Source organism: Nibrella saemangeumensis, from assembly GCF_039541915.1.
Classification (GTDB): Bacteria; Bacteroidota; Bacteroidia; order Cytophagales; family Spirosomataceae; genus Nibrella; species Nibrella saemangeumensis.
Genome location: NZ_BAABHD010000005.1, coordinates 1 through 57,671, shown reverse-complemented (window position 1 = coordinate 57,671; position 57,671 = coordinate 1). Strand labels below are relative to the sequence as shown.

The following is a 57,671-nucleotide window of genomic DNA, read 5'->3' as shown; positions in this document are numbered from 1 at the left end:
CAAAATGGCTCCTGCCCGCGAAACGACTGAGCAAACAGATGAAACAGGCTCGCCAACGTTACCTTCGGCTGGTCCGGAGGGCACATCCTCTGAGCAATCATCGGCAGCGGCTCCTCAGGTAACGGCCAGCGCCGACCGCGCCGGGTTTGCCTACACACCCCCTGCGCCAACCAACGGGAGGCTCAAAGGGGTAGTTGAACTGGGGGCTAGTGGGTTCAACTCCTTTATTATCAACCTCGACCGTCAGAAAAACTGGAAGCTGGAAAAAGCGGAGTTTGGTAACAGCCTGGTGCTTGAGAACATGGCCTCCGACTTCGACATCCGCGAGGGCCTGAAGAAGTACATCGCCGGCATGCTGGACTATGGTGTCAATGGGCGCGACATTCACTTTGTGGTGAGCTCCGGAGCGGTAAAAGCCGAAAATACGCAGAAGATCATCCGGGCGCTGAAGTCGCTGAACTACGTAGTGAACACCGTAACACCCGAGCAGGAGGGAAAATATGCCCTGCGGTCGGTGCTGCCGGCACAGTACGAAAACAGTGCCTTTGTGACCGACATTGGCTCCGGAAACACGAAGATCTCCTGGAAAGAAGGTGAGCGTATTTCGGCAATAGAAACCTACGGCTCCAAATACTACCAGAACAATACCAGTGATGAAACCGTGTATAATGGCGTAAAAGAGCAGGCCTCCAAAATACCGTCGGATAACCGTAAAACCTGCTTCATCATCGGTGGGGTACCGTTTGAACTGGCCAAGCAGGTTCGCAACGGCAAAGAGCGGTATACCGTCCTGAACGCACCATCCGGCTACAAGGGCGACAACGCCAAAAACAAAGCCGGTCTGACAATTTACAAAGCCATTGCCGACGCTACCGGCTGCAATCAGTTCGTCTTCGACTGGGATGCTAACTTTACCATTGGCTTCCTGCTGAGTTTGCCCCAGGCGTAGGGTTGGTTGAGTGGTGAATTAGTTCATTGGTTAACCAGGTTACGGGCTCAAGCCCATCGCTACGTACCGATGGGCTTGAGCCCGTCTTCTTTTCTTATGCCCCATTACCCCACTAACTTTTCCCTCTCAGCCTGAATCATTCCCACTCAAATCCGAGTTAATCCTTTGAAAGCGTATCTTTGCAACCTGCTTAAACAGCAAGTCTAAAATTCAGTTAATCGATGGCTTTAACTCCCGCCCAGCAGGGCTTTTTCTTTCCGGCCGAGTGGCACCCGCACGCGGCTACCTGGCTAAGCTGGCCCCATACTGAAGCGTCCTGGTCGAAAGAACGGCAGGAGCTCATGTTTCCGGCTTATTTAGAATTTATCAGAACCATTGCCGAGGGCGAAGAAGTCTGCATCAATGCCCACAACGAGTATATCATTCAGGGGGCGAAAATGCGGCTGCTGATGGCTGGCGTTGACCTGGCCAATATTAAACTGTTGGCGCACCCCGTCAACGACTCCTGGTGCCGTGACCATGGCCCGGCATTTCTGATCAACCCGGATCTGGGTCAGCGCCTGATTGTCAATTGGGGCTACAATGCATGGGGGGCTAAATACCCGCCCTATGACCGCGATGATCTGATACCCATCGAAATTGCTCATTACCGGAAGCTGCCGTACGTGAATGCCGGCATTGTGATGGAGGGCGGTTCGGTCGAGTTTAACGGCAATGGTACCGTACTCACCAGCAAGGCGTGTCTGCTGAACGAAAACCGGAACCCTCACCTGAGCCAGGAGCAGATTGAGCAGTACCTTTGCGACTACTACGGGGTAAAGCAGGTGTTATGGGTGGAGGAAGGGATTGTTGGTGATGATACCGACGGTCACATTGATGATACCGTCCGCTGGGTCAACGAGGACACCGTGGTGGCCGCCTGCGAACCCGATCCGAAAGATCCCAATTACCGGTTTCTGCACGACATCCACGTCGACCTGAAGGAGATGCGGCTACTCAACGGCAAGCAACTGAATGTAGTTGAACTGCCCATGCCGGACCCGGTTATCATCGATGGGCAGCGCCTGCCGGCTTCTTATGCCAATTTTTACATCTGTAACGCGGCCGTCATTGTACCTACCTTCCGGTGCGACAAGGACCAGGAAGCCATTGATATTCTGGAGCGGTGCTTTCCCGACCGCAAGGTGGTTGGTATTGACTCCACCGAAATCATCTGGGGACTGGGTAGTTTCCACTGCCTTAGTCAGCAGGAGCCGACGCTGGATACCACAGCAGGTAACGTCTCAACGGGAGGCATTTAGACAGAGTCGTCCGGCGGTTATGGGTGAAGAGCTATATAAGGGAAAGGTGTTTCGGTCGGTGGCTAATACCGAAAATGGTGAGGTTGGGACCGAAACGCTTTTCAACTATCAGCAGGAAGGGAAAATAGTCTGGGCCGACTATGCGGGGGGCGCTATTGTGAAGGGCTTTCTGATCGCGACGGTGAATCCCGACAACAGCCTTGATATGCGCTATCAGCACGTCAACCAGGCGGGTGAGCTGATGACCGGCCGCTGCCATTCTGTACCACAATACCTGTCCGATGGGCGATTGCGGTTGCATGAGCGCTGGCAGTGGACCTCCGGTGACGGTTCGTCGGGCGAGTCGGTCGTGGAAGAGGTGGCCCGGAATTATTAAAAACCCTTAAAATCAAGCCGAAGAATCAATAATTGGTTGTATCTTTCGTTATCGAAACAGGCTTAACTACCACTTACCTGTTCGATTCAGAAGCTACTGAACATGTAAACGCCACCAGCCGAACCCCAACCGGAGCGGCTGTTTTAGTCTTAAAAAGGTTTCCATGCGTACCCATTCTTATCGCATTCCGTTTTTTAAATTCCCTGCGTTACGTCCCTCTTACAAAATGTCCGGCCGCGTAGCCAGTGGTCTATTGATATCGGCTCTGGTAGCCGCCTGTAAAACCGCAGCGCCAACGGTTCAGAAAGCCACTCCCGCTGAGCCGGTTATCCTGACCCTGGGCAACAAAGGGTTTACCACCGACGATTTCTTTCAGTCTTATACCAAAAACCAGATTTCCGGTGACTCCGCCCAGCGGACGGATCTGAAAGGCTACCTGGATCTGTACACGAATCTGAAACTGAAGGTACTGGCCGCCGAGCAGGAAGGCCGGGATACCACCGAGTCGTTCCGCGAAGAAATTGAAACCTATCGCAAACAACTGGCGCAGTCGTACCTGACGGACAAAGCATTGGTGGAACAGCTTTCGGAAGAGGCTTATCAGCGGATGCAGGAGGAAGTCAACGCGTCACATATTCTGATTGCGGTGGCGGAGGATGCCCTCCCGGCCGATACGCTGGCGGCTTTCCAGACGGTTCAGGGGCTGCGCGAGCGGCTGCTGAAAGGAGAAGACTTTGCCGCCCTGGCCCGTCAGTATTCCAAAGATCCGACCGTTGTCCAGAATAGCGGATCGCTGGGGTATTTCTCGGCGTTTCAGACGGTATATCCGTTTGAGACAGCCGCTTATACTACCCCCGTGGGGAACGTTTCGCAGCCGGTGCGCAGCCGGTCTGGTTACCACCTGATTAAGGTAAACGACCGCCGGTCGAGCCGGGGTAAGATTCAGGTGGCGCATATTATGGTGCGCATCAGTCCCAGCGCCGATGAGGCCGGGCAGACAGCCGCCAAAGCCCGCATTGATGAGATATATAACCGACTACAGAAGGGTGGCGCTTTCGATGGACTGGCGAGGGAATTTTCCGACGATGCCCAATCGAAGAGCAACGGCGGTCTGCTACCAACGTTTGCTACCGGCCAGATGGTACCCACTTTTGAAGATGCTGCTTTTGGCCTGAGTACACCGGGCAGCTACTCCAAACCCATAAAAACCAACTATGGCTGGCATATTCTGAAGCTGGTTGAGCGGAAGCCCCTGGAACCCTATACGGAGCTGGCCCCCGCCTTACGCCAGAAAGTAGTAACCGACTCCCGGGCCGATCTGATCCGGCAGGCAACGGTTCAGCGACTCCAGAAAGAGTATTCAGTTAAGCCGAACGAATCTGTGCTGAAGGCCGCGCTGGCCAAAGCAGACAGCAGCCTGCTACAGGGCAAGTGGAATTACCAGCAGCCGCTGGAGGCTTCGCTGGACGGAAAGACCCTGGTGAGCGTAAACAACCAGCCGGCTACGGTAAATCAGTTCTTTGCCTATGTCCGTCAGAAGCAGCAACCCCGGACGGCCGGTTCAGCACCAGGAGTGGTTATGCAGCGGTTATTCGACCGGTTTGTTGGGGACCAGCTAATTGCCGTCGAAGAGGCTAATCTGGAGAACAAGTACACGGAGTTCCGGGCGCTGCTGAACGAGATCCGCGATGGCGTACTGCTGTCGCAGATGATGGAGCAGAACGTCTGGGAGAAATCCATGGCCGATTCGCTGGGCCAGCGGCAGTACTACGAGCAGAACAAACAGAAGTACGGCTTTCCGGAGCGGGCGTTTGCCACGGTGGTTGTAGCCAGCAACGATGACATGCTTCAGCAGGCCCGGCAGACCCTGGCCAGCAGTCCGTATCAGCTCCGGCGGTCGGCTCCGGAGATCGTCTACGCCAGAAATAAGACAACACTGGATACTAAACAGAAAGAGGCTCTGTATGATATTCTGGTGACAATGGTGCGTAATCCGGAGTACGTAATTGAAGTGTCCGGCTCACGCGAGGCTTCCGAGAAAGATACGGTATCAGCTGGTCGTATCCGTTCGGTGGTCAGCTACCTGATGAGCAATGGGGTATCGGTGCTGCGTATTATAGAAAAAGACCATGGCGCTTTCCGGCCCGGTAGCAAGGCCGGTGCGAAAGATGCCGCCGACCAGCGCCGGATCACGTTCCAGTATTTCTCGACGGCCAAAAAAGACGTGGAGAAGGTGCTGAACGCGAAAAATGCAAATGCTGTTACGATTACAGAGGGCGTATTTGCCGAAGGAACCAACCCGCACCTGGACTCGGTAGAGTGGAAACCCGGCACCACGATATTGCATCCGGATAATAAATCGGTACTGGTTATTATAAATCGGGTAGAGAAACCCCGCTTAAAGACTTTTGACGAGGCCCGGGGGGCGGTCATTAACGATTACCAGGCTTTTCTGGAGAAGCAGTGGCTGGCGCAGTTGAAACAGCGCTTTCCGGTGCAGATTAACGAAGACGAAATGCGCAAACTGATCAAATAGACCATTCCCGCTTATTTCATACTATCATGCTGAAAAAACGAATTACCATAAGTCTGGGAGTTTTGCTGAGCTGTCTGCTCACCATTCCGGCCTTTTCGCAGGGGCAGGGCATTACCCTGAACAAGATCATTGCGAAAGTCGATAACTACTACGTCCTTAAGTCCGACCTGGAGCGGACCTACCAGGATTACGTGGCGCAGAACCAGACGCCACCTGCCAAGTGTCAGCTGCTCGAAAGCCTCGTTATCCAGAAAATGATGCTGGCCAAATCAGAGATTGACTCCGTGTTTGTCGATGATAAGCTGGTGGATAACCAACTCGACAGCCGGATGTCGTACATGATTCAGCAGTTTGGCTCGGAGAAGAATATTGTGGAAGCCTATGGCAAAAGTCTGGAGATGCTTAAGAGCGAACTGCGGCAGCAGGTGAAAGAGCAGATGACCATCCAGAAGATGCAGTCGACCATTACGGAGAAGATCAAGGTAACCCCCAACGATGTCCGGAAGTTCTTCAATGCCATCCCCAAAGATAGCTTACCGTATATGCCCGCCGAGGTAGAAGTAGGGCATATTGTCCGCTTTGCCAAGATAACCAAAGAGCAGAAGGACGAACTGCGCAAGCGGCTGCTGGACCTGAAAGAACGGGTACAGAAAGGGGAAGACTTCGCCAAACTGGCGAAAGAATTTTCCGAGGATGTAGGATCTGCCCAAAACGGTGGTGACCTCGGCTACGCAAAACGGGGCGCCATGGTGGCTCCGTTTGAAGGTGCAGCCCTAAAGCTGAAGCCGGGTGAGATGTCGGATATCGTGGAGACCGAGTTTGGCCTGCACCTGATCCAACTGGTTGAAACACGCGGAGCTGAGTACCATGCCCGGCACATTCTGCTGCGTCCGGACTACAACCGGCTGGACCTGACGGATCCGACGAGTTTCCTCGACAGCCTGCGTACACTGATCGTGGCCGACAGCCTGACGTTTGCGAAAGCGGCTAAATTACATTCGGAAGATAAAGGTACGTCGGATGCCGGTGGCCTGATCCGCGATCCGGAATCGGGGAGCTCTATGATGCCCATGGATGGCAGTATGGACTACAGCCTATTTATGATGCTCGACTCCATGAAGGTAGGCTCGGTGACCGTGCCGATGCCGTACCGGACAGAAGACGGAAAAAGTGCCATGCGGATTTTGTACTTTAAGAACAAGGTTCCGCCCCACACGGCCGACTTCAAAACCGATTTCGAGAAGTTACAGAACATCGTGATGGCCAATAAAAAGAATCGCGCCATCGACGACTGGTTCCGTAAGTCAGTCGGTGATGTATATATTACGGTAGACCCGGAATACAACAGTTGCCGTATTTTCGGAACGTCACAGGAAAGTGCAGCTTCCTCCGGCGGGAATTAATGAACCGCGACGGCGGACCGTAATGAACAATAAATACGGTGCAACAGTTAGCTAACTGTTGCACTCTTTTATAAGCGTATTGCCGCCTGCCCATACAACTTTTTCCTGATTGCTCACATGGTTAACTAGTAAGTTCTGATTATTCATTCACCATTCTAATTCTGACACCCTGTGCCCTACACATCAGATGTTGCGGCTGCTGAAGCCCTCAACGATTCGTACAAAAAACTTACAAGTGAAATTTCTCAGGTAGTTATTGGTCAGGACGAGACGATCCGGCTGCTGCTCACCGCTATCTTTTGCCAGGGACACTGTCTGCTGGTTGGTGTACCGGGTCTAGCCAAGACGCTCCTCATCCAGACCATCGCCAATGCCCTCGACCTGAGTTTCAACCGGATTCAGTTTACCCCTGACCTGATGCCGTCGGACATTCTCGGCTCCGAAACGCTGGATCAGGAGCGTAACTACAAATTCATTAAAGGACCGGTTTTTGCCAATATCATCCTGGCGGATGAGATCAACCGGACGCCACCCAAAACCCAGTCGGCGCTGCTGGAGGCCATGCAGGAATATGCCGTTACGATTGCCGGCCATAAGTTCTCCCTGGGGCGCCCCTTCTTCGTACTGGCCACCCAGAACCCAATTGAGCAGGAAGGAACCTACCCCCTGCCGGAAGCGCAGCTCGACCGGTTCATGTTCAATATCTGGCTGGATTATCCTTCGTACCGGTCGGAACTGGACATTGTGAAGAGCACTACCTCCGACGAGCGGTACGAAGTGCAGAAAGTGATTTCGGGTGAAGAAATTCAGGCGTATCAGCACCTGGTGCGCCGGGTACCCGTGGTTGATAACGTCATTGAGTACGCCGTAAAACTGGTACACAAAACCCGCCCGAATACCGAACTGGCTTCGGGCGAAGCGAATCAGTACCTGGAGTGGGGAGCCGGACCGCGGGCGTCGCAGGCGCTTATTCTGGCCGCCAAATGCAATGCTTTGCTGAATGGGAAGTATTCGCCCGATATTGAAGACGTACGGGCGGTAGCCATGCCGATTCTACGGCATCGGATTGTCCGGAATTTCAAGGCGGAAGCCGAAGGCATCACTGTCGATGATCTGGTAAAGCGGATGATGTAACAGCCATGCTCAGGCCAAAAAATAAGGCGGGCAGCACTTCTCGTAGAGTGTGCTGCCCGCTTTTTTATGGTATCAGGAAGCTTGTCCGCCGTTGACGCCCAGTACCTGTCCGTTCACGAAAGACGCTTCGTCGGAGGCCAGGAACAGGTAGGCGTTGGCAATGTCTTTGGGGTCTCCCATTCGGCCGGCGGGTATCAGTTTGATCTGGTTCTGCCGGATTTCTTCGGGCATGGCATCGGTCATATCGGTTTTGATGAAGCCGGGCGCTACCGCATTGGCCGTAATGCCGTGTTTGCCCAATTCTTTGGCCCAGGTGCGGCACATGGCAATTACACCCGCCTTGGCTGCGGTGTAGTTGGTCTGCCCGAAATTACCATGCACGCCCACAATAGACGATGTGCAGATAATGCGGCCATACTTGTTTTCAACCATATAGGGCACAACGGCTTTGGTGCAGTTGAATACGCCCGTCAGGTTTACGTCGATAACCTGCTGCCACTCCAGGTGCGACATTTTCAGCAGGGTTTTGTCGCGGGTGATACCGGCATTGTTCACCAGAATGTCAATGCGGCCGTAGCGGTCGGCAATCTCCCGCGTGACGGCTTCAATGGCCGGTACATCGGTGGTGCTGATTTGCATGAACTCGCAGCGGTGGCCCTGTTCCCGTAATGTCCGGGCGGTCTCTTCGCCGACGTCCAGTAAATCCCAGATAATGACGGTGGCTCCTTCCTGACAAAAGACTTCGGCGGCAGCTTTGCCGATGCCGCGGGCGGCTCCGGTAATGATGGCAATTCGGTCCTGTAAACGTGGCATTCTATGGTGGTTTTAGGATATATGCGGACTTATTCAAACAAGAGAGAAATGAGCTCGGCTACACAGGCCGGCTTAGGCTGTTTTTCCAGCTCAAAGACGCAGTTCATAGTGATCCGCAGGCCCCCTTCTACCGGCTCGGCTTCCAGCAACGTAGCTTTCATCCGGACATTGCTGCCCGAGGGTACTGCCGACGTAAACCGGATTTTGTTGGCCCCGTAATTTACCCCCATTTTTACGGACGCCACCCGAAACAAATCGGACATGAATTTAGGGGCTAGTGACAGGGTAAGAAACCCATGCGCAATGGGCGTTCCAAAAGGGGAGTGGGTCTTTGCCTTCTCTACATCAATATGAATCCACTGGAAATCGAGCGTTGCTTTGGCGAAGTCATTGATCATCTCCTGCGTAACGGTGAGATACGGCGTAGTGCCGATCTCCTGTCCGACGCAGGACTTCAGGTCGGCAAGGGTAGCGAAGGTTTGCATACGTATAGGGTTAAGTTATTTCGGCGCCATGCGAATGGCACCATCCAGCCGGATGACCTCACCATTCAACATGGGATTTTCCACAATGGACCTGGCCAGTAAGGCATACTCTTTGGGTCGGCCCAGCCGCGACGGAAACGGCACCTGCTGCCCCAGCGAGAGACGGGCCTCTTCGGGCAAAGCCGCCAGCAGGGGTGTCTCAAACAGGCCGGGTGCAATGGTCATTACCCGAATGCCGGTGCGGGCCAGGTCGCGGGCAATCGGCAGGGTCATGCCCACGATACCGCCTTTAGAGGCTGAATAGGCCGCCTGTCCAATCTGCCCATCATAAGCGGCCACCGAGGCTGTGTTGATGATCACACCCCGCTCTCCTTCTTCATTGGGCTGGTTCTTCTCCATAGCGAAGGCTGCCAGGCGAATTACGTTAAAGGTACCAATCAGGTTGACCCGGATTGTTTTCTCAAACGCTGCGAGGGAGTGCGGCCCGTAGGTATCACCGACTTTGCCTATGGTTTTCCGGGCTTCGGCAATGCCGGCGCAGTTGACGATGATGTGGACGCCACCAAAGGCGCGTACGGCCAGGTCAATAGCGGCCTGTACGTCGGTCTCGCTGGACACATCGGTCCGGCAGAAGAGGACATTTACCCCCAGTTCGTCGGCCAGCGCTTTGCCGCGTTCTTCGTTCATATCGAGGATGACCACATTAGCTCCGCCAGCGGCAAACTGACGGACAGTAGCTTCTCCCAGACCAGACGCCCCTCCGGTCACTAAAGCGGTTGCGTTTTCTAACAGCATGTTTGTTGATATACGTTCTTCGGGATCACAATATAGCCATTAACTCGTTCCAGTGGCGAATATCGTGGGTCGGCTTTTGGGGCGCTTCCAGACCGGCCGGATTATAAAAAACCGTATCCATACCCACCGTCTGTGCGCCCAGGATGTCGGCTTCGTAGTTGTCACCGATCATGATGCTTTCTCCGACGGTCGCTCCGCTCACCGCCAGGGCAAATTCAAAAATGCGCCGGTCGGGCTTTTTCGACGAGGCTTTTTCGTTAGTGATGATGTGGTTAAAGTAATCGGTGATCCCCGAGCTTTCCATCTTGATCGCCTGAATCTCGTTGAAGCCGTTGGTGATGATGTGCAACTCGTAGCGGCCATTCAGGTGATCGAGCACGTCTTTGGCCGATTCGGTGAGGTGTGGCTTGCGGGGCAGTAGTCGCAGGTATTCGTCGCTCAGTTGGCTGCATACCGCCGTATCGGGTAAGCCCAGCGCCTGAAACACCAGCGGAAACCGGTTCTCCCGGATATAGGTATGGGTTACAATATTCCGGTCAAAATCGGCCCAGAGTTTTTTGTTGATCTGCAGGAAGTGCTCGCAGAACTCCTCCACCGACGTGATGCCTGCCTCTGCCAGCCGGAAACTTTCGTACATCTCGCACAGCGACTCAATTGAATTCCGGTCAAAATCCCAAAGTGTATGATCTAAATCAAAAAAGAGATGCTTATACATAAAGTCGAGTAATTGTTACTGTGGGGCAGTTGAACTGCCCCACAGTAACTAAAAAGTAAGCTTCAACCGCTCGACGGGCTGGTTATTGACCAGGTGGCTTTCTACGATTTCGTCAACGTCTGAAAGCTGAACATTACCGTAGTTTACACCATCCGGGTACACCACCACCGACGGGCCAAGGGCGCAGGTATCCAGACAGCCGGCTTTCTGCGCCCGAATGTCTATTTGTAAACCACGATCCTTGAGTGCTTGTTTAAACGCTTCGACGAGGGCCAGCCCATGTTCTTCTCCGCAGCTTTTCTTGGGAGCCGGCTTTTGGTTGGTACAGATAAAGACGTGTTTCTTGAATTTCATGCGATTGTGTTCCGAACGTGAGCCGCAAAGGTCCGAAACTTTGGGCACATTTCAGATTCACGCCATCGCTACATCAGAAGAAAGCGGTAACATAAACAGGAACGTAGTGCCGGAACCGGTTTCTGAAACGACCTCCAGCCGGCCGTGCATCGCTTCGGTCCGCTCCTGAATGTTCTGCAGGCCCATACCCGACGATTCTAAGGTGGTTATGCCCCGCCCGTTGTCTTTGACGACCATGGTCAGCTCGCTGCCAATGCGCCGGAAGGTTATCTCGGCCTCGGTCGCGTTGGCGTGTTTGAGGATGTTGTTGCAGAGCTCCAGGCAAATGGAGTACAACTGGAAGTCGGTGTTTTTATCGAGAGGGGGCAAACTGGCCACATCCAGTTTGAAACGGGTCAGTTGGGTATTGTTCAGTTTGTCGACCAGCCGGATCAGGGCTTTGGCCAGCCCCTGCTTCTCCAGTTCCTGCGGCTGCAGGTTATGCGACAGGTAACGAACTTCGGCATAAGCCTCTTTGGTCATGTGCATCAGGTTTTCGTAAATGTGCTGCTCCCGCTCGGAAAGCCGGGTAGCGTTGAGGGCGGACAGGCTCATTTTGATAGCCGACAGGATACCGCCCAGGTTATCGTGCAGGTCGGCGGCTACGCGTTTGCGCTCCTGCGTCTGACCGCGCAGCAGGGCTTCTTCAATTTCCCGGTTTTTGGTCAGCAGCTGGTGGTTGGCGGCTTCCAGCTCGGCAGTGCGTTCCCGCACTTTGTCTTCCAGCCCGTGATTGAGTCCTTCAATCTGCTGCTTCTGGTGAGCAATCTGGCGGTTTTTACGAATAAACACCGCCAGAAAAGCCAGCAGCATCAATAAACCAACCACCAGAAATTGCCGGGTCAACCGCTGCTGTTCGAGATTCTGGTTAAGCGTATTTATCCGGGCTCTGTTTTCCAGCTGATTTTTTTCGTTGGCGGCCCGCAGCCGGCTTGCCTCTATTTTTTGCTTCAGTTGGGTTTCGCGCACTACAGCGGCCAGTTGCTCTGCTTCCACTTTTGCCTTTAACTGATCCAGTTCAACCTGTCGGCGGATATTCATCAACTGCTGTCGTTGAATCAACTGCTGTTTTTCAGCTTCTGCCTGTACTTTCTCAATATCGTAACGTTTCTGAATCGCAACAATTTCGTCGATGCGTTTCTGGCTGGTCAGGCTGTCGCGCACGACTACAAATTCTTCAAACATAGCCAGTGCCTTGTCCGGTTTGCCTGCCGCGCGGTATACCTGATACAGGGCCGATGTGGCCATTTGCAACAGGCGCTTACTATCCCGCTGGCGGGCTACTTTCAACGATTTCTCTCCGTATTCAATGGCTTTGTCGAGTTGGTTCAGCAGCCGGTACCCCTCGGCCAGCCGCGACCAGACGGATGCCTGTCCGGGCACATCTCCCAGCCGGTTCCAGATGGTTAAGGCTTCTTCGAAATAGCGGGTGGCCTGTTCGGGTTGTTTACGCGCCATAAAGAACTCCCCTAAGCGCTGATTGGTATAAGCAATGTTGGTCTGTGAATTGGTCTGGTAAGCGATGGTACGCGCTTCTTCAAACCTGTTGCGGGCGTCGTCGTACCGCCCTTGGCTATCATAAACGTCGCCCATCTGGCTAAGTACCTGACTGATCAGCAACTTACGATTCCGCTCTTTCACTAGCGTATTATAGGGTAACAGCACCAACGACTTCTCGTAACTTTGGAGCGCCATGTCATACGCTTTAAGCAGGAGGTGTATGTCGCCCATATTCATATGCACCTGCCAGAGCGGAGACGTTTCTCTGGGCAGCCCTACGCACAGTTCTGATGCTTTTTGGTTGATTTGGAGCGCCTTCGGGTAATCCCCTTTAAATACCCGGAAATAGTACTCATCCAGCATATGTCCCCGGACAGCATACACCCGGTTGTTGTAGGAGATGGCCTGCGTGACCAGTCTGCTGGCATAGTAGTGAAGGCTGTCCCGTGCCGAACCCTGCACCTGTTTATAGACCAGGGCCATGAACCGCAGGCCTTCCAGCTTAAGGGAGTCGTTCAGGACGGTACGCGGCAACCCATCTACCTCTTTCAGGTGTCGTACACCAACACTCTTTAAACTGTCTAAATAGGCTTTATCGCTACGCCGGTCGAAGTTAAGTTCGGGTAATGGCGCACGCTGGGCCGAAGCAGGGCCGGCCAGCCATAAAAAGCACCATAAAGCAGCGACGTGTCTCATAGATCAATTCTTAACTGCCTGCCCCGCCTTACCGATCAACACCCGGCTAAAGATAAATAATTATCTGTTAGTAAGGCAGTTCTGTTAAATCAAAAGTAAACAGGTTGCTGTAAACAGGAAAAGAAGTTGGCACGGAACGGTATTTCCTGAGGGTCAATTGTCATTAATGGTGCGTCAAGTGGCAGAGGTCAGTAGGCAGGGCAGAATACCGGCGTCTGCTTTTCTGCCCACTGAGAACTGGCTACTGAAGACTACGGCAACTCGTCGATCGTAATATCCTTATAATAGATTTGGACTTTGCCACCGCCGTGAACCTGCAGGCCAATCAGGCCGGTTTGTGGAATGGTTGGGTCTGCTTCGGTATAATCTATGGTTTGACGACCATTCAGGTATAGGCGGATTCGGCGGTTCTCGGCGCGGATTTCGTAATCGTTCCAGTCGTTGCGCCTGAGTATTCTGGCTACCAGAGCCGGGTCCGGTTGGATCAGGGTTTTATTGCGACGCGATTCATCGTACAGACTTGCCCAGTATTTATCACCTAAATCAGCCTGGTATCCGATCATCTCGTGAGCGGGGTTAGTCAGGCGCTGGCTACGGAACTGTACACCTCCATTAATAAATCCTTCGGTACCCAGCAGCTTAAACTTCAGCCGAAGGATAAAGTTACCGTAGCTGGCTTTTGTGGTCAGAAAGTCGTTGCGGGGCTGGGTAGTGTTCAGGGTACCGCCCACCAGAGCGCCATCTACAATCCGCCAAGTATTCAGGGTGTCGCCTTCCCAACCCCGGAAGGTCTTTCCGTCGAACAGGCGGACGGGTTTGTACGAATAATGAGCCCCAAAGCTCAGCAGAGCCAGGGCTACCACAGTCAGGGATAAAACAGTAAATCTCATGTGCAGGTGTAAGGGTAAAGAGCGTTGTACACAAAAATAGCCGCTTCCGGTAAAGCTACTGCAAAATAGACCAGCCAAAGGAACAATTGTATTTTACGCCCGCCACGTTTTGAGCCGCTTTTCTACCAGTTCAACCCCCTTTATACACGGGTGAACGGAATACATATGGCGATAGGGGGGATATAATGATAATTTTAATCCATCAATCACACACCACACCACAATCTTAAACACTAGTTGTCACATGGAAGCCAATCGCCTGCATCAGCCTTCTGCCTCAATGGTACGTCCTTCATTTCCCGCCGGTTACCAGCGGGGAAGCCACCGGATTGCCATTCCGCATCTTAACCGGACCATTATGGTATCAGTAGATGATATCGTCAACCTGGAAGCAGAGAGCAACTACTCGTATGTGTTTACCCGCGATGGCAAGCGTTACCTGGTGTCCAAGACGCTGAAGGAGCTGGAGCAGGTGCTGGACGAGCGTATGTTTGTGCGCATCCATAAGTCGTATACCATCAACCTGGCGTATGTGCAATCGGGTTTGTTCAACCGGGACCGGATACTGCAGCTGGCTGATGGCCGGGAGGTGCCCATCTCACGCCGACGGATGAAAGAAATTACGGATCTGCTCTTCCACTACACCCAGAAATTTGTCAACTAAAGAATTCGCTGGGCGCTCTGGATTGCTGATTAACTCTGGGTTGACGTATATAATATAACGTTCAAGACGTAGATTTTGCCATATGTATACTGCCAGCAAGCTAATGCTGGCAGTTTTACCCGTTTGACAGGGATAAAAAAATAGATTTTCGGGAAATGAATCAAATCCGAAAATCTTAGGTTAATTTAGTAGCCTGGAGTGGCAGAGTGTCTTTACTCACTTGACAGACGAAACTTATTCATGAGCTGATTTCGGAGGCCGTTGGGTTTGGCTACCCCCGCTGCCCCGGTGATTCTTCTCAAAAGGTAGGCTTACGGCTTATTGGTGAGGGGCTGGTTGCTCCTTTGTACCATAACCGTAAGTATACCCTATGAATGTAGCGTTTCGGATGCCCCTGGAGCAGGCGCGTCTGATAGGTAGTCAACCAACAAGCCCCACCGGCTATACCAAAGAGGAAGCAGCGCAGGCGAACCTGGCGTTTGATGCTTCCGTTAAACAATTTCTCCGGGACTGGATTGAGCACGGCACGGTATCGGCACATCTTCCGGATCTGGAAAGCGATGTTGAAGCTTTTATCGAACAGGGCGCCTTACGGTGTTTCTTTAAACACCGGGATGATGCGTTTCAGCAGTTACTCGATCAGGAGCGTATTGCCCGTCATCTCCTTCGCCCCATCACCGAAGTATACTTCGAACCCGACGCCTATGAGCCATTACTGGCAAGGTACGAGCGGCGTATCTACAACTTGGCTGCACATCGGCAACACCTGGAGGTTCCGTTTCGGTATAGCCCTCCCAGCCGCCAGGAGGCAGACGGCGACACCATTGACTACTCGGCTATGCCTGCCGAACAAGTGCGGGAAGACATCGGTATGTATTTTGGTACCCGGCGCTCCGACGAAACGGCCTTGAACCTGTTAGGGGGCAAACTCCGGCAGGAAGCCTGGCCCTATGTCCACCTCCCGGTGCATGTAGTGACCGAAGGGTATATGGAGGACTCACTGCGGGCCGTAAAAACGGCTACGGAACACCTGCAGGAAAAAGGAGATGCGCAACTTCACTGCTTTCTGATTCAACGTCGCCATGCCGCCGATGACCGCCATTTAGGGGCTGCTTTGCTGCTGATGAATCCGAAGCAACCGAACCTGCCTCAGCGGGTCATCTTCTGCGACACCTTGAACCCCAGCGGTATTCCGCCCTGGTGGCATAAGTTCAAGCATAAACTGGATACCGTATTTCCCCAACCTGAGGGTCACGCGCCGGTCTCGGACCGGCTGGAAGATGGTGGCGTAAACCTGCAACGCCTGCACGATGGCGTGCCGGTACGTCACCAGGACATCGACTGCGCTTTTTATACATTCTCCATGGTGCGGGCGCTGGTTGGCGTCGCGAAATCGGCTCCGCATATGATTCTGCACGGACCGGTGGAAAAGATCGTTAGCCTGATGACCGCCCGTATGCCGGAATATTTTGTGTTACCCGACCGGCCCCGAGATCCGGCTCTAGTGCGGGAGGAGAACGTATGGCTCCGGTGGAATACGGGACAGGAGGCTTTGAAGAATATGAAGCGGAGACCCACTATTGAAGTACCCATGCCACAGATGGTCGTGCTGGAAACTACCCAGCAAGCTATCGAATTACCCGCCTGATACGCCTGCGATTTACAATTATACCTGGTATAAAAAGACCGGCCGGACATTTTTGTCCGGCCGGTCTTTTTATAGAATACGTACGTCAATTAGCTAACGGCAACGGTCTGCATATAGCGGAACAGCAAATCGGTAATTTCTTTCATCCGTCGGCGTGAGATGGGCACCTCCCGGCCATCAGCCAGCTGCAGTATCCGGTCCCGGTTGAACAAACCCGATTGCACATACGCCAGGTTGATGGTATACGACTTATGGATGCGCACAAACATACGCTCGTCCAGCACCTGCTCCAGCTCCTTCAGCGTCTTGGACACCAGGTAACGCTTGCCATCGCGGGTAAAGAGGAAGGTATAGTTACCTTCAGCTTCGAGACAAACTACATCATCAACGGACACCATGATTGTCCGATTCAGGAAAGGCAGTGCGAGCCGCTGACCTCCCCGCTGATAACCGGCAGGAAACGAAGGGCGTACCGATGAAGTAGAGGGCTGATGCAGGCGATTGGCTTCCATGAGACAGCTAGTGTTTAATGATTGTGTTTTTGGTGCGTTTGGTACGGTAAAGTTATTATCCTTCCTGCCATAATACCAGGCTGCTTCCCACCACCCGTATATATACGCCGTTGAACTGGTAGAAAATACCGTTAAAGTGTCGTTGATGGTAAACAAAAGCGGCTCCCTGCTGAGGAGCCGCTTACGAAAAGGTGACAACTACTGCTAAAAGAAAAACAACCACTTACGGCGGTACATGGCTGGCAGGTCAGCCTCAAATTTGGTGAACGGGTCCTGGTAGAATTTTAAAAAGTCGGGGGCGCTGCTGTGGCCGGGATACGGCGCATAGTAGTGCGTCGGACTCCGCGAATCATTGCGCCAGACTAGCACGTAAGATAGTTTCATCTTCTCCGCCTTCAGCGCTCTCAGCAGGGTGTTGGTCCACCAGTTAGTATCGGGTATAGATTCCAGGCCGGTTTCGGTGAAGGCTGCCAGCTTACCGGCTTTTTCAGCATAGTCGGAAACGATCTTCAGTTTCCTGATACCTGCTTCGACATTGTAGCACCCATTGCGGCCGAAGTCGGCGTAGTTGTCCATGCCCACCATATCGACCCATTCGTCGCCGGGGTAGCGTTCCAGATAGGCGGCTTCGGTGTTGAACTGGCAGTCGGGCGAGAACGCGTAGATGAAATTGTGAACGTTCAGACTGTCGCGCAGGTAGCCTACGGTAAAGCGCCAGAGCGAGATAAAGTCCTCACGACTGCAATGCGGCTTACCCCACCAGAACCAGCCCCCGTCGAACTCGTGGTACGGCCGGAACAGCATCGGCACCAGCTTGCCGTCTTTGCCTTTTGTTGTTGTGGCTACATCAGCCACCGTCTTCAGAATCTCTTTGTACTGCTCATGGTGCGAGCCGCCCGGTATCAGTCTGGCCACGGCAGGAGCCGTCACCGAATCTTTCCAGTAGAAACCGGTCTGTGGCGTTACCGGATTGGCGAAATGCCAGGCTACCGTTACCACACCACCCCGGTTATAGGTAGCAGCAATATGTTTCCGCAACGATTCCTTTGCGCGGTTGATAGCCGCCGGCGAACGACCGGATAAGCCACTGAAGTCAACGCCGATAACCGCCGGATGCGAGCCAGTTACCGATTTAACATCGGAGCGACCGTCTTCGCCCGACCAACCGTGACCATACTCTGTTGCGTGCTGGTGCCCGAACAGCACGTGCTTCCGGGACAGCTTATGCAGGTTGTGGTACAGCGCCTTCGTTTCCGCTGTAGCCTTCGCGTCGATCAGCCGGGGTTTGGGTCTGGCATTTGCGAAGGTAGTCAGGGATAGCCCCACCAACAGCGTTCGACCTAGTAAAGACAAAAAAGAGGATGGCATTTGGGTGCTTGACTTAGTCGAATTTGGCGTTTCGGGTAACCTCCGGCCAGGTGTCGGTGCGGAACGGATTAGCGGGGAAGCCGGCCCCGTTGTACAGATTGGCCTCATCCGGCGAATCGGTCCAGGCATAGCGTACGGCTACTGGTTTCGGGACTTTTAGGTGCGAAACAACCACTTTGTCGCCCTGGATCTCGGCTTTGGCGTAATAAAAGACTTTGTCGTCTCCGGCAATTTCAAAGCCTTTCAGGTAGCCGTACTTGTCCTTCACCATCAGACCACCATCCGCATGTTTAAAGGAGATAAAGGCCTTGTCGCCCTGGAACGAAACGCCCTCGTACATAGGTGAACTGTACGGAATGTTCTGACCATAGTCCTGTTTCAGGGCAATCACCGCCAGCCGGTGCCCGACATCCTGCTTGTTGGTCGGGTGAATGTCTTTGGGATTTCCCACATCCGTGGTAACGGCCATACCAGTCTTCGGCACTTGTAGGGTCATGGTCTGCGCTTCGCGGAGTTCGGCCCAGCCGCTGCCCTGATTGCTGCTTTGATTACCGCCGTAGCTGGATAGCTGTACGAAGTAGAACGAGAAGTCCGAGGTGCGGCCATTGGTGCCCCATTTATTGCGCCAGTCCTGAATCAGCAACGGAAAGCTCTGGCGGTACTGGTAGGCCCGGCCGGCATTGGATTCGCCCTGGTACCACAACGTACCCCGAATGGCAAACGGTACCAGCGGGGCAATCATGGCGTTGTAGATGCTGGTGGCAACGTTGTTCATGAAGCGGGAATACTCGTGCTTTTCGGCGAAGGCCGGCATCATACGCCAGTTACCGGCTAAGCTAATCCGCTGGGTTCCATCAGCCACGTACAGGTCGTTCGGCGAGCCCATCAGCCCCAGACCAAACCAGGGCAGCTTCACCGCATTACCATATTTCACGACCATTTGGTTCTGACCTGCTTTCCAGGTATTGGCCGGTAGGGTAATTTTCCGGCTACCGGTTTCTGTTCCTTCGTAAACTTTCTTTCCGTTGATGTAAATCTCGTTCCGGCTGTCGTTCTCGGCCAGACCCAGGGTAGTTTGCCGGGCCACCATATCGGCCGGAATCTCAATCTGCCGGGCTATGTAGCCCTGGCCCCGGAAACCCTGCATACCTTTCCAGTCCCATTGACCGAACGGATCGGCTGTGCGCCAGGTGGAGAAGTCATAAGCCGGGTCGAGGTATTTCTGTTCGTCGGCCGCTGTCAGGTAGAGGTTGTCAACCCCTTTCAGGAGTTGTTTACGCAGCTTGTAGTCTACGATGCTGTCGGCCTGCTGCCAGTTGGTCGACAGTTGCTGGGCCACGGGCCGAAGTTCGTCGTTGCTCATCATCCCTTCTTTGCTGATCCAGCCTTCTACCTGCGAGCCGCCCCAGGAGGAGTGGAGCAAGCCAACCGGTACGTTCAGCTTTTGGACCAGTTCGCGGGCGAAGAAGAACCCGATGGCCGTAAAGTCACCGACGGTCTCGGGCGAGCAGACTTTCCATTCACCTTTGGTCAGGTCGGCCTGCGGAGTAAGCGCCAGGTCGTGGGCTACGTTGAAGTGACGGATCTGCGGGAAATTGGCGTTCTTCTTTTCAGCCTGGTAATTATCTGCTGCTTTGACCGGCCACTCCATATTCGATTGGCCGGAGCATAGCCATACTTCGCCAATCAGGATATCACCAGCCTCCGCTTTGCCAGACTTAGCCGTAGCGGTCAACTGGTGAGGCCCACCGGCTTCGAGGGGAGAAAAACGCACCAGCCATTTGCCGTCGGCACCGGCTTTGCCGCTCTGGGTCTGCCCGGCTAGCGTTACGCTCACTTTTTCGTTGGGTTTAGCCCAGCCCCAGACGGGTATCGGTTGCTGCCGTTGCAAGACTACTTGGTCGGAGAAAATGCGGGCCAGCTTTACCTGCGCGAACGTGGCTGTGCTGAGGGTGAGGAGCAGGAAGATGAGTAAGCGTTTCATAGGTGAGATGTATAAGGGTATATCCGGAACGTGTTTCCTTTAAATCAGCAGAGGCAAGTCGTGGCTTGCCTCTGCTGATTTAAAAGCATGTGAATCGTCAGAATTACTTAACGAGCATGATGTCGTCGAAGTAGAACGTTTCGTCCTGTTTGTCCGGGCCTTTAATCCGGAAGGCAGTTTGCGTCAGTTTCTTGCCGGGAACCCAGAAGTCAATATCCGACAGCTTCAGCTTGAAGAACGTCCAGGTATTGGCTTTGACATCAATCCGGTTCTTCTCGTTGTAATCACCGTATCCACCTTTACCGGCATCGGTAGTCAGATACAGCGAGTAGTCGGCCGACCCGCCTTTAATCCAACCGGTGATGTAGGTATAATCGGCCGAGTAGGTAAGCGGAGCACCCCAGTTGGCAAACGCAATCAGGTGCCAGTTGCCTTTCTGGTAGGTCTTGGCGGCTGAAGCGGTTCCCGTCTTAAATTCTTTCGTCGAGACAGCGCCGGCATCCCCCCATGAGTTGTCCTGGTAGCCCTTGCCATACGCATCGGTAAAGATTTGGTGGGCCGTCGTGGCGTTGATGAACTCCTGTTTGGTTTTCATGGTACCAGTTCCGTTGGTGATGCTCAGCACACCCCGATCCAGCGTAGTCACCGGCATTTTGATTACCAGTTGCTTCTTATCTTTCGACACAATGGTAACCGCATCCGAAATCTTCTTCACGGTATCAGTAACGGCAACGGCCGTCACATCGTCCAGGTTATTACCTGTCAGGGTAACTACAGTACCCTCTCTGAAAATATAGTCAGATGCTTCCGCAATGGTTGGGTAAGCCAATACGCGGAACGGCACTGACACCGACTTACCGGCGCTGTTGGTAAACGTGACTTTCTGCACCCCGCCTACGGCATCATTGGGTACCCGGAAGATCAGCGCGCCGTCGGTATTCAGGGTAGGCTGGAAACCAGCCGGTACGTTCTGCTTCTCGAACACGATGGTCCGGATGTCGCCCAGACCGCTACCCTGTAGCGTAACAACCGCGTTGCCAGCCGCCGAGTCAGGGAAAATCTTGGATACTTCCAGATTGCCGGGGCTTACCTGTGGCCGGCCGTCGGTATCTTCCACGCAGGAACTTAACTGAGCACCCATCGCCACTGTCAGAAGCGACAAAGCTGCGAGTTTGGTGAGTTTATTTAATTTCATTTGTTTAGAGTTTCAGGTTTCAGGTTTCAAGTCTGGCAAAGTGCTTAACATGAAACCTGAAACAATTATTTATAGTACGGAACAGGGTCTTTGCCCAACTCAGGGTCCTGGATGATTTCGCCGGCCGGGATGGGCAGGTACATCTTGTCTTCGGTGAAGTTGGTGATGTACTCCGGATTCTGGGCGGTACCCCGGTTTTGCTTCTCGATAATGGATTTTGCCTTGGCAAAACCCTGGCGCTGTACATCGTACCAGTAGTCGCCCTCGAAGGCAAACTCCACCCGGCGCTCGTGCAGGATATCATCCTTCGTGATCGACGTCTTCGGCGTCAAACCGGCCCGAACCCGCACCTTGTTTAAGGCTTCCAGTGCACTCGCATCCGAGGTAGAGGCATTTTCACCCAACACCGCTTCTGCGTAGATCAGCAGAATGTCGGCGTAGCGCAGCAGCACTACATTGTTACCGGAGTTCTGACCCAGTACCGGCTCACCACCGAAGCTCTTGCCCGGACCGGCAAAATACTTGGCAATGTTGGAGCGGGTCGGGCTCAGCTGACCACCATCGGCGGCTGGCTGCAGGGTATCGTACTTGTACCCATTGGCCATGAACGCGTTGTACTTCGGGGCATTCACGCGCTGCGGCTTCCAGTTCGGGTTGGTCCAGCCGTGCTCCATCACCGACCACTTCCGGCGCAGGTCGCCAAACTCATACTCCTGCAGGATAGAAACCGATGGCACATACATTTCCCAGGCATCGGCTTCGGCCGTACGCAGGTTGCCGGGACCACGATCCGGGTTTTTGATGTTACCCGTTCCCCAGGGGTCCTGCGCAAACTGGTGCTGAATCGAGAAGAGCGACTCTACATTATTGTTTAGGCTTGCCTTCGTGAACATGCCATTATAATCGCTCACCAGGCTGTATTTGCCGGACTGGATTACTTCCTGCGACTTAAGCTTGGCGTTGGCGTAATCCTTCTGGTACAAGTACAGCTTGGCCATCATCCCCTTGGCTGAGTACTTGGTCACCCGACCCGGTACGTCTGATTCCGGCAGGCCCGCTTCGGCCATTTTCAGTTCTTCCAGCGCAAACCGCAGCACGTCTTTCTGCAGGTAACGCGGAATGTTGAAGTTACCCGACAGCGCCGTCTCACCCGGATCGGTGATGATCGGAGCGGCTCCCCAGGTACGGGCGATGTAGAAATACACCGTACCCCGGATGAAGTGAGCTTCGGCAATGGCCGGGTCCAGATACGCGGCATTACCACCGGCGGCTTTTTTCTCCTCAAACGTTTTCAGCATCACGTTGGCGTAGCCGATGATCTTGTAAAACGCACCCCAGGCCGCACCAATACGATCTGAAGCGGACGATACCGTAAACCGCAGGTACTCGACATCGGTGTAGGTAAACATGTTACCACCCATTACGTCGCCGATGGCATCCTGCGCGCGGCTCTCGTAGTTCCGCCAGGGCAGACCGCTGTACAGCGTACTGGTAGCGGCCCGAACTTCTTCGGCACTGTTATAATAGTTACCCGTTGTGGTGCCCGAGAGCGACGGCCGCTCAATAAAGCTCTCTTTGCAGGAGGCCAGCATGACCGCCGAAAGAGCCAGGGCATATATGGTTGTTTTTTTCATGTTACATTAAGTTTGAATGATGAAATGATAGAATGATTGAATATGTGAAGCATAGTCCTTGGTCGTATACTCACTATAGTTTATTCAATCACTCAATCATTCATTAATTCAATCATTAAATTTTAAAACTGCAGATTCGCCCCTACGGTAAACGTACGCGGGTTCGGGTAGTGGCCCATGTCCACGTTCATCAGCTTGATGCTGTTGTTGAACGCACCAATTTCCGGATCGTAGCCTGAGTACTTCGTGAACGTCTTCAGGTTCTGAATGGAACCGTACACGCGCAGGCTGCCGATACGGGCTTTGCTCAGGATCGCGGCCGGCACTCGGTAGCCCAGGGTGATGTTCTGAATCCGGGCGTAGGAAGCATCCTCTACGTAGCGGTCTGACATGGCCGTGTTGTTCCGGTTGGTGGCCGTAAAGCGTGGCAGACTACCGTCGACATTGTTCTCCGTATAGCGGTCCGTTACGGTGCGCAGCTGATTCGACCAGCCGTTGCTCAGACCCTCCAACTGCCAGCGCAGGAAGTTGAAGGCCTTGGCACCCTGGCTACCCTGGAAGAACAGGCTGAAATCGAAGTCGTGGTAGTTGAGCGTATTGGTCAGACCCCAGGTGAACTTCGGCAGCGGGCTGCCAATGAAGGTCATATCCTGCGCGTCGATCTTACCGTCGCCGTTGATGTCCTTGAAGCGGATGTCGCCCAACCAGGTTTCGTTCTGGTTCACTTTGTAACCGAACTGCGGCAGTGCCTTCGCCAGATCCTCCTGCGTACGGTACAGACCATCCGTTACCAAGCCCCAGAAAGAGCCTACCGCGTTGCCCGGTGTGGTGTGCGTAATCAGGTAGTTGTTGTAGTACACTTTACCATCCAGAGCCGAGGCTGCACTAGCCGCCCGGTCGTAGGTGTTCTTAAAGTGCGTAAACACGGCGTTGGTCTTCCAGGTCAGATTACTGTTCTTGATGTTGGTCGTCGTCAGACCCAGGTCAAGACCAGTGTTGGTCATCTGGCCGGCGTTACCCAGCGGAGCTTTCAGGTCATCCCACTGATCCCCGACACCGATCAGGTTCGGACCCGTCAGGAAGATAATCATGTCCGACGTTACCTTCTTGTACACGTCGATGGTCGCGTCGATGCGGCCGTTCAGGAAGCCCAGGTCAACACCGGCGTTGGTTGTCTTTACCGACTCCCACTTCAGGTTCGGGTTCGGAATACCATTGATCATGTTGGATGAACCGAAACCGACCGGACCGGAGAAGAACTGTACCGCACCCACATAGGCCGGGTTTGGCGCTCCGCTCGGGAAGTTTTGGTTACCTACGGCACCATAACCGGCACGCACCTTCATGTAGCTAACCACGTTCTGGAAGGCCCCTTTCGCGAACTCTTCGTTGGTAACGGTCCAGCCGACCGATACACCCGGGAAGTACCCCCAGCGGTTGTTCGGGCCGAAGTTCGACGAACCGTCTGCCCGGTAACTGGCCGATACGGAGTAGCGGTCACCGTAGGTATAGTTAGCCCGTGCGAAGTACGATTCCATCGCCCAGTGGCCTTTACCGCCGTTCAACCCCCAGGTAGTCTGGTCGGAGCTACCCGTGTTCAGGTCAAAGATGTTGGCCTGCAGGTCTACTTTCGTACCCGAGATTGCCTGCCAGTATGAGTTCTGTGCCTGGTGGCCCAGCGTAGCCTGGAAGCTGTGCTTGTTGATATACTTGTTGTAGGTCAGGTAGTTTGTCAGTGACCAGTAGTAGCTGTCCGACCGCGAGTCGATCAGCTTGCTCCGGAAGGATGTACCACCCACGTTACCGGCTCTCTGGAAGGCCGTGTTGTTGTTCTGGCCCAGCGAGTACGACAATTCGTTGCGCAGCGTGAGGCCTTTCAGGAACTCCAGTTCCAGGTAAGCGCTACCAAATACGTTGTTGGTCGTCTTGTTGTTTCCACGGTACTGGCTGTTTCCGACCAGGTTGGAGTTGCTGTATTGCACACCACCAACGGTTTCGCCACCACCCCAGGAACCATCCAGGTTTTTCACCGGTACCAGCGGGCTGGTAACCGCACCCCACCAGATCGTACTTTCGGCGGCATCGGCCAGCGTTACGTTCTGGATGCTGCGCGATACGTTGGCGCTCAGACCCACTTTGGCCCAGGTCTTCAACTGGTTGTCGAGGCTGAAGCGGGTTGAATACCGTTTGAAGTCGGAGCCCAGCAGGATACCCTTGTTGTCGAAGTAGTTCAGCGACAGGTAGTACGTCGTTTTGTCTCTACCGCCCTGGAAGCTCAGTTGATGATTCTGGATGCGGCCGCGCTGGAACATAGCGTCCTGCCAGTCGGTACCCCGACCCAGGATAGACGGGTCTTTGAATTCAGCCGCCGGCGGGTTGCCGATCAGCGGCAGGACTTCATTCTGGTATTGGGCAAATTCCCGCAGGTCCATCAGGTCTAGCTTCTTGGCTACCTCCGACACCCCGTAATAGGTCTCGTAATTGATCTTACCTTCGCCGGCCTTACCTTTTTTGGTAGTAATTAGAATTACCCCGTTGGCCGCCTGCGAACCGTAGATCGCCTGGGCGGACGCATCTTTCAGGACGTCAATCGACTCGATGTCGTTGGGGTTCAGCATCGCCATTACACTGTTTCCAGTCTGGCCATCGCTACCACCCAAGCCAGCAAAACCGGTGTTAGCAGAGGTGTTACCACCTACGAACGGAACACCGTCGATCACGAACAGCGGGTCGTTGCTGTTGATGGATGTAACACCGCGAACTTTCACGGATACCCCACCACCCGGCTGACCGCCGTTGCTGGTTACCGTTACCCCGGCCGCTTTCCCTTGCAGCATCTGGTCGACACCGGCTACGGGCAGGTCTTTCAGTTCGGTCCCTTTCAGGGTCGTAATGGACGATGTTACGTCGGAACGCTTGGCGGTACCGTAACCGATTACGACTACCTCGTCCAGCGACTGATCGCCGGTCTGGAGCGTAATCACAAATTCCGTGCGGGAGCCGATTTCGACTTCCTGCGTTTTCATTCCGATAAAGGAAACAACCAGCGTTTTGGCACCGGCAGGTACGTTCAGCGAAAAGCGGCCTTCAACGTCGGTAGTGGCGCCGATCTGCGTGCCTTTCACGGCAACAGCGGCACCTGGTAGTCCTTCACCTTTTTCGTCGCGAACAACCCCTTTGATTACCTGCTTTACGTCGGCGGGCCGGTGGGTACTGATCCTGACCTCGGGTCGGTCCTTGGCCGAGACGCTAATCCAGCAGCTCATGATCAGGAACCCCGTAATCACATGTTTTATCATTGGTTAGAAAAGTAAAAAGTTAGATTTTGATTGGGTATATTGATTGTTTTGACTAGTGATTCTCAGCAAGAACGCTCTCTCAGGACGCAAACCGATAGCCACTCGCCGGGACGCTAAATCCGGGAGCAAACAGCTGAAGACAGGCCAGAAGGAAAAAGAGAGTTCTGTTGGAGAACGCGTACTCCGGCAATAAATTAGATTAGTTCAGGATGACAAAAAGCACATATGTTCTAAAAAAGCCTGGTTAAATGGTTCATAAAAGCCTTCACACTAAGAAGGGTTGAGGGTTCAGGACTAGTTTTTTCATAGGCAGCGAGATCATCACCGACGTTCCCTTGCCGGGTTCGCTATGCCACTCCACGTGTCCACCGAGGTAGTCTATACGTGAGTGAATATTGGCAATACCATTGCCCTTCGACGGTAGCGTATCAAAATCTCCGCCCCGGCCATCATCATCCACGCTGATAAGTACTGCTTCGTCGTTGGTCATGATCTGTACCGTAATAGTGTCTGCCTGAGCGTGCTTGAGGGCATTGTTCAGCAATTCCTGCACCACCCGGTAGATCATTACCGAGGCTTCGTCGCTTAAGTCAGGCACTTCGCCGTAATGCTCAATGGTCAGTCGGGTCTGGTTCACCAAGTTCAGTTTCTGCACCAGGTCCTCCAACGCCGGAAGTAGTCCGAACATTGAAAGCGCGTACGGCCGCAGGTCGTTAGAGATTAGCCGCGTTTCTTTGCAGGCCTCATCCAGAAACTGGTTCAGCGGCTCTTTCACCGAGAGGGGTAAGAGCTCCTGATGGGCTTCCACAAAGAGTTTGATGCGGGATAGCTGAATACCCAGACCATCGTGCAGGTCGCGGGCTATGCGGCTGCGCTCACTTTCCTGCCCCTCGATCATGGCTTGTAGCGACTTGGTCTCTAACTGCCGGATCTGCTGCTGGGCAATTACCGCCTGCTGGTGCGTAATGAGCTTCTGCTGCCGCCTGAGATAGAACAGCGCAATAACACCCAGGATGCTGATGATGAGACCCGCTACCAGCATGGAGTTGAGTACGTGCTGGTGCTGGCTTTGCTCCTCGGCCAGTTGCTTTTCCACCGCCAGGGTCTTAATCTGGGCGTCCAGTTCTTTAAGACGAATACTCTTGGTCTGCTCCCACGAGTTCAGTTCGTTGGTAAAATCCAGCGTCTTCAGCGAAGAAGCGTAGGCATTTTTATAATCGCCCATGCGGGAGTAACTATCAGCCGTGTGCCGCGACAGTTCCCGCAGCAAACCGATGTTGCCTTCGGCTTTGGCGAGTTGGTAGCTTTGCTGGTAGTTCCTGATAGCTTCGGTCGAGCGATTCCTGAACTGCTCGACCAGACCCAGATAAAAGTAGTTGAGGGCGATTAGCCAGGAAACATTCACCAGCCGGGACAAGACCAGGCTTTTGCTGGCGAAATACTGGGCCGAATCGGGCTGTTTGTTCCGGTTATAGGTGTTGGCCAGGAGGTTCTGCGCGTAAGCCTGAAAATACGGCTGCCTGTGCCGGGCGCTTAGTTGTTCAATATCCCGCAGCTCCGTAATCAGGTTTTTGGCTATCGGTTCTTTCCGTTGTTCCAGGTTGGCGAGTCCTAAACGGCTTTCCAGAAGCTTCGGCATGTTGTTTACCCGCTTAAAGTACTGCATGGCCCGGTTCAGATACTGACGGGCATAAGGATGCATAAAAGCATCTTCCGAATAGTAATCACCGATGGTAATATGCAGGTTATAATAGCCGGATGAATCGCCAAGCTGGTGGTAGTAGTTCAGTCCGTTGGTGTACGCATCCAGCGTATGCTTGTTGTAGCCATACTGTTTCTGGTAGAGGGCTCCAAGTTGCACATAGGCTTTTGCCGCTTCGTCGTACTGCCTGTCCTGCACCAGTTGACTGATTTGCTGCTTAAGGCTGTCAATGGACGAAGAATCCGGCGCAGCCTGTACCGACCGGCCCCAGCCGCTCAGACCAAGGAGCAGCGTAGCCAGGCAAACATTCCGGTACAAAGACAGCAGGGACATAGGGGCTTGCGGTAGTACGTCTTTACGGGTTTAGTCAATACACTGCATTTGCATGGCGGTCTTGATCAGCAGCGCCGTGTTTGGAACACCAAACTTCATCAATAAACTGCTGCGGTGAAACTCGACAGCTTTGACACTGACGAATAACTGGGCGGCCATCTGCTGTGTGGTAAATCCCTGGGCGATGAGCGCCAGCACCTCCGATTCGCGGGGGGTCAGGTTGGGTTTCAGGCCAATGCCTGATGCCGGCTTCTTCAGCTTCGGCTCGTCGTTCAGCAGGATGTTGGTGATGGTTTCGTTGAAGTACTGTTTTTCCTGATACACCGCCTGAATCGCCTGCAACAGCTCCACTTTGGTCGTATTCTTCAACAGGTATCCTTTGGCACCTTTCTTCACCACGCGTTTGATCAGACTGGCGTCGTCGTGCATGGTCAGCGCAATCACCTTCGTCTGCGGATACGTGCGGGTAATGTGCTCGCAAAGCGTCAGGCCGTCTTCAATCTGGGGGAATGATATGTCCAGTAATACGACATCAATGGGCGTCTGGTCCAGTTGCTGCATAACCGACTGCGCATCGTAACAGCGCTCCGCTACTTCCACTACCGACGATCCGGAGATCAGCGACTCAATTCCTTCCACGAACACATTATGGTCGTCGGCGATCAGCACTCGTATCATGTACTCAGTTATTGTTGCAAGGGTTAGTTAGTGATGAAGAAATTGAATATTGTTTAGCAAAAATAGGACTGATGAGCCCGCTTTCGGAATAGTGAAAACCCCATCTGGTCGAAATTTAGGGTTTCCCCTAAATACCCCCGAGAAGTGGTCTTTTCCCTGTCTTTTCGCTAGTATATAAAGTTGGTATACTAAATAGCAAAATACTTCTCTACGGGATTAAGTTCCGTATAGGGCGTAAAAAATGAGTCGTGACTAACCCACCAGAAACAGGTTAATCACGACTCATTTTTTACGGGCCTCAATCCCCCGGAATGTTACTGGTCTGTATTGTTCAGGTCCCCTTTCAGGTCGTGAAGCGCCTGTTGCAGGGAGGCCAGTTGGGAAGCATGCTCGGTACGGAAGCTGCCGGCCGACAGGGAAAGCAAACCCGACTCTATCTCCTCGATCAGCCGGTGTGCCCGCGCCGAAACGGTTGGCTGGCTCCTGCTGGCTGGCGTGGCAGCCTTTAGCGCCTGATGCACCCGGTCCATGTCCAGTCGGGTTTTGCGTTGTTCAAACTGGGCCTTCACCACATTGGCGAGTGCCTTAAGCGCCCGCCGTTTGCTCTCGGGCAGTTTTCGCGGCTGGCTATCGATCACGCAAAGCGAGCCCATAGCGTGCCCACCGGCATCAACAATAGGTACACCCGCGTAAAAAACGATATGTGGATGTCCCGTCGTGAGGGGGTTATCGTAGAATCGCTCGTCATGCCGGGCGTCTTCAACCACCATCATTTCGTTGGGATCCAGAATGGCGTGGGCGCAAAACGAGTATTCCCTGGGTGTCTCCTGTACATCTAGTCCCTGTCTGGATTTGAACCATTGCCGGTTTTCGTCCACCAGACTTAGCAAGGCAATGGGTGTGCCGGTTATCTCCGATGCAATCAGCGTAATGTCATCGTAAACCTGCTCGGGCAGCGTGTCCAGAAGTTCATATTCTGCCAGCGCTTTCAGGCGGCTAATCTCATTACCGGGTAGGGGCGCAATTTTCATACATCAGTGAATCTTCAATAACCTATACCAGTGAAGCTTTTACTGCCAGGCCTGGAGTACAGTCTACACAAGACGGCAGCAAAGCAGTTGCCTGCCTGTAAAACTCCCAAAACGGCACGATGTTTTGTTCGCGATTATATCCCTGCTCGTCCGCGGTGCAATCGCCGACGAGTAAGAGACATGACTACTATCATGAATATGATTAATGATTATCAGTATGTTACACGTAGCTAACGCGCTGGTTAAACTTACTTTTGACCTATAAAACCATTTAGGTAAGCAGCCATGACACACGAGCAGACGACAGGCACAGATCAATCATTCATTCTGAACCGGTTTGGTTATTTTATCGCCATACTGACCACCGGTTTAACGGCGTTGACCTTCGGCATAGCCCTGATGACTCCGCCGTTATCCGGGCCATTTTGTACAGAAGGATGCTATGAATATCCTTACTCCGATATAGCCTCCCGGTTTCCCCGAGATTACCTGTGGATGTACCCAGCCATTCTGCTGACGTTGGTCTACCTGATATTCATGGTTTGCGTCTATAATTATGCTCCCAGAGATAGAAAGCTGTTTGGCCAGTTGGGTGTTGCCTTTTCCGGAATAGCCACCCTCACGCTGGTCGCTGACTATTTTATCCAGCTTTCTGTGATCCAGCCGAGTTTACTAAACGGTGAAACGGATGGCATTGCGCTGCTAACGCAATACAACCCCCACGGGATTTTCATCGCCCTGGAAGAACTGGGGTACCTCCTGATGAGCGTGTCGTTTCTGTTCATTGCCTTCACCTATTCCCGAAAAGACAGACTGGAACAAATCAGTCGGTGGGTGCTACTTGCCGGATTTTGGCTTACCGTTTTGTCTCTTGCTCTCATATCAGTCACGTTAGGAATCCACCGCGAATACATTTTTGAATTAGCCGTAATATCCATAGACTGGCTGGTTTTATTAACAATCGGTGTCCTGCAAAGTATACTTTTCAAAAAAGCGCTAAGGAAGCAGGCATTAACAGGTGAACGGGACTTAGCACCTGTTTAAAAGAGAACCCCCTGAAACCACCCTCAGAGGAAGCAGTGTTTTGCTCGTCCGCGATTGTATCGCAGACGAACAAGGGGGCAAGGCATTAAAAAGCGTATATTGCGCCAGTTTCAGGCTTGTGCGTTGGTCGTTTGAAGTAGCCATTGTGACAGGGAATATTGGAGAAACTAGAAGAATTAGATGATATCCGACTATATGATGAGGTAAAAGCCCGTCAGGAAGAAACTGTGCCCTTAGCTGAGTACCTGACGAAGCGGCAGCAGCGTACTAATGGCTAAGTATTAGGTCGTTTTAAAACGTACTGCCCAAAAACAGCTGGACAAGCTTCCCGACAACCTTGCATTTCCTTTATTGGAAACCATTCAGCATTTGGCTAAAAATCCCCGGCCTGCTGGTTATAAGAAGCTGAAAGGTCGTACTGCCTACCGAATCAGAAAAGGAGATTACCGGATTATCTATGATATTTACGACAAAGTGGTGGTTGTTGAGGCAATTGTCATGGGGCATCGGAGGGAAATATACGAGTAGCTAAAAAATTGATATTAGTTGCTTAAATCAATTATGAAAAAGCTGGCTATTCTCTTTTTGACAACTTGCCTTTTTGCGAATAGCTTTGGCCAACGTGTTTTACCCAATCAGAGACAAATAACCAGGTACTGTAAAAAGCTGGCTAAAAAAGAATTTATCAACCTGTGGAAAGAGGGTGAAGAAGTCTCCTGGCTTAAGGCCTATCTGGAAGCCAGTCAATTAACCTTTGTCCCACTCCCTTCCTTTTTCATTTCTAAAGAAGCTGCCGGCTACGACTCATCCCAACATATTGTCGATTACCTGGTGCCAAATGAAGAACACCCGATTGAAGCAGCCCTGTTGTTTCGGAATGGCAGATTCGATGGTACCGTCGATTGTTTTGATGCGGTGTTTCATCGAGATACTACTCCCTGCCATATTGATCCTTCCCAGGAGGACCATATAAGGTTCGCAAATTACACCCTGAAGCGGGGATACGAGTTGCTAGCGAGGAGAAGAGTTAGTTTCCTGTTTTCCGTCAGGCATATCAGGAATTGCTTTTGGTTTGTGGAGAGAAACAAGGTTTTTCTCCTGGATTTGAACGATGGAAAAGTGTATGACCCGGATGAATACATAAAGCTCAAGTGTTCCGCTGACCTAATTCGGGACATGGCGACAGGTAAACTAGGGCAAATCTGTAACTGAAGCCAAAATGCAGTTTAATCTTTAACGAGTAGACTACTTATATTGCGCCAATTTTCACCCTCCGAATGCGCAAACAAACGATTACACAAGGATTACTTTTCTTTTCTCTGCTTTCCGGTAGCTGTACGTACGGCCAAACCACTTCTCCTCCCAAATTCTGGCTGAGCGGGGGCGTGGGCAAAACCCACCTGCCCAGCGCCATGGTGGCTGCCGGTTATGAGTTTAGCCAGATACCCACGGTGCTTACCGCCCGGTATTCCGTCAGTGGTGAACTCATGCAAATGGTCGAACCGGGTATTAAGGTAAGCGAGATAGGGCTGCTGTACGGTCTGCGGATCGGTAAGTTCCGGATGTCGGCCGGTCTGAGCCGGGTTTGGGGCAACAACCGGGGTAAGTACCTGTTTTCTGATCCTGATCCGCTTATGGGCACGGGGCAGGTTTACGAGTATGTGCCGTACCAGACAATAGGCCTACCCGCCGAAGTGCGTTACATTACTTCCCTGAAACATATAGGCATCGGCGTTACCGGCTTTGGCAACCTGAATGCCAAACGTTCGTTTGCTGGTCTGAACGTGTCGCTGTATGTCGGGCGTTTGAAGTAGCGGATTTGACCATCAAGTGCTTTTCGCTTCAAAAAGCATATACCTCGTAATGGACCTGGTGAACATGCCCATTCCGCAACGAAACACTTATCAGTATATATGCTTCTATGGGTATGTTATCCAGTTCGGCCGGCTTCCAGGGAGGCATAGTGGCCATAGCATTGACAAACTGCTGATTCAGGACCTGTTCCGGTTCCGGGCGCAGGGTTACATTATACAGCGTGCCAAGCCCCGATAGGGTCCCATCCTTATGCACCGTAGCTCTCAGGGTCACAAACGCCGGGGCATCAACGAGATTAATCCGCCGGTGGTCCAGGCGGTCACGCAGAAAGGCGACAAACCCGGCCTGGCCTCCCGCAAATTCGACATTGGTCAACAGAGGCTTACATGGCTGGGCTTGGCCGTCCTGCGAAAAGCACTGACTGGTGCGTAATTTACCATTACGGTACTGTTCCCGGCGCTTCAGCGAACCATCTTCATAATATGTGGCCAAAGGGCCATTAAACTGGCTTTTCTTAAAGTCACATGCCAACTGGAGCTGTCCGGATCTATGCCAGAACCGGGTTTGTCCGTGTCTGAGTCGTAGCGGGTAGTCCTGGTAGTGTATTTCGGATAAACGCTGACCGGTTCTGTCAAAACAGCGGACGGTCGCTACTTTCCCATGCCGGTCGTGCATGGTAATCTCTTCAATATGATCGCCGAGGTCTGTTCGGTAGACGCGTTGCTTGGTACGACGCTTTGCCGGCGTATCATCAGTAGGTGCGGTGCTGTTAAGCAACAAAGCCAGAAGCAGGGTTATAAGGCTGTACATCGGAGACGTGTCTGCGTAAAGGGCAAATCAGTTTTCAAAAGATAGGTACGAACTGGTCTAAAGCTGCATGGTTGCCGGTTATTTAATTTCTGCCGGATTTGAAAATAGGAAAAAGTAGTAACGGTCGTTGGTAATTCCTTTAGCCATTTTAGGCTTTTGGGAGTTATGGTAATAAACAAATCTATCGGAATCAGGTAGATACTTAAACTGGCTGTCAGCCACTGATTCCCGAATATAACATCAACGGCTTTTATGTTAAAGTTTGAAAACCTCTCCTTAAATATTCCGGATACGACCAAGCCTCGGGTGGTCATTATCGGCGGGGGGTTTGGGGGTATTAATCTCGCCAAACACCTCAATAATAAAGATTTCCAGATCGTGATGTTCGACAAGCAGAACTACCACGGCTTCTGGCCGCTGCTTTATCAGGTAGCTACCGCCGGGCTGGAACCCGATTCTATTGCCGAGCCGCTGCGGAAACTCTTCGATGAAGATTACAAAGACTTCCATTTCCGGCTGGTCCGGGTAACCGGCGTCAATCCGCAAGCCAAAACGGTAGTGACGCTCATCGGCGAACTGAAGTACGACCACCTGATCATCGCCACCGGTACGAAAGCCAATTTCTTTGGGAACGAGCAGGTACAGAAATACTCGTTTCCGCTCAAGACGATCCCCGAAGCGCTCAACCTGCGCAGTCAGTTGCTGCAGTCGTTCGAGCAGGCCAGCATTACCAAAGACCCCGATATACGGCAGGCGCTGCTCAATTTTGTGATTGTCGGTGCTGGTCCGACGGGTGTTGAACTGGCCGGGTCGCTGGCCGAAATGCGTAAGCACGTGCTGCCGGGCGATTATCCAGGGCTGGATTTCAGCAAAATGAACATCTACCTCGTCGAAGGGCTGGACCGGGTGCTGCCGCCGATGGCGCCGGAGTCGAGCAAAAAGACCCACGAGTATCTGACCGAGATGGGGATTAATATCAAACTGAATACGCTGGTTGAAGCGTACGATGGCGAAGTGGTTACGCTCAAAGGTGGTGAGCAGATCCGGTCGCATACCGTGGTTTGGGCCGCTGGGGTAACGGGCGCTTTAATTGATGGCTTACCGAAAGAAGTGGTCGCGCGGGGCGGCCGGGTGTTGGTGAACCGCTTCAATCAGGTGGAAGGATTTCCAGACATTTACGCCATCGGCGACATAGCCATGATGAAGACCGATAAGTACCCCAACGGTCATCCGGGTGTGGCGCAACCGGCTATTCAGCAGGGCCGGCTGCTGGCCAAAAACCTGAACCGGGCTCTCCGGGGCGAAAAAATGGAGGAGTTCGAGTATTTCGATAAAGGTTCACTGGCGATCATCGGCCGCAGCCGGGCCGTAGCCGATCTGCCGGGTAACCGCCATCTGAGCGGATTCTTTGCCTGGATTATCTGGCTGGTGGTCCACATCTACTACCTCATTGGGTTCCGAAGCAAACTCATTGTACTAACCAACTGGATGTACCGGCTCTTTACTTACGAGCGAGGTACCCGGCTGATCATCCGGCCGTTTGTCAGGCCAGGCGATAAGCAGGCACAGGAGTTCATGCTGAAGAACGAAATGGGGTAAATCATTTCTTCATATGTCGGAAAGTTTTACATTTACCCTACTGGTGTAGAAACTATGTTTGCCTGATTATTCCTATATGAGTCAACGTCTGATCGCTAAAACAAGGCTGACCGGAGCCTTGTTGCTTAGCTTACTGAGCATTGCGGCCCAGAGCCAGCAGGCCACCCTGAATCCGGATACCGTCAAAGCCGGGCGCTTCGACATGGGCAAGATGTGGACCTTCGACAACCCGCCGAAGGAATATTTCCGCCAGACCTACAACTTCACTCCCGACGATAAATGGTTTGAGGAAGTGCGGCTCGCATCGCTACGCTTTGCCGATTATTGTTCGGCTTCGTTTGTGTCGCCCAACGGCCTGGTGATGACCAACCACCACTGCGCCCGCGAATCGGGCGTGGGGGTGCAGCGCAAGGGCGAAGACCTGGTCAACAAAGGGTTCTTTGCCAAAACCGGAGCGGAGGAGCGTAAGGTGCCGGGCCTGTTTGTCGATCAACTGGTGCGGATCGAGGATATTACCAGCCGGGTGCAGTCGGCTATGGGGACCAACACCGCCGAACAGGCCCAGTTGCAGGCCAGAGAGCAGGCGTTTGACGACATAAAAAAAGAATACCAGAACCGCGAAGGCTGGAAAGGGCTGGAACTGCAGACCATTACCTTTTACAATGGCGGCCGGTACTCACTGTACGGCTTTAAGCGCTATAACGATGTACGCCTGGTCTTTATGCCCGAATTGCAGCTGGGCTTTTTTGGGGGCGATCCGGACAACTTCACGTATCCGCGTTATTCGCTGGATTGTTCGTTTTTCCGGGTGTATGATAATGGCAAGCCCCTGCGGACGGCGCACTATTTCAAATTTAACCCGAATGGTATCCGCGATGGCGAGCCGGTCTTCGTCACGGGTAACCCCGGCAATACCGAGCGGCTGAAAACCGTGACGGAACTGGAATACGACCGCGACTTCCGGATGCCGTACATCCTTCAGCTGCTCCGCAACCGGTCCAGCGCCTTGCAGGCGTATAATGCCACGGCAAAAAACGACAGCATTCAAAACGAAATATTCAGCTTTGAGAATAGCTACAAAGCCTACAGCGGGCAACTGGCCGGACTGCGTGATCCGTACCTGCTGTCCCGGAAGGCAGCCTTTGAACGGCAGTTCCAGGCCGACGCCCGCACCAAAAACATAGCCACTGACCGCATGGCTGTCTGGCAGGATCTGTCGGCCAATACGGGGCAACTCCGGAAAGTATTTAACGACAATACCTACCTGGCACCCAACCCGCTGGCACAAGGGGAGGTTCTCGCGTTTGCCTACCTGCTGGCCATGTACGGGGATGCTATCAACGGTCAGCCGCAGATGGCTGATCGTATCCGTACCATGCTGGAGCCGCCCGTGGTGAAGTCAAGATCGCTGGAAGAAGCGTACCTGGCTGCTCACCTGAGTGAGGTGCAGACGGCACTGGGCATCAATGACCCATACGTCAAAGCCGCCCTGGGAGGCCGGTCACCCAAAGAAGCGGCTGCGTACCTGCTGTCGCAAACCAAACTGACCAATCCGGCCTTTGTTGAGGAGCTGATCACCAAGGGCGCTATGACGATTACGACGTCTAACGATCCGCTGCTGGAGGTAGCCCGGCAGGCTGTAAAACGGTACCAGACCGCCAGCGGCACCGCCCGGCAGGTCAGCACCCGGCAGGAAGTACTGCGCCAGCAACTCGGCCGGCTGCTGTACGATGTATACGGCACCGGGTTCCCGCCCGATGCAACCTTCTCGCTACGCATTAACGATGGCGTTGTAAAAGGCTATCCCTACAACGGCACTCAGGCCCCAATCATGACTACGTATGCCGGATTATACGACCGGTACTACTCCTTCAACGGGAAAGCCCCCTGGGCGCTACCCGACCGCTGGAAAAACCCGCCAATGGCCCTGCTCCGTGAGCCGATGTGTTTTATCTCCACCAATGACATCATTGGTGGTAACTCCGGCAGCCCGATCATCAACAAAAACCGGGAAGCGGTTGGCCTGGCCTTCGATGGAAATATGGAGAGTCTGCCCGGTTCATTCATCTTTGTGCCAGAGGTAAACCGCTGTATTTCGGTGCATACCGGCGGCATTATTGCGGCCATGCGGCACATCTACAAGGCAGATCGGTTAATCACGGAACTGGTGGGAACGACAAAGTAGTAGCCCATCTCCCGGCGCAAAGCCGGTCGGGTAATCTTCGGCCCGGCTGACGGAAAAGTAAAACCGCGAAGCTAGATCCAGCGTTTAACGGCTTGTTGGCAGGTGCTAAACGACCTTTGCCAGCAAGCCGTTTCCATTAGCTATAACCACTTCAGACAGTAACGCAGTTATGACCAAAAAACAGGAAGCCCTTACCGATGCCCATAAATTCAGATTCTGGCGGCAACAGCTGGAGATAAACGGGATAAAGCTCAATGACGTACAGGAACAATACGTCCGTCGGCGGCACAATGGCGAAGTGCTCTTTGCGCTGCTAACCATTGATGCCGATACGCCGGAAGGTGACAAAATACCACCGGTTGTTTTCCTGAAAGGCCATGCCGTATCGGTGCTGGTGGTGCTGGTCGATAAAGATACACGGGAGAAATTTGTGGTACTGGTGCGGCAGCGACGCGTCTGCGATGGTTCTCAGACCTATGAGCACCCGGCCGGTATGGTCGATGTAGACGATGAACCAGCCGAGGTAGGTGCCCGCGAAGTAGGGGAGGAGATTGGGCTAGAGGTAACCCCGGAGGAGCTGACCAAACTGAACAACAGGCTGTGGTTTCCCAGTACTGGCTCGAGCGACGAGGCCATGCATTACTTCTTTGTTGAAAAAGAAATGGTCCGCGCTGAGATCATGAGTTTTCACCACAAGAACATGGGCGTTGCCTCCGAGTTTGAGCGCATTACAACCGTAGTGGCTACACTGCCCGAAGCCCACAAACTGGTCAATAACATAAACGGGTTGCTCATTCATTTCCTGTACCTGAAAACGGTGGGGGATTTTGAGACAATGCGGCTGCTGTAGGCATGGTGGATTGAAAATCAGACTGGTAAACAGGCGAAGTATGGCACAGAAGCAAGCGTTAGAGGAAGCAGAGAAATATAAGAACTGGCGGCAGAAGCTGGAGACCAACCAGGTTAAAATCCGCTCGGTTGATGAGAAGTATACCAAACGCACCCAGGACGGTAAGGTACTCTACGCCCTGGTTGAAGTGGAGGCTGAAACACCCGAAGGTACTAAATTACCGCCCGTCTGTATGCTGAAAGGCCATGCCGTATCCATGCTGGTGGTGCTGATTGATGAAGAAACCGAGGAAAAGTCAGTGCTACTGGTGCGGCAGCGACGCATCTGCGACGGCTCGGAAACCTACGAACACCCGGCCGGTATGATTGACGAAGGCGAAGAACCCATTGAAGTCGCTGCCCGTGAACTGAAGGAAGAAACCGGTCTGGTAGTTACCACCGGCGAATTGCGGGAATTATTTCCGAAAGGCCTGTACTCGGCGACCTCGACCAGTGACGAAGCGCTTTTTTTCTTTTATACCGAACGCCGGATGTCCGCCCGCGAGATACAGGCTCTGCACAACCGCCCGACCGGTGAGGAGTCGGAGAACGAGCATACGCACCTGTATGTCACCAGCTTTCCGGAAGCGCAGCGGCTGGTCAGTAACCTTCATGGGGTGCTTGGTCACTTGCTCTATCTGAAAATCGTGCAGGACTACAAGACGCTGGAACAGGTATAAAGGCACTTTTTTCGGGAAAGTAGCTTGCGAATTGTTGAAAGGGGGATTATATTTGCATCCCAATTCAGCCGCAAGGTTGTCCGGAATGCGCTCGTAGTTCAATGGATAGAATTTCAGATTCCGGTTCTGAAGATAGGGGTTCGACTCCCTTCGAGCGCACACAGAATCATGTATAACCCGCTAGTTTTTTACTAATTAGCGGGTTTCTTTTTAGTCAGAAAAGGGTTTAGGGGGCCGGTTTTGACCGGAAACCGCGATTGCAGGAAACACTTCTAACCAGCTATATCAGTGAAAAGAGAATCTGAGGTTTTCATTGTTGATGATGATGAGGATGATCGTTTATTCATTGAGGAAACGATCGTCCGTAACTGTACGAACTGCAAACTCCAGTCTTTTGAGGATGGAGGTACGTTCCTTAGCCAGATCGGACAGGCCCGCACGAATCCTACCCTGATCGTTCTTGATCTGAATATGCCGGGTATTGACGGGTTTGAAGTGCTGACCAACCTGAAAGCCAATCAGGCTATGAAAGATGTGCCCGTCATCATCTTCACTACCTCCTCAAACGAGGTAGATAAAGACCGGGCCAATACCCTGGGGGCAGCTCTGTTTATCACCAAACCCCAGCGGTTCTCCGAATACAATAACATCTTCCAGAAATACGCCGGGCGGTTTAACTGATCCTTACTCGTTCACTTGCAATTGCGACTCGGGTAAAGAGGCTATTGAGTAGCCGGCTTCGACCAGCACCAGCGCATTGGCGAAGGAAACTACCCAGTAGTTGCCGCTGTTGCTGTGAACAACCACCTTACCCGATTTGTGGGCGCAGACAACGGCGTCGACCAGGCTGGTAAAGTTATTCTGTATGCCTTCGTTGATGGCTCGTACCAGAAAGAGATCATTCATGTTGCCGGATGGTAGGGGTATTTTCCAAAAATACTCACTCTGCCTTTACAGCACCAGATTACCTTATGCAATGGCCCTTATTGGCTGATGGGCCGGTCAGGGTTTAAGTCCCCGCCGGTAGGTGTCAATGGCTCGCTGGCGGGCAAAGGCATGGTCTACCATCGGAGCGGGGTAGCTGAGGCTGTTGAACTCGGGTATCCATTTTCGGATATATTCACCTTTGGGATCGAACTTTTGCGCTTGCAGGGTTGGGTTAAACACCCGGAAATAGGGAGCGGCATCGGTGCCTGAGCCGGCCGCCCATTGCCAGCCGCCGTTATTGGCGGAGAGGTCGTAGTCACGGAGTTTTCTGGCAAAGTAGGCTTCGCCCCAGCGCCAGTCGATGAGCAGGTGCTTGCAGAGAAAACTGGCCGTAATCATCCGCACCCGGTTATGCATCCAGCCCGTGGCGTTCAGCTGGCGCATGCCTGCATCCACAAGGGGGTAGCCAGTCTGGCCGGTACACCAGCGCTCAAACTCTTCTTCGTTGTTCCGCCAGGGAATGTTGTCGTACTCGCGCCGGAACGAGTGCCGCTCTACGTGCGGAAAGTGATGCAGCACCTGAAAATAAAAGTCCCGCCAGCATAGTTCGTTTAAGAACGTGTGGCTGGTCTCTCTCGCCTGTCGGGCCAGTTCCCGGATGCTGATGGTGCCGAACCGCAGGTGAATGCCCAGTTCGCTGGTGCCGGTGCGGGCCGGGTAGTCGCGCATTTTCTGATAGGCTTTCAACAGCGCTTCATCGACCGCTGGCCTGGGGAACGACTCGTTGACGGGCTCAAACCCCATCTCCTGTAGCGTTGGGAGTGGTAAGGGCGCAGCTTTGCAGAAATTGGCAACGTATTTCCCGGTGGGGTAGGACTTCAGGGAGAAGTCGTTCAGCTGTTGGTGCCAGCGCCGGCTATAGGGGGTGAAAACAGTGTAGGGCGTTTTATTACCGGTCAGAACCTCCTCGCGGTCAAAGATCGCCTGGTCTTTTGAGGTATGGAAGCCGATACCCCGGTCGTGCAGCAGGTTGCGGATAATGATATCGCGCTCTTTGGCGTAGATCTCATAGTCGTGGTTGGTAAATACCTGCGCTACTGGATACTCCTCCAGGAGTTGTTTCCAGACATCGACCGGCCGACCGTAGCGCACCAGCATGGGTACCCCCATCTGCGCCAACTGCTCCCGCAAATAAACGATTTGCTTATAAATAAACGCTACCCGGCGGTCACTCCGGTCTTCCAGCGGGTCCAGAATCAGCCGGTCAAAGATAAACAGGGGAATAACCGGATGGCCGCTTTTGAGCCCATGATACAAAGCGGCCTGATCGTGCAGGCGCAGATCCCGGCGCAGCCAGACAATGGATACTGGTGATGACATACGGTGGTTTTTTCGCGAAACTGCCCGTTTAGAGCTAATGTTTCAGGTTTCAGGTTCCATGTTTCAAGTTGTTTCATCTAAATGCCAAACCTGGAACCTGAAACTTCAAACAGTAAACATTCCTATCTTGCACCTACAAAATCGCAACAGCACTATGTCTGCCCTAAACAACCCCATTTGGGTGATGAGCTCTGCTTTTCCCCAACTAAGCCTGAATGAAGTAATTGATAAAACCGTTGCCATTGGTGCGCAGGGCATTGACCTGTGCGTATTCCGGCGCGACGGTACCCGTAGCGACCATATTGCTACACACCTGAACTACGAATCGTTTTCGCTGGACGACGCCAAACGCCTGCTGGAGACCTTTAACGAGAATGGACTGCGGCTGTCGATCGGCGCGTTTGAGAACCTGATTGGGGGTGATCCGGGACAGCGCCGGAAAAATCAGGACCACCTGCTCCGCCTGATCCGGATGGCGCACCTGCTGGGGGGCGACCAGAACGATGTTAAAGTAGGTACGTTTGTCGGCTACAACCACGAACTGGGTAGCCAGGATGGTGGGTTTCAAAAAAATCTGGAGGAATATGCCCGCGTGTTTGCCCCGATCATCAAATACGCCGAAGACCTGGGCGTAACTATCCTGTATGAAAACTGTCCCATGGAAGGCTGGCAACCGGCGACCTACACCAGTACGTTCAATAACCTGACCGGCGTGCTGGCCGCCCGGAAGCTGATGTACCAGCTCATTCCCAGTCCGAACCACGGCGAAATTTACGATCCCTCGCACGATGTCTGGCAGCATACCAATCCCGTGGACGTGATCCGGGAAACAGACATGAACCGGCTGAAGCGCATTCACGTAAAAGCCACCCGCAACCTGCAGAACAGAGCCCGAACGTACTGGGGGGGTATGTACTCCATGCAGACCGTGGAGGAGGAGCTGGCCAAACGGGCCGGTGTACCCCTGCCGGCGCACGAATGGGCCCGTCTGAACTATGAGTGCCTGATGCCCGGCTTTGGCGGTTCCGACGATCACGACTGGCGGGCGTTCTGTGATGTGCTGCGGGAGCGGGGCTTTGCGGGACCGTATGAGATGGAGAATGAAGCCGACCTCTCCAAAGGGACCGGCAATATGGCGGCTGTTGTGCAGGGCTTTAAAGCGACCACGATGTTTCTTGCCCCGATGCTCTGGCCACTCTGCGAAGACGGCTACCAGTATGATCGTAAGGCGTACATCCCACTGAAAGAAACGGCAACACAGGACATACCCCTGGTAACAATGAGTGAACTATAAAAAAAGCCGGCACTCTGCCGGCTTTTCTGCTTAAGACAGGTTTTGTCTGTCTAGAAAAACAGGAAACTATCCCGAACCGTAAAGCCGGTTGTTCCCAGATAGGCATTGTCGGCGTAGACAGCTGCCTTATACGTACCCGGTTTGAGACCCTCCGGCAGGGTGAATGAAAACTTAATCGGCTGCCCCGATGAACCAAAGTCAACCGCCTGGGTGGCATGTACCCGAACGGGCGTATCGGCGCCTGCCTGCTTTACCGTAACCATACCTTCCTGAGCGCCCGGTAAGGCGTTGTTCTGCTCGTCAGTGAGGCTCAGGTATACGGTTTTGCGACCGGTCATAAACTCACCAAAGGCATTCGGAACCCGCATCGATACATCTACCTGGTGTACTTTTTTGGCTTTCGCCGTTACTTTGTTGTTCGGTTTGCGCAGTTCTACCGTAAAGTAGTCGGCGGTGAGGGCATTTCGCAGCACGGAGTTCTGCGTTTCCGACGCTTCCAGCTTAGTGCGAAACTGCTGGTTTTCTGTCCGCATTCCCTCCGCTTCCGTCATCAACCTTTGGTTGGTGTTGGTTTGCGCCAAAAGTTCGGTCTGCATGGAGTCGCGCTGGCTGTTGAGCCCCGCGATCTGCGTATTCAGTTCCGTAACCTGGCTGGCGTATTGCCGCTGGTTCTGCTGACTGGCTGAGTTCTGCCGCTGTAGCCTACGCAGCTCGGCTTCCCGACGGGCAAGCTGGCTGTTCGTTTCCTCCAGGTTAGAAGACAATTCTTCGGCTTGCTTATGCTCGGCTTCGTAGCGGGTCGTATATTGATTCAGTTCCTGCTGAATCTGCTGTTTCACCGTAGCCAGCGAGTCAACGCGGCTGCTAAGCTGGCCTTTCTCCCGCTGGAGATCGTTCTTCTTGACGCCAAAATAAATGGCAGTTATGATCCCAATGGCAGCAATTCCTCCCAATATCCAGGTAAGGACATTGCTTCGTCCGTTCTCTTCCTCCATATGGTCTGCTGTTTACGTGTTTATAAGTTAACAAGAAAAATAAGAAAAGTTCTAATTTTTCTGTCCGGCTGGCATTTACACCGTGCTGCAAACAAAAGATTCATGGGTAAAAGAACAAGGCTCCCTGGGGGAGCCTGTTGCCTGAATTACGCATTCTCATACTACTGATGTCCAATCACTCACTACTTGCTGGAAGCTGTCTTTTCGTCCGATGCTTTTCGGTCGGTGTTTGCCAGCTTGTTTTTGTCAATAAATTCCATGAGCTGCTTAGCCGTTTTATGCTCCGGGTCCAGCGCCAGGGTTTTATTAAAATACGCTACGGCTTTATCATAGTCTTTTTCCTGGTAGGCCTGATAGCCCAGGAAGCCATAAGCCTCGGTCAGGTCTTTTTCCAGCGTCTTATCGGCCGTCCGTAGCGAGTCTGTATCGGAGACTTCCGCGAAGGTCTGGTAGAACTCCGTCGCCCGCTGGTTAGCGCTATCATCCGGCATGTAACGATTGATGCGTGCCCGCCAGAGCAAGCCACGGGTATAGGTTGGGTTTACCTCATACAGTTTGGCAAACGAAGAGTCGGCCAGGCCGGTCAGGGTACTGTCTTTGTTGATGGTAAAGCCGAAGTAGGCACTCCGCCCGACATTGTAGTAGTCCTGGCTAACGGGTTTCTTATTATTGGCCTCTTTCCACTCAATGGCTTTCTGGTACGCCCGGGCTGCCTCGTTGTACTTCTTCATCTTACCGTAATAGATGCTGGCAATATCGTCGTAAAGGTTCTCGGTCGTATCGGCCGTTGCTTTGGTCAGGTACACGATGGCCAGCGAATCGTTGCCCTCGCCTTCCAGATTTGCGTAGGAGCGGCCGATGGCGGCATAGTCCATCGTGAACTGTTCGTCCTCCTTGGTGCTGTTGATGAGTTCCTGCATCAGTTTCAGCGCTTCGTCATACTTCTTGTAATCCTCCGTTACGTAAGCGTAGGCATACATACGGCGGACCGGGTTGCTGTCTTTCAACTGCGGATCATCTTTAATCCGGTCGAGGTAGGCCATCATGTTGGGGTAATCTTTGGCCAGAAATGCCATTTTGGCGTACTGGAAGGTATCGTCAAAGTTAGCCTCTGAATTGTCGACCACTTTCTTGTAGTTATGAGCGGCCGACCGGTAGTTACGACCCAGGAAATACAGATCGCCCAGTTGGTCGTAAGCCGGGGTATACGTCGAGTCGATAGACAGGGCCTTCAGGAAGTTGTCCCGCGCTACGGTATAATTTTTCCCATTCTTGAAAATACGGCCGATTTGGGTCAGGGCATAGGCATTCTGCGCGTCCAGCTGCAAAGCTGATTCGTAGGCGGAAACCGCTTCTCCCCCTTTGTTGAGTTGCTGCAGGGCATCTCCTTTGACAATATAATACCCTGCTTTCTTTTCAACTTTACTATCATCCAGTACTTTGTTTATCAGGCGCAATGCTTCCTGGGGATTGCGCTTGCTGGAGTCGGTAAGCATGACGTGCATCTGCGCCATGCGGTACAGCCAGTCGGGGTTTTTACGCTTTGCTTTCTTTTCGGCCTCCGCAAAAATTTCGCCGGCCTGGCTGGTTTCTCCGCGCAGCAGGGCTACACCACCCAGCCCGATCCGGTTCAGGTAGCCTTTACCATCCAGCTCGGCTCCTTTGCTAAAAGCCGCCTGAGCTTTGTCGGGCTGGTTATTCTTTAGATAATACTGTCCAAGAAAAAAATACGATTCGGGCGAAGGTTGTTGCTGGGCGGCCTGTTGCAGGGCCTGTTCTGCCTTTTTGGGGCGTTTGGCTTCGAGATCGGTCATCGCCTGACGCGTTGCCTGGTTTACCGTCTGGGCGCTGGCTGATGGCAGACTCAGCCCGGTAAGGCTGGCCAGCATCAACGTTTTCAGGAGCATTTTCATAAAGTTGCAGGTTGTTTGTTAATCGCTAACTATCACTTTGTTTAGGTCTGTGCAAATACGCCTTCACTTCTGAGAGCCAACTTAACAACTGATTAGAATTTAATAAGAAATGCCTTGATCGTACGTTACATAGCCAATCGCTATCATATTATAACCCCATCCCGCCATTATGCGTCTTATCGCCCTACTGATTAGCCTGCTGGTTATGCAGCAGGTCTACGCCCAACCCGGTGCTGTCACCGCCGATCTGCCCGTCAACCGGATTGTTGTACTGGGTGATGCAAAACTTGAGTTGCCGGCCGATCAGGTGCAGGTCTCTGTTACCCTGCGTTATACCGATCCTGTTGATGCCCGCAAAGCCTATAATGCGCATAAAGCAGCTGAGCAGAAACTGGTGCAGGTATTGCGGGAATTTCGCATTGAGGAGAAAGACATTACCTACACCCTGCTGAATGTGCATAAAAATGTGAACTATTACCCGCAGCCGGGTCAGCGCCAGGAGGAGGTTATCACCGAGCAGCAGATAATCTTCAAGCTCAAAGACCTGAAGCGGTATCCTGATTTACAGTTGACGCTGATTGGTGCCGGATTTAACCAGTTTAGCGCGGCTTTTGGATCTTCCAAAGCGGATGAGAGTAAGGTACTGGCACTTGAAAAGGCCATTGAGGTAGCTCGTGAAAAAGCGGCTGTTATGGCGAAGGCATCCGGCCGTACGCTGGGTGGGGTGCTGAGCGTACGCGATACCGAAGAGACCGACCCGGTGCTGCAGCGTCAGTACAATGTTACTTTTGACAGGGTTGGGTATGGTACGGCAAAAGCTAGTGCCGAGGCCGGGTTGCTGGACATTCCTCAAAAAATTATCATTCCGGCGCAGGTTAAGGTTACGTTTGAGCTCCGGTAATCTGTAGCCGGTTGCCCTGGGCGTGAAGTTTTTTGGCTGGCATCGCTGAGAATGAATAGGTTACAGCGCTCATACCTGAAAATAGGCTAAGGGGTCATCCATTATAATTCTAATGAATTTCTAATAGACCCTAACTTTTTGTTAGTCAATCAGTTATTAGGTAAGGGGCTGTGTTTTTTCCAAATAATAATTGGTTCACTTAGCAATGTGTCGTAATTTTGAGGCCGGAAAATAAAATTCGACATCTAACATAATTTTTAACCTTAGCCCACTCCAAACGAATGAGACAATTCATGTTTGCGTTAGTTGCCGTCACGATTCTTTCGTCGTGCGCGAGTAAAAAGAAGTTCGTTCAGCTACAGACGCAGTATGCCGAACTGCAGGCATCACGCGATAAGGCCGTTGCTGATCTGAACGATTGTGACAAACGGATTGCAACACTACAAGCGAACCTGAAGAGCAGAGAAAACGACCTTCAGGGGAGAGTGAAGCAAGTGGAAGACCTACAGGCACAGTTGGATTATTTGAAGAAAACCAACACCAACCTGCTGGACCGGATGTCTGAGCTGTCTATTATCAGCAAGACTGGTGCCGAGAGCATTCGTAAGTCCCTGGAGACGCTGAATGATCAGAGCAAATACATCAGTAACCTGAACAGTGCCGTACAGCGCAAAGACTCGCTGAACCTGGCGCTGGTTATGAACCTGAAGCGTTCGCTGAGCGATGTTAACGATGAGGATGTACAGGTTGAAGTGAAGAAGGGTGTCGTATACGTGTCGCTGTCAGACCGGATGCTGTTCCGTTCGGGCAGTTACGAAGTGCTGAACCCGGCCGAAGCTGTATTGGGTAAGATCGCCAAAGTGGTGAACGATCACAAAGAGCTGGATATCCTGGTAGAAGGTCACACGGATGTAGTGCCCATCTCTACGAACTTCCTGAAAGACAACTGGGATCTGAGCGTTATGCGGGCTACGTCGGTGGTTCGTCTGCTGCAAACCAAGTTTGGTGTTAGCCCTGATCGGATGACGGCTGGTGGTCGCTCGGAGTTTATTCCGAAGGAAACCAACGCTACCCCGGCTGGTCGCAAGATCAACCGTCGTACCGAAATTATCATCCTGCCGAAGCTGGATCAGTTCTTTAACCTGCTGGCTAAACAGGCAGGTAATTAATTCATAAGGTTTGAGGTTATCCTGGCGGTTTTAGCCAGGTCCCCTTACCCGTTACTAAATAGCGAGCCGTCTGGTATTTCCGGGCGGCTTTGCTGTTTTGTGGGGATTGGTAAAAATGAGTATGTTTAGGGGATAGTAACTTGTCTCCTGATGAACTACTTGTACCTACTTATTGGCGTGCTGAGTCTGCTCGGTAAAGCCTACGCCCAAGCGCCAACAATTGCGGTGTTTACCGCTGGCATGGCCAAACAGCCGGGCTACCTGCCTTTCTACTGGGATGCCCAAAAAGGCAAAGTCTACCTCGAAATCGATAAATTCGATACCGAACTACTCTATTACCCGTCGCTGGCCTCCGGCATTGGCTCCAATGACATTGGTCTGGATCGGGGGCGGCTGGGCACCGAACACATCATTACCTTTCAGCGGAACGGACCTAAAGTACTGATGGTCGAGCCGAATTACCAGTACCGGGCGATCAGTAACGATCCGCTCGAACGCCGGGCGGTGGCGGAGTCCTTTGCCCAGTCGGTGCATTGGGGCTTTGAGGTGACGGCCGAAGAAGGCAATCGCGTGTTGGTGGATCTGACGCCATTTCTGATGCAGGACGCCGTGGGCGCGGTGCAGGACATCAGCCAGAGCCGGCAGGGTAGTTACCGCCTGGACCCGAGCCGGTGCGCCGTCTACCTGCCCAATACCAAAAATTTTCCGCAAAATACCGAACTGGAAGTGATCATTACGCTCACCGGCGACAGCCCCGGTGGGTATCTGCGCTCGGTGGTGCCCACTGCCAACGCGGTAACCATGCGGCAGCACCACTCTTTTGTACAACTGCCGGATGCCGGTTTTAAGCCCCGTGAATTTGACCCCCGTATTGGCTACTTCGGTATCGAGTACTTCGACTATGCGACACCGGTGAGCCAGCCCATTATGAAACGATACATTGCCCGGCACCGGCTGGAAAAGAAAGACCCGTCGGCTGCGGTGAGCGAAGCTGTCAAGCCAATTGTGTACTACCTGGACCCTGGCACACCGGAGCCTATCCGCTCGGCCCTGATGGACGGTGCCTCCTGGTGGAATCAGGCGTTTGAAGCGGCCGGTTACCGGAATGCGTTTCAGGTAAAACTCCTGCCACCCGATGCTGACCCGATGGATGCCCGCTATAATGTGATTCAGTGGGTACACCGCTCCACCCGGGGCTGGTCATACGGCGCAGCCATTCTGGACCCGCGTACCGGCGAAATTATTAAAGGCAAGGTAACGCTGGGTTCGCTGCGGGTCCGGCAGGACTACCTGATTGCCCAGGGGCTGGTGGGGAATTTTGAAACCGACACCTCACACGTGGGCGAGATGATGCAGATGTCGCTCGACCGGCTGCGGCAACTGGCAGCCCACGAAGTTGGTCATACGCTGGGCCTACCGCATAATTACGTGGCCAGTACCCAGAAACAGGCGTCGGTAATGGACTACCCGCACATGGTAGCAAAGTTGAAAGGAGCCCGGATCGACCTGTCGGATGCTTATACCAAAGAAATAGGTGAATACGATAAGTGGAGCATTATCTACGGCTACAAAGAATTTCCGAAGGGAGCCGACGAGAAAAAAGAGCTGAACAGCATTGTGCAGCAGATGCACGCCAAAGGGCTGACGTTCCTGACCGATCAGGATGCCCGTCCGGAAGGGAGTGCTTCGCCTGCGACGCATTTATGGGATAATGGCGCTAATGCGGTGGATGAACTCAAGCGGGTTACCCTGGTTCGGATGAAAGCGCTGAAGAATTTTAACGAGAAGAAGATCCCGGCGGGTACGCCCATGACCACGCTGGAAGAAGTCTTTGTGCCGATGTATATGTTTCACCGGTACCAGACCGAAGCGGCCGCCAAAGTAATCGGTGGTGTTAACTACTCTTTTGCCTTGCGGGGTGATGGTCAGCCGGTGCTGTCGCCGGTTCCGGCGGCCGAGCAGGTTAAAGCCCTGGATGCGTTGCTGACGACGCTGGACCCCTCGTTTCTGACGGTGCCCGACGCGGTCCTGAAGCTGATTCCGCCCCGCGCTTACCGCTACGACCCAAACCCGCGCGAAGTGTTCAAGCGACATACCGGACTGGTGTTTGACGCGATGGCTCCCGCCGAAGCGGCTGCCGGGATGACCCTGCGGCTGCTGCTGAACCCGGAGCGTTGCGCCCGGCTGGTGCAGCAAAAACTATTCAGGAGGAACGAGCCCTCGCCCCTCAGCCTTACCTATGTTCTTGATCGATTAATCAGGCAGACCTATACACCCTGGGAACAAACGTATGAGGGGGAAATCAGCCGTATGGTTCAGCGTAAAGTACTGGAGCAACTGATCCAGCTGGCGGTGGATAAGAACGCCCATGGAGCCGTCCGGGCCGCAGCGCATGACGGCATCATGAAAATAAAGAGCCTGCCGGCCGTACCTGCCAACTCATTTACCGCCTGGCTGATCCGGCAGTACGAGCAGAACCCCGATCAGGTTCCGCTGACCTCTCCGCAGACTCCGCCCGATGGGCAGCCGATTGACCCTGGTCAGGAATGGCTGCAGCCCGATTGTGAGTGGATTCGTTGAGCGGTCGCGGTTACCGGATCAGCAGCACAGATCCCTGATGCCTGCTTATGCGTCCGTTCTCATACTCAGCTTCCAGCCTGAACGGGTAGGAGCCTGCGCCGGATTGTAACCCGAGGTAGGTCCCATTCCACCCATAGCCGGGTTCGGAGGCCGGGAAGTTCTGCCGCCGGAAAACTACCTCACCCCACCGGTCGTAGATGACAAAGTCCTTAATCTGGCGGATACATGGCGAGCCGATTATGTAGAAAACGTCATTTACCCCATCGTCGTTGGGGGAAAAGGCATTTGGGGTAAAAACCATACAAATTCCGACTTTGATCAGCACCGAGGCTGTATGCTGACAGTTCAGTTCGGTGTCGGTTGCCGTCAGGGTGTAGCGGGTGGTCTCGTCCGGTTTAGCCCAGGTAACAGGGCAGGTGGGACAGGAGAGTCCCTGCGGAGAAAGCCAGTTGTACTGGTAGGTACCCGTGGGGAGGGCCACGGCTTTGAGCTGAATGCTGTCGCCGGGCCGTACATACTGATCTTCGGTAAGGATCAGATCCACCTTACGCACCGTTAGTCGCACTGTCACGATGCTGTCGCAAAGCGGAGACGTACGGCTAAGCCGGGTATCGTAGGTGCCGGTCGCCCTGTAAACGGCCGTGCCAACGGTGTAGCTTTCGCCCTCGCAGATGGTTTTGTTGTGGGCGCTCCGGGGCAATGGCTTAACGGTGAGTGTTGTGCGCACCAGGCTGTCGCACACGCTTGGCCCTCGTTTGATGCGGCTCAGATAGGTTCCGGCTTTGCGGTAGGTCGAATCGCCGATAGTATAGCCATCCCCCTCGCAAATGGAAACCGTCTGGTGGGGCGGCTCACCGGGAACATCAAAATTGATGACATGGTCCAGTTGATATTCACAACTCTCATTCAGGCTGGAAAAAGGCTTTACCTTTACCCAGTAGCGGTCACCCTGTTTCGGTTTGATGCTGATTGTCGGCGTGGTGGCGCCGTTACTCCATACGTAGGAGGCAAAGCCTTCGGGGGCTCTTAGCCGCATGTTCTGGTCGTAGGCCGGGCAGAACAGGTCCTGCTTTATCTCCGATTTCAGGCATTGCGCGTCAAAGTAGGCGTAGCCGAAGTGGCGACGTTCCGTACAGCCGTTGGCGGTTACTTCCACGGTAACGGTCTGGCCGATGTAATTGCGGAGGTCAACGGCCCCGGTGGTCCAGTTGCGGTAACGCATATCGCCCTGCGCTTGAAACCCGGTAATGATGCCGGTCGCTTTTACTTCATAAAAGCTGCACGAGGCTATGGTTCCACTCTGGCTGCTCACCTTAATGCTAAAACCGGGCTGCTGATGGAGCTGATGATTGGGATTTTGCAGAATAACGGCAAACTGGTACTGGAACAGGGTGTTGTCGGCCGTTACCACAAAGGAGGTTTTAATCCGGTCGAAGCGGGAGCCACGGGTCACGTTACCGATGCGGATGGCGTAGTTGCTGCCGGGTGGCACCATGGGTATGGGCTCACCGGTAATTTTCGGATCGTTGCCGTCGCTGGTTTGGGTTAGCAGGTGGCCATTCTCAAAAATGCCGGTTGCTTCGCTCTGAAAGAAGGTTTGGACCCCTACGTCTGCCACCTGCCCGTTGGTCAGCACCCAGCCGCTCAGGGAGCCATTTTCAAACCCGATATTTCCGCAAGTTGCCTGACCATAGGCCAGCGTCGCGGGCAGTAACAGTAGCCAGATGAGCGTAAATAATTTTGGCATACTATCTCCTTTAAGGCCTCCACTGAATTTTACCGGGATTATATCCTGCCCTTCATTACGCGTAGTGCGTTGACACCGTTGCAGATACAGAAAGATAGCATAAAATAAAAAAGACTTCGCTTTCACCGGCGAAGTCTTTTTTATTTTTAATGGGCTTGTTCGTAGCGCGTTCAGGCGTTTTACAAGATCTGTTTATAGCGTATTAGGGGAATAAATTGTCACTGTTAAATTATTTCTGTTGCGTACGCCCTAACATCAAACCGTTTGTTAATTTAGCTTCACCGCCCCTTACTCCACAGCCAGTATGCACAAAAGACAATCTTGCCTCAAAAACGTCAGGCCGCTTGCGGCCCCAGGAATGCCTCCTGCCAGCACTACCTGAAAAGTAGCAGAACTTCTCATTTTCCACATTTTACAACTTCCAATATGAATAAGGTCTACAAGTCTCATGGTATTGCCCGCTTTTTATGGCGGATCACGTGCTTTTCTCCGGGATTGCTCGTTTGGGTGTCCGGTGTTGTGCCGGCACAAGGCCAGTCCGGCCAGGAACGACTGAATCAGCGACATAGCGAGGTGGCGTACAGCCGGATTGCTATGGCCGCTCAAAAGGACCCCGTAATGAAGCCAGTTGGCGAACCCGTTTCTGATCCCAACGCTCAGGAAAGAGTTGTGACGGGCCGGGTGACCGATGACAAGGGTGACGGAATGCCTGGCGTTAGCATTGCTTTAAAAGGATTAAACCGGGGAACGACTACCGACGCACAGGGAGATTACCGGCTCAGCGTGGTTGATGCCAACAGCATCCTGGTTTTTAGCTTTGTCGGCTACGACAGGCAGGAGATTGTCGTAGGCAATCAAAGTGCCATTAACGTTCAGTTACGACCTGGCGATCAAACGCTCAACGAGGTAGTGGTCACCGCATTAGGTATCCAGCGGGAGAAGCGGGCGTTAACGTATGCTGCCGGTGAAATTAAAGGTACCGATCTGGTCGGATCCCGCGAGGCCAATATGGCCACGGCCCTGTCGGGCAAAGTAGCCGGGGTTCAGGTTACGTCCTCGGCGGGAGGTATGTCGGGCTCCTCACGCATCATCATCCGGGGTAACTCCTCCCTCTCGGGTAACTCGCAGCCCCTGTATGTCATTGACGGAGTGCCCATCGACAACTCGAACCGGCGGGCCATCGGCTCATTCCAGTTGCAGAGTGGGCTTGACGGAGGAGATGGTATCTCAAATATTAACCCCAACGATATTGAGTCAATGACGATTCTGAAGGGCCCTAACGGTGCGGCCCTATACGGGCAGTTGGGAGCCAATGGCGTTATCATTATTACCACCAAATCCGGCCGGCGCAATCGAAAACCGTCGATCCAGTACAGCGGCAGCTACTCCGTCGGCAATGCCCTGGTAAAACCGGATTACCAGAACGAATATGGACAGGGTTATAATGGACTGTTTACCTTTTACCGGCAAGCCAATGGTCAGGTGGTTCCGTACACGCCTGCTCTGACCGGTGGTATCCCTAAGTTAAGCGCGGGCAGGAATCCAACGACCCGGGGGAGCTGGGGGCCGCGGATGGAGGGGCAGCAGGTAGAAGATATGTGGGGTGATACGGTTCGGTATTCACCCGTTGAAGACCCTTATAAAGCTTTTTTTCAACCCGAAAAACAGGCGGTCAACACCGTCAGTGTGGATGGGGGCGGAGAACGGATCAATTATTATTTCTCGTTGTCAAATCTGACCAATCAGGGCTTTGTACCTACCAACCGTCTGAACCGAAACTCGGTAACGGTAAGGCTTTCGACGGATATTGCGAAGGGGTTGAACCTGGACACTAAAGTTAATTACATCAATCAATTTGTAAATAACCGTCCCTACGTGGGTGATGACGGTATGAATCCGGTGTACCGTTTTCTGTACGTTCCCCGCAGCCTGAGCATGGATGGCCTGCGTCGGTACGAGTACAACGCCAAGGACATCAGGCTGGCGCGGGACCTGGGGGGTAATGGGTTCTTTGTCGGCGGAGAAAAGATCTTTGAAAGTAATTCGGTTACCTCCAACCCGTTCTGGACGATCAACAATACGCATAACGAAGATACCCGTGACCGCATTATCGCTTATGCCAAGCTCAATTATGAACTGACTAAAGGGATAAACGCGCAACTACGCTACGGTACTGATTTCTACTACGAACGGCAGTTTGGCTGGAAAGCAGTCGGTACCCGTACCTCCCAGACCGGTGAAGTATTCGAGAATTTTGAATACAACAAAACGGTGAACATCGATGCGCTGCTGATGATCAACCGGGAGTTTGGCGATTTTTCGCTTAACGCAAACTTCGGAGGCAACCACCTGAGTAACCGCTACCGCATCACGGGCAACTTTGGCTCTCAGCTCAGCATCCCGGGGCTTTATGCTGTGGGCCGAACGGTGCTGAATACTCCCAGGCTGGGGGTCGCCGAATCCGTCATTAACTCGCTGTACGCTCAGACGAGCCTGGGGTTCAGAAATTACCTTTTCCTCGATTTGTCGGCCCGTAATGACTGGTCCTCCACGCTTCCGATCTCCAACAGCTCGTACTTTTACCCGTCTGTGGGGGTAAGCTGGGCGGTATCAGACGCCATTAACCTGCGGGTACCGGCGCTGGATTTTTTTAAACTGCGGGCTTCCTACGCACAGGCCGGCCGCTCGGGTGATCCGTATTCAACTACCGGTTATTACAGTTTAAATTCCAATACCTTTCTGGGGCAGCCGCTGGCGGGTTATACCAACACCATTGTGGACCCCAACCTCAAGAACGAGTTGAAAACGTCTTATGAGGCCGGCGCCGAATTACGATTTTTCAAGAACCGGCTCAGTCTCGACTTTACATACTACTATTCTGTTACGAGCAACCAGATTCTGCCCATTGTTATCTCCGAATCTACCGGTTACCGCAACAAGCTGACAAATGCCGGTCGAATTGAAAATAAAGGCGTTGAATTCCTGCTTGCCGGCTCGCCGGTGAAAGTGGCGAATGGATTCGGTTGGGATGTTGCCTTTAACTTCTCGGCCAACCGCAATAAAGTGCTGGAGCTTATCGATGGGGTGAACGAAATCGTAGTCGGGTCTGACCGGAATATCCGGGTTGTGGCCGCGCCGGGAGAGCCCTATGGGCAGTTGAAAGCGGCCGATTATGCCTGGTTGAAAGACCAGAACGGAAACCGGCTGATCGACGATAAAGGCTTACCTATTGTTCAAAGCATTGGTACGCTGGCCATCGGTAATGCCGCGCCGAAATGGATCGGTGGGTTGACCAATAACTTTTCTTACAAAGGACTGTCGCTGAGTACGCTAATCGACATTCGACGCGGAGGACAGATCTTCTCGCAGGGAAGGGTTCAGGAGGCTGCCTACGGTACCTCCAAACGCACACTGGAAGGCCGGGAAGGTGGGTTGGTGGTGCCCGGCGTAAAAGCCCGGCGGGAAGGTAATCAGTGGGTCAGCACCAACGAGCCGAACAACATTCCGGTTACGGCGCAGGCCTACTGGAACCGGGTTGCTTCAGATAAGGGATTCGCGGTTGCCGAAGAGTTTCTCTACAATGCCAGCTACATTGCCATTCGGGAAGTCCGGCTGGCTTACCAGCTTCCGGGTGGCCTGCTCAAAAACAACAAAATCCTGAAAGGGGCCGTCATTTCTGTGTACGGCCGCAACTTGGGCTATCTGGAGCGGCATACCGACGGCTTTTCACCCGAAAACTCGTCAATCAATGTGAACTCGGGTACGATGGGTATGGAACAACATTCGTTACCCTTGCTGCGGACCCTTGGTGTTGACTTAAACCTCAATTTTTAACCTGACCTTCAAGCCATAACCTTATGAAACGTCTGACTATAAAACAATGGTTGCCGGTAGCCGGGCTGTTTTGGTCCATAACAGCCTGCACCAACAATTTTGAAGAGATCAATACATCGCCTACGGCTCCCCGTAATGTGCCGGCCGAATACATCCTCTCACAGTCGCAGTTGAGTGGCTTACTGGCGGAGGGGCAAAACTGGTGGCAGGTTGGGTCCTGGATGCAACACTGGGCTAGTGGCTCACTGTCGGCCCCCTCGCAGTACCTGGAAGACCGGGATCTGTATGAGACCGGTAACTGGGCCACCCATTATGAGCTTATCAAAAACCTGGCCCAGATCCGCAATCAGCTCTTGAAGGGGCAGGAGACATTACCCAACGGACGCACGAAACTGGCCATCGCCAAAATACTGGAGATCTTCTACTGGCAGCGGATGACCGACTTCTGGGGCGATATACCCTACACGCAGGCGGGTTTGCAGGACGACAACCTGGCTTTGCTACCTAAGTATGACAAGCAGGAAGATATTTATAAAGCGCTGATCGCGGACCTGGACGCTGCCATAGGTCAGTTAAATGCCAATGATGTCTCCTACGGCAATGCGGATTTCGTCTACAAAGGAGATGTGGCTAAATGGCGTAAGTTTGGCAATGCCCTTAAACTCAGGATGGGTATGCGCATCCGGTTTGCGGACCCCGCCCTGGCCCGAAAAACGGTGGAGGAGGCTCTGCGCGGACCCATCATTGAGAGCAATGCGGACAATGCCGCCATGCCCACCGTTACGCAGGATGGTAATCCGTTTGGGTATCATCCTATCATCGGAGGGTATAACAGCAGTAAGGAACTCAACCAACTCGCTAATACCTTGGTTGACGTATTACAGGACAAAAAGGACCCCCGCCTACCACGCATTGCTGAACCTACGGAAAATTCCAAAAAAGCAGGGAAGCCCATTTATCGTGGATTAGGCGTAGCATTGGGGAATAACGTCATTATTAACCGGGATGATTACTCCTATGCCAACAACACCGTTTTCAACGACCGGAAGGCCACCTTTCCCTATTACTTCCTGACTTTTTCGGATATGGCGTTTTTTAAGGCCGAAGCTGCCCTGCTGGGGTGGGGCGGCTTAACACCGGCGCAGGCCGAAGGGTTTTACCAGGCTGGTATCCGGGCTACCATGCAGCTTCAGCCTTACTCAATAGCGGAGGCCGATATTGCTGAATACATTGGCCGTGAAGGAAAACTGGCGGGCACGGAGGAGCAGCAGCTGGAGCAGATCATGACGCAGAAGTGGCTCAGCCTGTTCATGCGGCACTACGAGGCTTATGCCGAATGGCGACGAACCGGTTACCCAAAACTCAAACCCGGTCCCAATCCGGGCACAACGAATGGGCAGATCCCGCGCCGGGGCGTATACTCCAGTACCGAGCGAATTCGCAATGCTGCCAACTACCAGGAGGCCACATCCCGGTTTTCCAACGGCGATACGTACCTGAGCCGTGTCTGGTGGGATAAGCGGCAGTAAGTGTCTTAGCCCCCTGAAGAGTTGGACAAAATTGTAAAAACAATTAAGTCCTTTTAACTTCAGGAACAATGAGCAAAACTAGACGAACATTCAGCCCCGAAGACCGCTACTCTATCGTTCAGGAGTCCCTGCGCGATGGGCACTCCGAGATTTGCCGCAAGTATAATTTATCCCCTTCTCTCTTGCGAAAGTGGCGAAACCGCTATTTGAACAAGGGTAAGGAAGCGGCCGCCGCTGCGGGTTTGCGGGATTCCTATCCCCGAGTGGAGCCTCAGCTTCGAGCCCTAGAAGAGGAAAATGAACGATTAAAACGCATCATTGCCAAACAGGCTCTGGAAATAGAACCG

At 53.1% G+C, this 57,671-nt stretch carries 45 protein-coding genes, 1 tRNA gene and 1 pseudogene (1 of these 47 running past the window's edge); 25 read left to right on the top strand and 22 right to left on the bottom strand.

Going from position 1 to position 57,671, the window contains the following annotated elements:
- From ABD949_RS02185 to ABD949_RS02160, 6 genes are all read left to right on the top strand, one after another.
- Positions 1–949 carry the 3' portion of a hypothetical protein gene (locus ABD949_RS02185; RefSeq protein ID WP_345240126.1) on the top strand. 101 nt of this gene lie to the left of the window's left edge, so 949 of the gene's 1,050 nt are visible here — the last part of the coding sequence; its start codon lies off the left edge, out of view; it ends in the stop codon at positions 947–949.
- 221 nt (positions 950–1,170) lie between these two features.
- On the top strand, positions 1,171–2,250 hold the full coding sequence (locus ABD949_RS02180) for an agmatine deiminase family protein (protein WP_345240124.1): 1,080 nt from the start codon (positions 1,171–1,173) through the stop codon (positions 2,248–2,250).
- A gap of 19 nt (positions 2,251–2,269) precedes the next feature.
- The gene (locus ABD949_RS02175; protein ID WP_345240121.1) at positions 2,270–2,626 is read left to right on the top strand and encodes an avidin-fold protein; all 357 of its coding nucleotides are present in this window, start codon (positions 2,270–2,272) and stop codon (positions 2,624–2,626) included.
- Between the two features lie 226 nt (positions 2,627–2,852).
- Entirely contained in the window at positions 2,853–5,162 is a 2,310-nt protein-coding gene (locus ABD949_RS02170) for a peptidylprolyl isomerase (RefSeq protein WP_345240119.1), read from the top strand.
- A 26-nt stretch (positions 5,163–5,188) separates the two neighbouring features.
- Positions 5,189–6,565, top strand: a complete 1,377-nt coding sequence (locus ABD949_RS02165) for a peptidylprolyl isomerase (RefSeq protein WP_345240117.1) — start codon at positions 5,189–5,191, stop codon at positions 6,563–6,565.
- 171 nt (positions 6,566–6,736) lie between these two features.
- On the top strand, positions 6,737–7,699 hold the full coding sequence (locus tag ABD949_RS02160) for an AAA family ATPase (RefSeq protein ID WP_345240115.1): 963 nt from the start codon (positions 6,737–6,739) through the stop codon (positions 7,697–7,699).
- Between the two features lie 72 nt (positions 7,700–7,771).
- Here the strand turns inward: ABD949_RS02160 and fabG are convergent, their stop codons facing one another.
- The 7 genes from fabG to ABD949_RS02125 all read right to left on the bottom strand — a co-directional run bounded on the left by fabG (position 7,772) and on the right by ABD949_RS02125 (position 13,986).
- Complete coding sequence (gene fabG / locus ABD949_RS02155) at positions 7,772–8,512, bottom strand: 3-oxoacyl-ACP reductase FabG (protein ID WP_345240113.1); 741 nt, start codon at positions 8,510–8,512, stop codon at positions 7,772–7,774.
- 29 nt (positions 8,513–8,541) lie between these two features.
- Entirely contained in the window at positions 8,542–8,997 is a 456-nt protein-coding gene (locus tag ABD949_RS02150) for a MaoC family dehydratase (protein WP_345240112.1), read from the bottom strand.
- 15 nt (positions 8,998–9,012) lie between these two features.
- A complete protein-coding gene (locus ABD949_RS02145) occupies positions 9,013–9,792 on the bottom strand; it encodes a 3-hydroxyacyl-CoA dehydrogenase (RefSeq protein WP_345240110.1) in 780 nt (259 codons plus the stop codon).
- Positions 9,793–9,817: 25 nt separating this feature from the next.
- Positions 9,818–10,507: a YjjG family noncanonical pyrimidine nucleotidase gene (locus ABD949_RS02140; RefSeq protein WP_345240109.1), complete on the bottom strand. Its 690-nt coding sequence runs from the start codon at positions 10,505–10,507 to the stop codon at positions 9,818–9,820.
- A gap of 48 nt (positions 10,508–10,555) precedes the next feature.
- Entirely contained in the window at positions 10,556–10,861 is a 306-nt protein-coding gene (locus tag ABD949_RS02135; protein WP_345240108.1) for a (2Fe-2S) ferredoxin domain-containing protein, read from the bottom strand.
- A 57-nt stretch (positions 10,862–10,918) separates the two neighbouring features.
- On the bottom strand, positions 10,919–13,096 hold the full coding sequence (locus ABD949_RS02130; protein WP_345240106.1) for a tetratricopeptide repeat-containing sensor histidine kinase: 2,178 nt from the start codon (positions 13,094–13,096) through the stop codon (positions 10,919–10,921).
- 251 nt (positions 13,097–13,347) lie between these two features.
- The gene (locus tag ABD949_RS02125; RefSeq protein WP_345240104.1) at positions 13,348–13,986 is read right to left on the bottom strand and encodes a 3-keto-disaccharide hydrolase; all 639 of its coding nucleotides are present in this window, start codon (positions 13,984–13,986) and stop codon (positions 13,348–13,350) included.
- A 244-nt stretch (positions 13,987–14,230) separates the two neighbouring features.
- Here ABD949_RS02125 and ABD949_RS02120 point away from each other — a divergent pair, with 244 nt between their 5' ends.
- Together ABD949_RS02120 and ABD949_RS02115 are read left to right on the top strand one after the other, a co-directional pair.
- Positions 14,231–14,650, top strand: coding sequence for a LytR/AlgR family response regulator transcription factor (locus ABD949_RS02120; protein WP_345240103.1), 420 nt, complete (start codon positions 14,231–14,233; stop codon positions 14,648–14,650).
- Between the two features lie 370 nt (positions 14,651–15,020).
- Positions 15,021–16,298, top strand: coding sequence for a hypothetical protein (locus ABD949_RS02115; RefSeq protein ID WP_345240102.1), 1,278 nt, complete (start codon positions 15,021–15,023; stop codon positions 16,296–16,298).
- Between the two features lie 89 nt (positions 16,299–16,387).
- Here ABD949_RS02115 and ABD949_RS02110 read toward each other — a convergent pair whose 3' ends face one another.
- The 9 genes from ABD949_RS02110 to ABD949_RS02070 form a co-directional block, all read right to left on the bottom strand.
- Positions 16,388–16,810 carry a LytR/AlgR family response regulator transcription factor gene (locus tag ABD949_RS02110; protein WP_345240101.1) on the bottom strand — a complete coding sequence of 141 codons (423 nt, stop codon included), beginning with the start codon at positions 16,808–16,810 and terminating at the stop codon, positions 16,388–16,390.
- 204 nt (positions 16,811–17,014) lie between these two features.
- Positions 17,015–18,163 carry a glycoside hydrolase family 26 protein gene (locus tag ABD949_RS02105; protein WP_345240100.1) on the bottom strand — a complete coding sequence of 383 codons (1,149 nt, stop codon included), beginning with the start codon at positions 18,161–18,163 and terminating at the stop codon, positions 17,015–17,017.
- Between the two features lie 28 nt (positions 18,164–18,191).
- Entirely contained in the window at positions 18,192–20,162 is a 1,971-nt protein-coding gene (locus ABD949_RS02100; protein ID WP_345240099.1) for a sialate O-acetylesterase, read from the bottom strand.
- 103 nt (positions 20,163–20,265) lie between these two features.
- The gene (locus ABD949_RS02095; RefSeq protein ID WP_345240098.1) at positions 20,266–21,357 is read right to left on the bottom strand and encodes a cell shape determination protein CcmA; all 1,092 of its coding nucleotides are present in this window, start codon (positions 21,355–21,357) and stop codon (positions 20,266–20,268) included.
- A 65-nt stretch (positions 21,358–21,422) separates the two neighbouring features.
- Positions 21,423–22,991, bottom strand: coding sequence for a RagB/SusD family nutrient uptake outer membrane protein (locus tag ABD949_RS02090; RefSeq protein WP_345240097.1), 1,569 nt, complete (start codon positions 22,989–22,991; stop codon positions 21,423–21,425).
- A gap of 122 nt (positions 22,992–23,113) precedes the next feature.
- Positions 23,114–26,290, bottom strand: coding sequence for a SusC/RagA family TonB-linked outer membrane protein (locus ABD949_RS02085; RefSeq protein WP_345240096.1), 3,177 nt, complete (start codon positions 26,288–26,290; stop codon positions 23,114–23,116).
- 265 nt (positions 26,291–26,555) lie between these two features.
- Entirely contained in the window at positions 26,556–28,325 is a 1,770-nt protein-coding gene (locus tag ABD949_RS02080) for an ATP-binding protein (protein ID WP_345240095.1), read from the bottom strand.
- A 30-nt stretch (positions 28,326–28,355) separates the two neighbouring features.
- Positions 28,356–29,003: a response regulator gene (locus ABD949_RS02075; RefSeq protein ID WP_345240094.1), complete on the bottom strand. Its 648-nt coding sequence runs from the start codon at positions 29,001–29,003 to the stop codon at positions 28,356–28,358.
- Positions 29,004–29,317: 314 nt separating this feature from the next.
- Complete coding sequence (locus ABD949_RS02070) at positions 29,318–30,034, bottom strand: GAF domain-containing protein (RefSeq protein WP_345240093.1); 717 nt, start codon at positions 30,032–30,034, stop codon at positions 29,318–29,320.
- Positions 30,035–30,319: 285 nt separating this feature from the next.
- Here ABD949_RS02070 and ABD949_RS02065 point away from each other — a divergent pair, with 285 nt between their 5' ends.
- The 4 genes and pseudogenes from ABD949_RS02065 to ABD949_RS02050 all read left to right on the top strand — a co-directional run bounded on the left by ABD949_RS02065 (position 30,320) and on the right by ABD949_RS02050 (position 32,892).
- Positions 30,320–31,078, top strand: a complete 759-nt coding sequence (locus tag ABD949_RS02065; RefSeq protein ID WP_345240092.1) for a hypothetical protein — start codon at positions 30,320–30,322, stop codon at positions 31,076–31,078.
- A gap of 297 nt (positions 31,079–31,375) precedes the next feature.
- A pseudogene (locus ABD949_RS02060) lies at positions 31,376–31,606 on the top strand (type II toxin-antitoxin system RelE family toxin); the annotation flags it as partial.
- Positions 31,607–31,639: 33 nt separating this feature from the next.
- Positions 31,640–32,290: a hypothetical protein gene (locus ABD949_RS02055; RefSeq protein ID WP_345240091.1), complete on the top strand. Its 651-nt coding sequence runs from the start codon at positions 31,640–31,642 to the stop codon at positions 32,288–32,290.
- Between the two features lie 65 nt (positions 32,291–32,355).
- A complete protein-coding gene (locus ABD949_RS02050) occupies positions 32,356–32,892 on the top strand; it encodes a hypothetical protein (protein WP_345240090.1) in 537 nt (178 codons plus the stop codon).
- Positions 32,893–32,920: 28 nt separating this feature from the next.
- On the opposite strand, the gene ABD949_RS02045 is transcribed toward ABD949_RS02050, so the two are convergent.
- Positions 32,921–33,703: a toxin-antitoxin system YwqK family antitoxin gene (locus ABD949_RS02045; protein WP_345240089.1), complete on the bottom strand. Its 783-nt coding sequence runs from the start codon at positions 33,701–33,703 to the stop codon at positions 32,921–32,923.
- Positions 33,704–33,955: 252 nt separating this feature from the next.
- On the opposite strand from ABD949_RS02045, the gene ABD949_RS02040 reads away from it, so the two are divergent.
- The 6 genes from ABD949_RS02040 (at position 33,956) to ABD949_RS02015 (ending at position 39,736) form a co-directional block, all read left to right on the top strand.
- On the top strand, positions 33,956–35,302 hold the full coding sequence (locus ABD949_RS02040) for an NAD(P)/FAD-dependent oxidoreductase (RefSeq protein ID WP_345240087.1): 1,347 nt from the start codon (positions 33,956–33,958) through the stop codon (positions 35,300–35,302).
- A 76-nt stretch (positions 35,303–35,378) separates the two neighbouring features.
- Positions 35,379–37,487: a S46 family peptidase gene (locus tag ABD949_RS02035; RefSeq protein WP_345240086.1), complete on the top strand. Its 2,109-nt coding sequence runs from the start codon at positions 35,379–35,381 to the stop codon at positions 37,485–37,487.
- Between the two features lie 169 nt (positions 37,488–37,656).
- Positions 37,657–38,337 carry an NUDIX hydrolase gene (locus tag ABD949_RS02030; protein ID WP_345240084.1) on the top strand — a complete coding sequence of 227 codons (681 nt, stop codon included), beginning with the start codon at positions 37,657–37,659 and terminating at the stop codon, positions 38,335–38,337.
- Between the two features lie 40 nt (positions 38,338–38,377).
- A complete protein-coding gene (locus tag ABD949_RS02025; protein WP_345240083.1) occupies positions 38,378–39,055 on the top strand; it encodes an NUDIX hydrolase in 678 nt (225 codons plus the stop codon).
- Positions 39,056–39,142: 87 nt separating this feature from the next.
- A tRNA-Arg gene (locus ABD949_RS02020) sits at positions 39,143–39,214 on the top strand.
- 129 nt (positions 39,215–39,343) lie between these two features.
- Positions 39,344–39,736: a response regulator gene (locus tag ABD949_RS02015; protein ID WP_345240081.1), complete on the top strand. Its 393-nt coding sequence runs from the start codon at positions 39,344–39,346 to the stop codon at positions 39,734–39,736.
- A 3-nt stretch (positions 39,737–39,739) separates the two neighbouring features.
- On the opposite strand, the gene ABD949_RS02010 is transcribed toward ABD949_RS02015, so the two are convergent.
- Positions 39,740–39,961 carry a hypothetical protein gene (locus ABD949_RS02010; protein WP_345240080.1) on the bottom strand — a complete coding sequence of 74 codons (222 nt, stop codon included), beginning with the start codon at positions 39,959–39,961 and terminating at the stop codon, positions 39,740–39,742.
- Between the two features lie 96 nt (positions 39,962–40,057).
- Positions 40,058–41,362 (bottom strand): cryptochrome/photolyase family protein, encoded by a 1,305-nt coding sequence (locus ABD949_RS02005; protein ID WP_345240078.1) that lies wholly within the window; start codon positions 41,360–41,362, stop codon positions 40,058–40,060.
- A 184-nt stretch (positions 41,363–41,546) separates the two neighbouring features.
- On the opposite strand from ABD949_RS02005, the gene ABD949_RS02000 reads away from it, so the two are divergent.
- Entirely contained in the window at positions 41,547–42,656 is a 1,110-nt protein-coding gene (locus ABD949_RS02000) for a sugar phosphate isomerase/epimerase family protein (protein ID WP_345240076.1), read from the top strand.
- A gap of 50 nt (positions 42,657–42,706) precedes the next feature.
- Here ABD949_RS02000 and ABD949_RS01995 read toward each other — a convergent pair whose 3' ends face one another.
- Together ABD949_RS01995 and ABD949_RS01990 are read right to left on the bottom strand one after the other, a co-directional pair.
- Entirely contained in the window at positions 42,707–43,651 is a 945-nt protein-coding gene (locus ABD949_RS01995) for a hypothetical protein (RefSeq protein WP_345240074.1), read from the bottom strand.
- A gap of 182 nt (positions 43,652–43,833) precedes the next feature.
- On the bottom strand, positions 43,834–45,564 hold the full coding sequence (locus tag ABD949_RS01990; protein WP_345240072.1) for a tetratricopeptide repeat protein: 1,731 nt from the start codon (positions 45,562–45,564) through the stop codon (positions 43,834–43,836).
- A 169-nt stretch (positions 45,565–45,733) separates the two neighbouring features.
- Between ABD949_RS01990 and ABD949_RS01985 the strand changes: the two genes are divergently transcribed.
- From ABD949_RS01985 to ABD949_RS01975, 3 genes are all read left to right on the top strand, one after another.
- On the top strand, positions 45,734–46,465 hold the full coding sequence (locus ABD949_RS01985) for an SIMPL domain-containing protein (RefSeq protein WP_345240070.1): 732 nt from the start codon (positions 45,734–45,736) through the stop codon (positions 46,463–46,465).
- 281 nt (positions 46,466–46,746) lie between these two features.
- A complete protein-coding gene (locus ABD949_RS01980; protein ID WP_345240068.1) occupies positions 46,747–47,634 on the top strand; it encodes an OmpA family protein in 888 nt (295 codons plus the stop codon).
- A gap of 150 nt (positions 47,635–47,784) precedes the next feature.
- Positions 47,785–50,214, top strand: coding sequence for a zinc-dependent metalloprotease (locus ABD949_RS01975; RefSeq protein ID WP_345240066.1), 2,430 nt, complete (start codon positions 47,785–47,787; stop codon positions 50,212–50,214).
- A 10-nt stretch (positions 50,215–50,224) separates the two neighbouring features.
- Here the strand turns inward: ABD949_RS01975 and ABD949_RS01970 are convergent, their stop codons facing one another.
- Entirely contained in the window at positions 50,225–51,961 is a 1,737-nt protein-coding gene (locus ABD949_RS01970; protein ID WP_345240065.1) for a T9SS type B sorting domain-containing protein, read from the bottom strand.
- A gap of 426 nt (positions 51,962–52,387) precedes the next feature.
- Here ABD949_RS01970 and ABD949_RS01965 point away from each other — a divergent pair, with 426 nt between their 5' ends.
- The 3 genes from ABD949_RS01965 to ABD949_RS01955 form a co-directional block, all read left to right on the top strand.
- Positions 52,388–55,795 (top strand): SusC/RagA family TonB-linked outer membrane protein, encoded by a 3,408-nt coding sequence (locus tag ABD949_RS01965; RefSeq protein ID WP_345240063.1) that lies wholly within the window; start codon positions 52,388–52,390, stop codon positions 55,793–55,795.
- A gap of 23 nt (positions 55,796–55,818) precedes the next feature.
- Entirely contained in the window at positions 55,819–57,324 is a 1,506-nt protein-coding gene (locus ABD949_RS01960) for a SusD/RagB family nutrient-binding outer membrane lipoprotein (protein ID WP_345240061.1), read from the top strand.
- Positions 57,325–57,392: 68 nt separating this feature from the next.
- Positions 57,393–57,671: transposase (locus tag ABD949_RS01955; RefSeq protein ID WP_345240058.1), on the top strand; the 279-nt coding region annotated here is incomplete at its 3' end.

What these genes read in the sequence shown, in the direction of transcription:
- ABD949_RS02180 (WP_345240124.1), top strand. Translation starts at nt 1,171, where the DNA reads ATGGCTTTAACTCCCGCCCAGCAGGGCTTTTTCTTTCCGGCCGAGTGG.
- ABD949_RS02175 (WP_345240121.1), top strand. Translation starts at nt 2,270, where the DNA reads ATGGGTGAAGAGCTATATAAGGGAAAGGTGTTTCGGTCGGTGGCTAAT.
- ABD949_RS02170 (WP_345240119.1), top strand. Translation starts at nt 2,853, where the DNA reads ATGTCCGGCCGCGTAGCCAGTGGTCTATTGATATCGGCTCTGGTAGCC.
- ABD949_RS02165 (WP_345240117.1), top strand. Translation starts at nt 5,189, where the DNA reads ATGCTGAAAAAACGAATTACCATAAGTCTGGGAGTTTTGCTGAGCTGT.
- fabG (WP_345240113.1), bottom strand. Translation starts at nt 8,512, where the DNA reads ATGCCACGTTTACAGGACCGAATTGCCATCATTACCGGAGCCGCCCGC.
- ABD949_RS02150 (WP_345240112.1), bottom strand. Translation starts at nt 8,997, where the DNA reads ATGCAAACCTTCGCTACCCTTGCCGACCTGAAGTCCTGCGTCGGACAG.
- ABD949_RS02145 (WP_345240110.1), bottom strand. Translation starts at nt 9,792, where the DNA reads ATGCTGTTAGAAAACGCAACCGCTTTAGTGACCGGAGGGGCGTCTGGT.
- ABD949_RS02140 (WP_345240109.1), bottom strand. Translation starts at nt 10,507, where the DNA reads ATGTATAAGCATCTCTTTTTTGATTTAGATCATACACTTTGGGATTTT.
- ABD949_RS02135 (WP_345240108.1), bottom strand. Translation starts at nt 10,861, where the DNA reads ATGAAATTCAAGAAACACGTCTTTATCTGTACCAACCAAAAGCCGGCT.
- ABD949_RS02130 (WP_345240106.1), bottom strand. Translation starts at nt 13,096, where the DNA reads ATGAGACACGTCGCTGCTTTATGGTGCTTTTTATGGCTGGCCGGCCCT.
- ABD949_RS02125 (WP_345240104.1), bottom strand. Translation starts at nt 13,986, where the DNA reads ATGAGATTTACTGTTTTATCCCTGACTGTGGTAGCCCTGGCTCTGCTG.
- ABD949_RS02120 (WP_345240103.1), top strand. Translation starts at nt 14,231, where the DNA reads ATGGAAGCCAATCGCCTGCATCAGCCTTCTGCCTCAATGGTACGTCCT.
- ABD949_RS02115 (WP_345240102.1), top strand. Translation starts at nt 15,021, where the DNA reads ATGAATGTAGCGTTTCGGATGCCCCTGGAGCAGGCGCGTCTGATAGGT.
- ABD949_RS02110 (WP_345240101.1), bottom strand. Translation starts at nt 16,810, where the DNA reads ATGGAAGCCAATCGCCTGCATCAGCCCTCTACTTCATCGGTACGCCCT.
- ABD949_RS02100 (WP_345240099.1), bottom strand. Translation starts at nt 20,162, where the DNA reads ATGAAACGCTTACTCATCTTCCTGCTCCTCACCCTCAGCACAGCCACG.
- ABD949_RS02095 (WP_345240098.1), bottom strand. Translation starts at nt 21,357, where the DNA reads ATGAAATTAAATAAACTCACCAAACTCGCAGCTTTGTCGCTTCTGACA.
- ABD949_RS02090 (WP_345240097.1), bottom strand. Translation starts at nt 22,991, where the DNA reads ATGAAAAAAACAACCATATATGCCCTGGCTCTTTCGGCGGTCATGCTG.
- ABD949_RS02085 (WP_345240096.1), bottom strand. Translation starts at nt 26,290, where the DNA reads ATGATAAAACATGTGATTACGGGGTTCCTGATCATGAGCTGCTGGATT.
- ABD949_RS02080 (WP_345240095.1), bottom strand. Translation starts at nt 28,325, where the DNA reads ATGTCCCTGCTGTCTTTGTACCGGAATGTTTGCCTGGCTACGCTGCTC.
- ABD949_RS02075 (WP_345240094.1), bottom strand. Translation starts at nt 29,003, where the DNA reads ATGATACGAGTGCTGATCGCCGACGACCATAATGTGTTCGTGGAAGGA.
- ABD949_RS02070 (WP_345240093.1), bottom strand. Translation starts at nt 30,034, where the DNA reads ATGAAAATTGCGCCCCTACCCGGTAATGAGATTAGCCGCCTGAAAGCG.
- ABD949_RS02065 (WP_345240092.1), top strand. Translation starts at nt 30,320, where the DNA reads ATGACACACGAGCAGACGACAGGCACAGATCAATCATTCATTCTGAAC.
- ABD949_RS02055 (WP_345240091.1), top strand. Translation starts at nt 31,640, where the DNA reads ATGAAAAAGCTGGCTATTCTCTTTTTGACAACTTGCCTTTTTGCGAAT.
- ABD949_RS02050 (WP_345240090.1), top strand. Translation starts at nt 32,356, where the DNA reads ATGCGCAAACAAACGATTACACAAGGATTACTTTTCTTTTCTCTGCTT.
- ABD949_RS02045 (WP_345240089.1), bottom strand. Translation starts at nt 33,703, where the DNA reads ATGTACAGCCTTATAACCCTGCTTCTGGCTTTGTTGCTTAACAGCACC.
- ABD949_RS02040 (WP_345240087.1), top strand. Translation starts at nt 33,956, where the DNA reads ATGTTAAAGTTTGAAAACCTCTCCTTAAATATTCCGGATACGACCAAG.
- ABD949_RS02035 (WP_345240086.1), top strand. Translation starts at nt 35,379, where the DNA reads ATGAGTCAACGTCTGATCGCTAAAACAAGGCTGACCGGAGCCTTGTTG.
- ABD949_RS02030 (WP_345240084.1), top strand. Translation starts at nt 37,657, where the DNA reads ATGACCAAAAAACAGGAAGCCCTTACCGATGCCCATAAATTCAGATTC.
- ABD949_RS02025 (WP_345240083.1), top strand. Translation starts at nt 38,378, where the DNA reads ATGGCACAGAAGCAAGCGTTAGAGGAAGCAGAGAAATATAAGAACTGG.
- ABD949_RS02010 (WP_345240080.1), bottom strand. Translation starts at nt 39,961, where the DNA reads ATGAATGATCTCTTTCTGGTACGAGCCATCAACGAAGGCATACAGAAT.
- ABD949_RS02005 (WP_345240078.1), bottom strand. Translation starts at nt 41,362, where the DNA reads ATGTCATCACCAGTATCCATTGTCTGGCTGCGCCGGGATCTGCGCCTG.
- ABD949_RS02000 (WP_345240076.1), top strand. Translation starts at nt 41,547, where the DNA reads ATGAGCTCTGCTTTTCCCCAACTAAGCCTGAATGAAGTAATTGATAAA.
- ABD949_RS01995 (WP_345240074.1), bottom strand. Translation starts at nt 43,651, where the DNA reads ATGGAGGAAGAGAACGGACGAAGCAATGTCCTTACCTGGATATTGGGA.
- ABD949_RS01990 (WP_345240072.1), bottom strand. Translation starts at nt 45,564, where the DNA reads ATGAAAATGCTCCTGAAAACGTTGATGCTGGCCAGCCTTACCGGGCTG.
- ABD949_RS01985 (WP_345240070.1), top strand. Translation starts at nt 45,734, where the DNA reads ATGCGTCTTATCGCCCTACTGATTAGCCTGCTGGTTATGCAGCAGGTC.
- ABD949_RS01980 (WP_345240068.1), top strand. Translation starts at nt 46,747, where the DNA reads ATGAGACAATTCATGTTTGCGTTAGTTGCCGTCACGATTCTTTCGTCG.
- ABD949_RS01975 (WP_345240066.1), top strand. Translation starts at nt 47,785, where the DNA reads ATGAACTACTTGTACCTACTTATTGGCGTGCTGAGTCTGCTCGGTAAA.
- ABD949_RS01970 (WP_345240065.1), bottom strand. Translation starts at nt 51,961, where the DNA reads ATGCCAAAATTATTTACGCTCATCTGGCTACTGTTACTGCCCGCGACG.
- ABD949_RS01965 (WP_345240063.1), top strand. Translation starts at nt 52,388, where the DNA reads ATGAATAAGGTCTACAAGTCTCATGGTATTGCCCGCTTTTTATGGCGG.
- ABD949_RS01960 (WP_345240061.1), top strand. Translation starts at nt 55,819, where the DNA reads ATGAAACGTCTGACTATAAAACAATGGTTGCCGGTAGCCGGGCTGTTT.